The organism is Pseudomonas sp. FW305-3-2-15-E-TSA4, from assembly GCF_058787295.1.
The window spans coordinates 400486-449363 of the sequence record NZ_JBYSZP010000002.1; the positions used below are offsets into that span (position 1 = coordinate 400486).

The 48878-nt window shown below is 60.2% G+C and carries 46 protein-coding genes, 3 tRNA genes and 1 riboswitch (1 of these 50 running past the window's edge); of the genes, 22 read left to right on the plus strand and 27 right to left on the minus strand.

Annotation, left to right across the window (positions count from 1 at the left end; all coding sequences use genetic code 11):
* From AC3WMV_RS04205 to AC3WMV_RS04240, 8 genes are all read left to right on the plus strand, one after another.
* Positions 1 to 398: the 3' portion of a S24 family peptidase gene (locus AC3WMV_RS04205; RefSeq protein ID WP_103367201.1), read on the plus strand. Its footprint begins 364 nt before the window's first position; the window shows 398 of its 762 coding nt (coding positions 365-762); its start codon lies beyond the left edge, outside the window; it ends in the stop codon at positions 396 to 398.
* Positions 399 to 651: 253 nt separating this feature from the next.
* A complete protein-coding gene (locus AC3WMV_RS04210) occupies positions 652 to 1242 on the plus strand; it encodes a hypothetical protein (RefSeq protein ID WP_103366961.1) in 591 nt (196 codons plus the stop codon).
* A 10-nt stretch (positions 1243 to 1252) separates the two neighbouring features.
* Complete coding sequence (locus tag AC3WMV_RS04215; RefSeq protein WP_103366960.1) at positions 1253 to 1534, plus strand: phage antirepressor KilAC domain-containing protein; 282 nt, start codon at positions 1253 to 1255, stop codon at positions 1532 to 1534.
* Between the two features lie 25 nt (positions 1535 to 1559).
* A complete protein-coding gene (locus AC3WMV_RS04220; RefSeq protein WP_164486587.1) occupies positions 1560 to 1700 on the plus strand; it encodes a hypothetical protein in 141 nt (46 codons plus the stop codon).
* Positions 1693 to 2073, plus strand: a complete 381-nt coding sequence (locus AC3WMV_RS04225) for a pyocin activator PrtN family protein (protein ID WP_103366959.1) — start codon at positions 1693 to 1695, stop codon at positions 2071 to 2073. The genes AC3WMV_RS04220 and AC3WMV_RS04225 overlap by 8 nt, the downstream gene beginning before the upstream one ends.
* Positions 2070 to 2543, plus strand: a complete 474-nt coding sequence (locus AC3WMV_RS04230; RefSeq protein WP_103366958.1) for a hypothetical protein — start codon at positions 2070 to 2072, stop codon at positions 2541 to 2543. Before AC3WMV_RS04225 ends, AC3WMV_RS04230 begins: the two co-directional genes overlap by 4 nt.
* Positions 2540 to 2746, plus strand: a complete 207-nt coding sequence (locus tag AC3WMV_RS04235) for a DUF4224 domain-containing protein (RefSeq protein ID WP_103366957.1) — start codon at positions 2540 to 2542, stop codon at positions 2744 to 2746. The genes AC3WMV_RS04230 and AC3WMV_RS04235 overlap by 4 nt, the downstream gene beginning before the upstream one ends.
* Entirely contained in the window at positions 2747 to 3778 is a 1032-nt protein-coding gene (locus AC3WMV_RS04240; protein WP_056785472.1) for a site-specific integrase, read from the plus strand.
* A gap of 93 nt (positions 3779 to 3871) precedes the next feature.
* On the opposite strand, the gene AC3WMV_RS04245 is transcribed toward AC3WMV_RS04240, so the two are convergent.
* The 8 genes from AC3WMV_RS04245 to AC3WMV_RS04280 all read right to left on the minus strand — a co-directional run bounded on the left by AC3WMV_RS04245 (position 3872) and on the right by AC3WMV_RS04280 (position 8798).
* Positions 3872 to 3958, minus strand: a tRNA-Leu gene (locus AC3WMV_RS04245).
* Positions 3959 to 4152: 194 nt separating this feature from the next.
* Positions 4153 to 4226, minus strand: a tRNA-Cys gene (locus AC3WMV_RS04250).
* A 46-nt stretch (positions 4227 to 4272) separates the two neighbouring features.
* Positions 4273 to 4348, minus strand: a tRNA-Gly gene (locus AC3WMV_RS04255).
* 60 nt (positions 4349 to 4408) lie between these two features.
* The gene (gene pgsA, locus AC3WMV_RS04260; RefSeq protein WP_003225417.1) at positions 4409 to 4969 is read right to left on the minus strand and encodes a CDP-diacylglycerol--glycerol-3-phosphate 3-phosphatidyltransferase; all 561 of its coding nucleotides are present in this window, start codon (positions 4967 to 4969) and stop codon (positions 4409 to 4411) included.
* A gap of 32 nt (positions 4970 to 5001) precedes the next feature.
* Positions 5002 to 6825: an excinuclease ABC subunit UvrC gene (gene uvrC / locus AC3WMV_RS04265; protein WP_027612674.1), complete on the minus strand. Its 1824-nt coding sequence runs from the start codon at positions 6823 to 6825 to the stop codon at positions 5002 to 5004.
* A gap of 2 nt (positions 6826 to 6827) precedes the next feature.
* On the minus strand, positions 6828 to 7469 hold the full coding sequence (gacA, locus tag AC3WMV_RS04270; protein WP_103370539.1) for a response regulator transcription factor GacA: 642 nt from the start codon (positions 7467 to 7469) through the stop codon (positions 6828 to 6830).
* A gap of 127 nt (positions 7470 to 7596) precedes the next feature.
* The gene (locus AC3WMV_RS04275; RefSeq protein WP_096796530.1) at positions 7597 to 8040 is read right to left on the minus strand and encodes a GNAT family N-acetyltransferase; all 444 of its coding nucleotides are present in this window, start codon (positions 8038 to 8040) and stop codon (positions 7597 to 7599) included.
* Complete coding sequence (locus AC3WMV_RS04280) at positions 8037 to 8798, minus strand: carbon-nitrogen hydrolase family protein (RefSeq protein WP_096796529.1); 762 nt, start codon at positions 8796 to 8798, stop codon at positions 8037 to 8039. The genes AC3WMV_RS04275 and AC3WMV_RS04280 overlap by 4 nt, the downstream gene beginning before the upstream one ends.
* Positions 8799 to 9413: 615 nt before the next feature.
* Here AC3WMV_RS04280 and AC3WMV_RS04285 point away from each other — a divergent pair.
* Positions 9414 to 10478, plus strand: a complete 1065-nt coding sequence (locus tag AC3WMV_RS04285; RefSeq protein WP_103366955.1) for a 3-deoxy-7-phosphoheptulonate synthase — start codon at positions 9414 to 9416, stop codon at positions 10476 to 10478.
* A 73-nt stretch (positions 10479 to 10551) separates the two neighbouring features.
* Here AC3WMV_RS04285 and AC3WMV_RS04290 read toward each other — a convergent pair whose 3' ends face one another.
* Complete coding sequence (locus tag AC3WMV_RS04290; protein WP_103366954.1) at positions 10552 to 11730, minus strand: hypothetical protein; 1179 nt, start codon at positions 11728 to 11730, stop codon at positions 10552 to 10554.
* A gap of 337 nt (positions 11731 to 12067) precedes the next feature.
* On the opposite strand from AC3WMV_RS04290, the gene AC3WMV_RS04295 reads away from it, so the two are divergent.
* The 10 genes from AC3WMV_RS04295 (at position 12068) to AC3WMV_RS04340 (ending at position 25088) form a co-directional block, all read left to right on the plus strand.
* Entirely contained in the window at positions 12068 to 12937 is an 870-nt protein-coding gene (locus AC3WMV_RS04295; protein ID WP_103366953.1) for an esterase/lipase family protein, read from the plus strand.
* A 96-nt stretch (positions 12938 to 13033) separates the two neighbouring features.
* Complete coding sequence (locus AC3WMV_RS04300) at positions 13034 to 13315, plus strand: peptidylprolyl isomerase (RefSeq protein ID WP_016774509.1); 282 nt, start codon at positions 13034 to 13036, stop codon at positions 13313 to 13315.
* A gap of 135 nt (positions 13316 to 13450) precedes the next feature.
* Positions 13451 to 15319, plus strand: coding sequence for an extracellular solute-binding protein (locus AC3WMV_RS04305; protein ID WP_097087312.1), 1869 nt, complete (start codon positions 13451 to 13453; stop codon positions 15317 to 15319).
* The gene (locus AC3WMV_RS04310) at positions 15319 to 16380 is read left to right on the plus strand and encodes a microcin C ABC transporter permease YejB (protein WP_027612667.1); all 1062 of its coding nucleotides are present in this window, start codon (positions 15319 to 15321) and stop codon (positions 16378 to 16380) included. The genes AC3WMV_RS04305 and AC3WMV_RS04310 overlap by 1 nt, the downstream gene beginning before the upstream one ends.
* Entirely contained in the window at positions 16380 to 17402 is a 1023-nt protein-coding gene (locus AC3WMV_RS04315; RefSeq protein WP_098964175.1) for an ABC transporter permease, read from the plus strand. The genes AC3WMV_RS04310 and AC3WMV_RS04315 overlap by 1 nt, the downstream gene beginning before the upstream one ends.
* A gap of 9 nt (positions 17403 to 17411) precedes the next feature.
* A complete protein-coding gene (locus AC3WMV_RS04320; protein ID WP_103366952.1) occupies positions 17412 to 18986 on the plus strand; it encodes an ABC transporter ATP-binding protein in 1575 nt (524 codons plus the stop codon).
* A gap of 141 nt (positions 18987 to 19127) precedes the next feature.
* Positions 19128 to 20543, plus strand: coding sequence for a sigma-54 interaction domain-containing protein (locus tag AC3WMV_RS04325; RefSeq protein WP_027612664.1), 1416 nt, complete (start codon positions 19128 to 19130; stop codon positions 20541 to 20543).
* Positions 20544 to 20820: 277 nt separating this feature from the next.
* Positions 20821 to 22212: a GntP family permease gene (locus AC3WMV_RS04330; protein ID WP_027612663.1), complete on the plus strand. Its 1392-nt coding sequence runs from the start codon at positions 20821 to 20823 to the stop codon at positions 22210 to 22212.
* A 7-nt stretch (positions 22213 to 22219) separates the two neighbouring features.
* Entirely contained in the window at positions 22220 to 22993 is a 774-nt protein-coding gene (gene hbdH / locus AC3WMV_RS04335; RefSeq protein WP_047294787.1) for a 3-hydroxybutyrate dehydrogenase, read from the plus strand.
* 139 nt (positions 22994 to 23132) lie between these two features.
* Positions 23133 to 25088 (plus strand): acetoacetate--CoA ligase, encoded by a 1956-nt coding sequence (locus tag AC3WMV_RS04340; RefSeq protein WP_103366951.1) that lies wholly within the window; start codon positions 23133 to 23135, stop codon positions 25086 to 25088.
* Between the two features lie 113 nt (positions 25089 to 25201).
* Here the strand turns inward: AC3WMV_RS04340 and AC3WMV_RS04345 are convergent, their stop codons facing one another.
* A complete protein-coding gene (locus tag AC3WMV_RS04345) occupies positions 25202 to 26314 on the minus strand; it encodes a PilT/PilU family type 4a pilus ATPase (protein WP_103366950.1) in 1113 nt (370 codons plus the stop codon).
* A gap of 133 nt (positions 26315 to 26447) precedes the next feature.
* On the opposite strand from AC3WMV_RS04345, the gene AC3WMV_RS04350 reads away from it, so the two are divergent.
* Both AC3WMV_RS04350 and AC3WMV_RS04355 read left to right on the plus strand, forming a co-directional pair.
* Positions 26448 to 28997: a PAS domain-containing hybrid sensor histidine kinase/response regulator gene (locus AC3WMV_RS04350; protein ID WP_103366949.1), complete on the plus strand. Its 2550-nt coding sequence runs from the start codon at positions 26448 to 26450 to the stop codon at positions 28995 to 28997.
* A gap of 39 nt (positions 28998 to 29036) precedes the next feature.
* The gene (locus tag AC3WMV_RS04355) at positions 29037 to 29312 is read left to right on the plus strand and encodes a peptidylprolyl isomerase (RefSeq protein ID WP_003225447.1); all 276 of its coding nucleotides are present in this window, start codon (positions 29037 to 29039) and stop codon (positions 29310 to 29312) included.
* Between the two features lie 116 nt (positions 29313 to 29428).
* On the opposite strand, the gene AC3WMV_RS04360 is transcribed toward AC3WMV_RS04355, so the two are convergent.
* The 10 genes from AC3WMV_RS04360 to AC3WMV_RS04405 all read right to left on the minus strand — a co-directional run bounded on the left by AC3WMV_RS04360 (position 29429) and on the right by AC3WMV_RS04405 (position 36911).
* Positions 29429 to 30361 (minus strand): sugar kinase, encoded by a 933-nt coding sequence (locus AC3WMV_RS04360; protein WP_103366948.1) that lies wholly within the window; start codon positions 30359 to 30361, stop codon positions 29429 to 29431.
* 130 nt (positions 30362 to 30491) lie between these two features.
* Positions 30492 to 31706 (minus strand): amino acid deaminase, encoded by a 1215-nt coding sequence (locus tag AC3WMV_RS04365; protein ID WP_096797667.1) that lies wholly within the window; start codon positions 31704 to 31706, stop codon positions 30492 to 30494.
* Between the two features lie 43 nt (positions 31707 to 31749).
* Positions 31750 to 32514: an IclR family transcriptional regulator gene (locus AC3WMV_RS04370; protein WP_027612656.1), complete on the minus strand. Its 765-nt coding sequence runs from the start codon at positions 32512 to 32514 to the stop codon at positions 31750 to 31752.
* A 146-nt stretch (positions 32515 to 32660) separates the two neighbouring features.
* The gene (locus AC3WMV_RS04375; RefSeq protein WP_003225452.1) at positions 32661 to 33050 is read right to left on the minus strand and encodes a RidA family protein; all 390 of its coding nucleotides are present in this window, start codon (positions 33048 to 33050) and stop codon (positions 32661 to 32663) included.
* Between the two features lie 29 nt (positions 33051 to 33079).
* A complete protein-coding gene (locus AC3WMV_RS04380) occupies positions 33080 to 33877 on the minus strand; it encodes an amino acid ABC transporter ATP-binding protein (RefSeq protein ID WP_103366947.1) in 798 nt (265 codons plus the stop codon).
* On the minus strand, positions 33874 to 34536 hold the full coding sequence (locus AC3WMV_RS04385) for an amino acid ABC transporter permease (RefSeq protein ID WP_103366946.1): 663 nt from the start codon (positions 34534 to 34536) through the stop codon (positions 33874 to 33876). The genes AC3WMV_RS04380 and AC3WMV_RS04385 overlap by 4 nt, the downstream gene beginning before the upstream one ends.
* A 9-nt stretch (positions 34537 to 34545) precedes the next feature.
* Positions 34546 to 35208 (minus strand): amino acid ABC transporter permease, encoded by a 663-nt coding sequence (locus AC3WMV_RS04390; RefSeq protein WP_003225455.1) that lies wholly within the window; start codon positions 35206 to 35208, stop codon positions 34546 to 34548.
* A gap of 51 nt (positions 35209 to 35259) precedes the next feature.
* Positions 35260 to 36108 carry a transporter substrate-binding protein gene (locus AC3WMV_RS04395; protein ID WP_095136167.1) on the minus strand — a complete coding sequence of 283 codons (849 nt, stop codon included), beginning with the start codon at positions 36106 to 36108 and terminating at the stop codon, positions 35260 to 35262.
* A gap of 283 nt (positions 36109 to 36391) precedes the next feature.
* Positions 36392 to 36673 carry a type II toxin-antitoxin system RelE family toxin gene (locus AC3WMV_RS04400; RefSeq protein ID WP_097087294.1) on the minus strand — a complete coding sequence of 94 codons (282 nt, stop codon included), beginning with the start codon at positions 36671 to 36673 and terminating at the stop codon, positions 36392 to 36394.
* Complete coding sequence (locus AC3WMV_RS04405; RefSeq protein ID WP_003225462.1) at positions 36663 to 36911, minus strand: type II toxin-antitoxin system Phd/YefM family antitoxin; 249 nt, start codon at positions 36909 to 36911, stop codon at positions 36663 to 36665. Before AC3WMV_RS04405 ends, AC3WMV_RS04400 begins: the two co-directional genes overlap by 11 nt.
* Before the next feature lie 276 nt (positions 36912 to 37187).
* On the opposite strand from AC3WMV_RS04405, the gene AC3WMV_RS04410 reads away from it, so the two are divergent.
* Positions 37188 to 37616 carry a thioredoxin domain-containing protein gene (locus AC3WMV_RS04410; protein ID WP_097087292.1) on the plus strand — a complete coding sequence of 143 codons (429 nt, stop codon included), beginning with the start codon at positions 37188 to 37190 and terminating at the stop codon, positions 37614 to 37616.
* A 166-nt stretch (positions 37617 to 37782) separates the two neighbouring features.
* On the opposite strand, the gene AC3WMV_RS04415 is transcribed toward AC3WMV_RS04410, so the two are convergent.
* The 7 genes from AC3WMV_RS04415 to AC3WMV_RS04445 form a co-directional block, all read right to left on the minus strand.
* Positions 37783 to 39342, minus strand: coding sequence for a TerC family protein (locus AC3WMV_RS04415; RefSeq protein ID WP_103366945.1), 1560 nt, complete (start codon positions 39340 to 39342; stop codon positions 37783 to 37785).
* Positions 39343 to 39757: 415 nt separating this feature from the next.
* The gene (locus AC3WMV_RS04420) at positions 39758 to 41404 is read right to left on the minus strand and encodes a phospholipase D-like domain-containing protein (RefSeq protein ID WP_103366944.1); all 1647 of its coding nucleotides are present in this window, start codon (positions 41402 to 41404) and stop codon (positions 39758 to 39760) included.
* Between the two features lie 171 nt (positions 41405 to 41575).
* Positions 41576 to 42307, minus strand: a complete 732-nt coding sequence (locus AC3WMV_RS04425; RefSeq protein ID WP_409077688.1) for a vWA domain-containing protein — start codon at positions 42305 to 42307, stop codon at positions 41576 to 41578.
* Positions 42235 to 43233, minus strand: a complete 999-nt coding sequence (locus AC3WMV_RS04430; RefSeq protein ID WP_103367200.1) for a magnesium chelatase ATPase subunit I — start codon at positions 43231 to 43233, stop codon at positions 42235 to 42237. Before AC3WMV_RS04430 ends, AC3WMV_RS04425 begins: the two co-directional genes overlap by 73 nt.
* A 164-nt stretch (positions 43234 to 43397) precedes the next feature.
* Positions 43398 to 47246: a cobaltochelatase subunit CobN gene (cobN, locus tag AC3WMV_RS04435; protein ID WP_492561384.1), complete on the minus strand. Its 3849-nt coding sequence runs from the start codon at positions 47244 to 47246 to the stop codon at positions 43398 to 43400.
* Between the two features lie 3 nt (positions 47247 to 47249).
* On the minus strand, positions 47250 to 48320 hold the full coding sequence (gene cobW, locus AC3WMV_RS04440; RefSeq protein ID WP_027612646.1) for a cobalamin biosynthesis protein CobW: 1071 nt from the start codon (positions 48318 to 48320) through the stop codon (positions 47250 to 47252).
* Positions 48321 to 48418: 98 nt separating this feature from the next.
* Positions 48419 to 48631, minus strand: a riboswitch (cobalamin riboswitch).
* A 38-nt stretch (positions 48632 to 48669) separates the two neighbouring features.
* A partial coding sequence (locus AC3WMV_RS04445) for a hypothetical protein (RefSeq protein WP_492561385.1) occupies positions 48670 to 48878 on the minus strand: 209 nt, incomplete at its 5' end.

A 48878-nucleotide genomic window follows, 5' to 3' on the forward strand; every position in this document is an offset into this window, starting at 1 on the left:
CAGTACCCGTAGTAGGAAAGGCTATGTTGGGTACCGATGGCTACTTCGACGCACTTGAATATCCTCCAGGTCATGGCGATGGATACTTGGAAATTATCAGTTCCGATCCCGATGCATATGGCTTGAAAGTCGTGGGAAGCAGCATGCATCCACGCATCAAAAACGGGGAGTTTGTGCTCATTGAGCCGAATCATGGTTATCAGACTGGCGATGAGGTCCTCGTGCGGACCACCGATGGTAGGGCAATGGTGAAAGAGTTCATTTATCGTCGGGACGGTCAACTCCGGTTCGATAGCATCAACGACAGCTACCCTCCTATCTTCCTGGAAGAAAAGCTGGTCGAGAAAATCCATTACGTAGGGGCTATTTTGAAGCCTTCAAAGTATCTTGAGATCTGAAATTTAGCATTTGCTATTGCGAAACAGATTAGCTGTTGCTAATTTGCACTCACTCTTTGACCACAGAGCGAGGCAAATTCATGCATACCAAAGCTACGATTCATCTGCACCCAACCATCGCTGACCCCTGCCGCATTTTCGAGGTTCGTCGTCTGGCCCGAGAATGTGGCTGCGCTTTTATAAGCATCACAACCTCCAAAAAACGTCGCCCTCCTGCCAAGCGTTTCGACCCAAACGGCGGAGGGCACGCGGCATGATCAAGTACAAGATCGACAACCGCACCCTGCAGTTGCTCAACGCCCAGGTCAACCTCACCGAGACCTTCAACCACGTCCTGCGCACAGCACCGAAGCGTGAATGCCTGGCATTCCGTCTCAAGGCTGAGCGCGGCACAGTGGAAAGTACTTTTGTCGTTGAACTGGGCAGCGAACGCCACACGCTGACCCTGCAGAACGACAAGAAGATGCACCTCAAACTCGCCGACTTCATCGAAGAGATTGCCAACGGTCCGTTCGACGTGAGCAACTCCAGCGACCTGGTGCATCTTCCGCATGCCGATCGTCAATACGGCCGTTTTGATGTCCAGGACAAGCAGCGCGTGTTCGAACTGGTGCACACCGGCGGCGTGCTGAGCCTCGACATGGGTTTTGAACTTCCCCTTCATGTGGCGCTGCATCGCACCCATTCACGTCGGGGCGTCACCGCCATCTTGAGCATCGGCAACAAGAGCCCGCATACGCGTTGCTTCACCCTGTACGACCCCGATGCCGAGATCTACGCAAAGCTCATTGAGTCCATCAACCACCTTGCTGCAGCGGCCACTCCTGCTGCGCATGCTGCTTGAGGAACCGTTTATGGAACGCACCCTAGCCCAAGCAGCCACTCAACTCGGCCTCACTCGCCCCAAACTGATCGCGCTCATGCGGGAGAAAGGTTTGCTCAAGGGAAACCTACCGGCAGATCTAAAGCGCGACAAGGAGTACCTGCGGGTCAAGGACAGCCCCTGGTATGACGAGAAACACGGAATGCAGTACAGCCAGTCGACTCGGGTGAAGCAGGCCGGTATCCGTTGGCTGGCCGAGCAGTTGGACATCGATCTTCCTGCCATCCCGGCAGATCGCCGTGACGTGGCCTAGGGAGTACGCCCGCCAGATCATTGCCATGCGCACACGTGAGGAGCGCAACGCCGCGCTCCTCGAAGTGCCCGAACATCTGCGCGAGCTGACCAGACGCCACTGCCTGAACGCCTGGAACCACCCGGCACGACAACAACGCAAGGAGGCTCGACAAGGCCATGAGTAACGCTGCACAGAATCCGCTTCGCCTGCATCCGGCGCCCGAATCGGCCACCGTTGAACTGCTCTACCGAATCTTCGGTGACGTCCTGATCCCGCTGGAAAAAGTCCGCGAGCAGTACTTTCGCAATCTCAACGAGCAGTCGTTCGTGACGGAGATCAACAGCGGCCGGATCCAGCTTCCGATCACCACGCTGGACACCAGCCGCAAGGCGCTGAAGTACGCGCACATCCGCCACGTCGCCTCGCTGATCGATATCCGCGCCTACAAAGCGGATGAAGAAATGCAGCGACAGCACGACGGCCAACGCACTGTTGCCCCCACACCCCTGACGGCTGTCACCACCAGCCAACGACAATCCCAGGAGCACACCACATGATGACCCCAATACAAATCGGTGCACTCGTCACCCTGATAGTTCTGGCCGCCCTGCTGCTCTGGGGCGGTTACATCATGGGCCGCAGCGATGGCCTGGAGACAGGCCTGCACGAAGGTGTAGACACCCAGCGCGCCGCAAGCGCCAAAACCATCCGCGAGCTCCAGGCCTCCCTGCAGTTCATCCGGGCCGATCACACGCGCTTGGCACACGCCTGCAAACGATTTGAAGCAGGTCCGCTCTTCGGCCCGGCCGAGCACCAGACGCTGGTCGATATCGGCGAGCTGCTGCGGATCGCCGCCGAGACCTTCAGCGCCTTTCGTACCGGCAAGAAGCTAGAGCGTGATGCCCGATCGCTGCGCGAACAGGCGCTTGCAATGGCTGCGCAGCTGTACCCAGGAACCGAGGGTGGCAAGGCCGCAATGCAAGCGCATTCGAAGCGCTCTGCATTTCCTAGCAAGGAGCCAGCATGAGTATTCAATTTCTTAGCCATGATCAAGTCTGCGAACTGACTGGAGCTAAAACTAAAGCCGGTCAGATTATGGTGCTGAAGCGCAATGGCATTCGCCATACCATCAAGCGCAACGGCTGGCCTTGCGTGATTGCGTCCGCGTTGACAGGAGCAACTACCAACGCGGCCGAAACTCCAACGTGGCAGCCGCGCCTGGTGGGATGAATGGGACGAAGACCAACAAAGCCGGGGAGCATTCCTCGCCTGCGCGAGAGAAAACGCGGCAACACAACCTATTACCTTTACGACACTGGCGGGAAACCACGCAAGGAAATCCCGCTAGGTACGGATTACGGCCTGGCCATCTTAGAGTACGCAAAGCTCGAAAAAAGCCGCGTCTCTCAAGCCCTGACACAAACCGTACTTACCTTTGCTTACGTAGCCGAGCTTTATATGAATGAGGTGGTTCCCACAAAAGCCCACGCCACCCAAAAAGACAACGCGCGCGAACTCAAAAACCTTCTTCTGTTCTTCAACGACCCGCCCGCCCCTCTAGAAGCCATCGAACCGAAACATGTCAGCCAGTACCTTCGTCATCGTGGCAAGACAGCACCTATTCGCGCGAATCGGGAGAAGGCATTACTCAGCTCCATCTGGAACTTTGCTCGCGAGAATGGCTATACATCCTTGGCAAATCCTTGCTCAGGCGTGAAAGGTAATAAAGAAACCGGTCGCGACATATATGTTGAAGACGACGTACTTGCGAGAGCCTACCGACATGCCGATCAGCCATTGAGGGACGCTTTGGACCTTTTCTACCTAACAGGCCAGAGGATCGCAGACACATTGAAGATGGATGAGCGAGACATAAAAGACGGAAAGCTCTCCGTTCAGCAAGGCAAGACCGGGGCTAAACGAAGGATCGAGATCATTGGTGAGCTCAAAGTCGTAATCGATCGAATCATGACACGAAAGGCTGGACACAAAATCAGATCAACACGTCTGGTAGTAATCGACTCTGGGCAGCCAATGACGACCAGCATGCTCAGGAAGCGGTTTGATGACGCCAGGGAAGCAGCTGGTATTCCAAAAGCAGAATTTCAGATGCGCGACCTAAGAGCAAAAGCGGCGACGGATAAGGAGGAGTCAACAGGGAGCATCCGAGAAGCTAGGGACCAGCTAGGACATACAACCGTTGGGATGACAGAACAGTACATCCGAATGCGCAAGGGGATGAAGGTTACCCCTACGAAGTGACTGACGGTCACGAATTGCGGAAAAGATTTTTTTATTGCGGAAAAAAGAACTAAGGGCTTGCATGAGGTATCTCATGCAAGCCCTTGATATTCATGGTGCCCGAAGCCGGAATCGAACCGGCACGCCCTTACGAGCGGGGGATTTTAAGTCCCATGCGTCTACCAGTTTCGCCATTCGGGCGGTAGCGCTGTTGTAGTGCTCAAATCAGTCGACCAGAGAATCTGTCTGAGTTGAGCCTTTGAAGCAGAGCGGGAAATATATACATCACGTCCCGGTGAAGCAAGTTCACAGTGGCTGATTTCAAGACTTAATCTTGCAGCGCACTGAAAATAAAAAAGCTCCGTAAATCATGGATCTACGGAGCTTGTTTATAGTGGAGGCCGAGGTCGGAATCGAACCGGCGTAGGCGGATTTGCAATCCGCTGCATAACCATTTTGCTACTCGGCCTCAAACGATCGCTGTTTAGTAGCACAACAACAACCGCGTACAAACTTGGAGCGGGAAACGAGACTCGAACTCGCGACCCCGACCTTGGCAAGGTCGTGCTCTACCAACTGAGCTATTCCCGCTTGGTGTGGCGCATTCTATAGATTTCAGATGCCCCGTCAACCCTTTGATTCAAAAAAGTTTTATTTCTTTTCAACGTCGGTTTTCAGATGCGGCCAGGCGGCCCGCAGGTATTGAACCATCGACCACAACGTCAGGCCCGCCGAGATCATCAGCAAGGCGTAACCCAGCAGCACCCAGAAGCTGAAATCGCGGGGATTGGCCAGCAGGATCACCAGCGCCAGCATCTGCGCCGCGGTTTTCCACTTGCCGAGATTGGACACTGCTACATGAGCGCGGGCACCGAGTTCGGCCATCCATTCACGCAAGGCCGATACGACAATCTCGCGGCCGATGATGACGGCTGCGGGAAGTGTCAGCCACAAATTGCCGTGTTCCTGAACCAGCAGTACCAAAGCGACTGCCACCATCAGTTTGTCGGCAACCGGATCGAGAAACGCGCCGAACGGCGTGCTTTGTTCAAGGCGGCGGGCCAGATAGCCATCCAGCCAATCAGTTGCCGCCGCAAAGGCGAATACCGAAGCGGAGGCCATATAGCTCCACTGGTAAGGCAGGTAAAACAGCAAAATGAAGATCGGGATGAGCAGGACGCGGAGAACGGTAATCAGATTAGGGATATTCATCGGCACAACTGGCTACGAGGTGAGTTGGCATTCTACTCGCTATGCAGGTTTGCATAAATCGACTCTGCGAGCTTTTTACTGATCCCCGGTGCTTTGGCGATCTCTTCGATGCTTGCACGAGACAGCTCCTGCAATCCACCAAAATGTTTCAACAAGTCCCGACGTCGGGTCGGCCCGACACCCGCAACGCCTTCCAGCGTCGAGGTGCGGCGGGTCTTGCCGCGCCGCGCACGGTGGCCGGTGATTGCGAAGCGGTGCGCCTCGTCACGAATCTGCTGGATCAGGTGCAACGCCGGGGAATCGCCACGCAGCGTGAACTCATGCGCGGCATCATTGAGATACAAAGTTTCGAAGCCCGCCTTGCGTGTTGCACCCTTGGCCACACCCAGAAGAATGAGATCCGGCACCGCCAGCTCGTTGAGTACGTCGCGGGCCATCGACAACTGACCTTTGCCGCCGTCCACCAACAGAATGTCCGGCAGCTTGCCCTCCCCGTCCTTCAGTTTGCTGAAGCGCCGGGTCAACGCCTGGTGCATGGCTGCATAGTCATCACCCGCCGTGACGCCTTCAATGTTGTAACGACGATAGTCGGATTTGATCGCGCCTTCCGGGCCGAACACGACACAGGAAGCGACGGTGGCCTCACCACTGGAGTGACTGATGTCATAGCACTCAAGACGCTGCGGCGGCTCATCCAGGTTCAGCACTTCAGCCAGCGCATCGAAACGCGCAGCCGTGTGTTGCCGGTTGGCCAGGCGTGCGCCCAGCGCTTGCTCGGCATTGGTGACCGCCAACTGCTGCCATCGAGCTCGCGTGCCGCGTACCCGGTGGCTGATGCTCAGCTCCCGACCGCGCAGCTCGTGGATGGCGTCGATCAGAGCCGTGGCGTCTTCGGGAACCACGTTGACGATCAGTTCGCCTGGCAGGTCGCGCTCCGGACTGCTGATGTAGTACTGACCGAGGAACGCCGCCATGACTTCAGCGACCTCCTCCTCGATACCCACCTGCGGAAAGAAGTTCTTGCTGCCCAACACCCGACCGCCGCGCACACTGATCAAGTGAACGCAAGCGCCGCCCGGGTTGACGAAAGCTGCGATAACATCGATGTCGCCCGTGCCGCCTTCCATGCTCTGCTGATCCTGAACCCGGCGCAGCAACGCAATCTGGTCACGCAACTCGGCGGCGCGCTCGAACTCGAGATTGATCGCCGCCTCTTCCATTGCCGTGGACAGCTCATTGGTCAGGGCATGACTGCGCCCCTCGAGAAACATCACCGAATGGCGTACATCCTCGGCGTAGACCTCAGGTTCGACCAGACCGACACAAGGCGCCTTGCAACGCTTGATCTGATATTGAAGACACGGGCGCGTGCGATTTTTGTAATAGCTGTCTTCGCACTGACGGACGAAAAAGGTCTTTTGCAAGAGGCTGAGGCTTTCGCGAATCGCCCCGGCGCTCGGGTACGGGCCGAAATACTTGCCCTTGGCCTTCTTCGCGCCACGGTGGATGCTCAGGCGTGGGAATTGGCCGTCAGACAGAAAGACATAGGGATAGGACTTATCGTCGCGCAGCAGAATGTTGTACGGCGGCCGCCACTCTTTGATCAGCGTCTGCTCAAGCAGCAACGCCTCGGTTTCGTTGGCGGTAATGGTCGTTTCGACCTGCGCGATACGCCCGACCAGCGCAGCGGTTTTTGGCGCCAGCCCGGTCTTGCGAAAATAGCTGGCAAGGCGCTTCTTGAGGTTCTTGGCCTTGCCGACATACAGCAGGCGCGCATCGCTGTCGAACATGCGATAGACGCCGGGGCGCCCACTGACAGTCGCCAGGAAGGCGCCGGAATCGAATACTTCAGTCATGATCAGGCGCTGGCATCCACCATGCCGTGGCGCACAGCCAGCAACGTCAGCTCGACGTCACTGCTGATCGACAGCTTTTCGAAAATCCGGTAGCGATATGTGTTCACCGTTTTCGGCGACAAGCAGAGTTTGTCGGAGATGATCTGCACCTTCTGGCAGCCGACAATCATCAACGCGATCTGGATTTCCCGCTCGGACAAGGCGTCGAAAGGTGAATCGTTGGTTGGCTGGAACGATTTGATCGCCAGTTGCTGGGCAATCTGCGGGCTGATGTATCGCTGCCCGGCAAACACCAGACGGATCGCCTGAACCATTTCCGGCAAACCAGCGCCCTTGGTCAGGTAGCCGGCGGCACCAGCCTGTAACAGGCGCGTAGGAAATGGATCTTCCTCGCACACGGTCACCGCGACGACCTTGATGTCCGGGTGGCTGCGCAACAGCTTGCGCGTGGCCTCGAGGCCACCAATACCGGGCATCTTTACGTCCATCAGGACCACATCGGGTTTCAACTCACGGGCCTTGATCAGGGATTCTTCCCCGGACTCGGCCTGTCCAACCACCTGCAAGCCATCGATATCGGCCAGCATACGTTTAATGCCTGTACGAACGAGATCATGGTCGTCGACCACTAGCACCCTAATCAAGCAGACACCTCGCGATATGGTCTTATTGGGATGCCGGACACCTTAGCAAAAAGTGCCAGACAGACCTAGCGGCAAGCATCATTTAAAAAGTTTCAATTCATCATCGAAGGCTTGCCGGCCGTGGGTTTCAGAGCACAAGTGTACCGAAATCGAGCTCCATCCTCAGGAAACACTCGTCCTCACCGCACACCTTGAAGCCTTTTCTCTTATACAGACTTTGCGCCGGATTATTTTTGAATACTGTCAAACGCAGTGCTGACAGTTTTTCGCCGCGAGCCAAAGCGACAACCTGATCAATCGCCCAGGATCCTGCACCTTGCCTGCGAGAGACCTCGGCTATTTGCAGCTCGCGGATGTACAAGGCCCGGCGATCATGACTGAGACTGAAAAATCCCACAGGAACTTCACCAAGAAGGATCAGCCAGTTGTCCCGCCCATCCCAAGCGACGTCGAACGCTTCGTCCTGCCACAGCAGCTCGTGGTCAATGTAATAGCGCAGCATGTTCTGGCACGTCAGCTCTCGGGCGAACGCCCGATCTGCCGATTCGGCACGACGCAATGCCCAGGTCACAGGTCTACCGCCACGGGTACTACTTGCCCCTGCCATGCGCCGGCATCACGCCGGGCAATAACCAACACTTCACCCGGCCCTCGCGCCGCCACCACCAGCGTCCCGCTTTCAGACCAGAACGCGCTGCGACCCGCCGATTGCCATCCACCCGTGAGCCCGGCGTGATTGGCCATCAGCACCGCCATTGAGTGGTTTTGGGCATAGCCCTGCAGCAGCGCGCTATCCACGCCGTAGCCTTTTTCCCCGATCAGCACGCCTGCTGCGTACAGGTCGGCACCAAGATTGGCGGCCGCTGCCGCGTGACTGGCGTGGGAAAAGTCAGCGCAGACCGCCAGCGCTACGGTATCGCCGCCTATGCTCAAGGACGAACCACCAGCACCTGGGGCATAGAAAAGCTCTTCGCCACTGTGCAGATGTTGTTTGCTGTAAACCTCAAGAGAACCATCCCCTCCTAATGTCAGCGCGCCGATCAATACCTTCGAACTGTCCCTATCGCGAATCGGCATACCGACGACAGCGGTGAGGCCCAGCTCGCGAGCGCAATCGCGCAAGGGTTGCAGCACAGCATCCTGCGGATCGATTGCCAGGTCTGCGGCCATCTGGCCTTCGTAGCCTGTCAGCGACAGCTCCGGGAACACCAGCAGCTCGACGCCCTGCTCCGCCGCCACGGCCATGAAGCGCAAATGACGGGCGAGGTTCGCCGCCAGATCACCGGCAATGGAGAGCGACTGGGCTGCAGCGACCGTGAACATCGACATGAATCATCCTTGGTGTTTGTGCAAAGCAACCAGTGTGTCACAACGCCTGCAGCACTCAAGCGATAGGTAACCTCCGCAATGGCGATAGCAATTTCTGATTGCTCAGCCGTACGGGCCTCTAGTAAGCTCGGCGCATTCATCGGAGACAAACCATGTTCAACGCCCTCTCACAGCTTCGTTCCGCCAGCGCCCTGCGCTCGGTTGCGGCTGCCCGGGCGAATGACGTTTGCGCTCCTGTCAGCTTTTATTTTGGGTATTGGTTTAGCCACTGGCGCGCCTGATACCCACCGGCGCCCATAAAAACGGGTCGCCTACCAGAGAATTCTCAACCCCCGGTCGGCCTCCCGACCGGGGGTTTTGTTTTTTCAGGCCCCAAATTTTTCAGCAACACACCAGAACTTTGAGGAATCACGACATGAACTACGCCACTTATTACCGTTACGACACTTTTACCGCCTGGCGATTTAGCAACCTCCGCTCGGGACAGCCTGCCGCCTCCGATCGGTCACCCACAGGTGGCAAGCACACACACGCAGCCAATCCGGCCAATTGTCGAACACCCCAGTAGGGCCGAGTGAGCGGGAAACACCCGCCGCCAGCCCAGGAATCCCGAATATGAACTCGTCTGTTTCTGCTCTGCCACTGACCACCCTTGATTCTGCCAACGAAGCACTGACCCTGCGTCTGCCCAGCGCGTTGCAGCTCAAACAGCAATTGCCCCTGAGCAATGCCCTCGCCCAGCAAGTCGCAGCCCACCGCCAGGCGGTCCGCGCGATCCTCAATGGCGAAGACCATCGCCTGCTGGTCGTCGTCGGCCCTTGCTCGATTCATGACCCGCGCTCCGCACTCGAATACGCCGAAAAACTTTCCCGCCTGGCCCATGAAGTCAGCGACGAGATGCTGCTGGTGATGCGCGCCTACATCGAAAAACCCCGCACCACCGTCGGTTGGAAAGGTCTGGCTTACGACCCGCACCTGGATGGCAGCGACGACATGGCTGGCGGCCTGACCCTGTCGCGTGAATTGATGCTTGAGATGATCCGCCTGGGGCTGCCCATCGCTACCGAGTTGCTGCAACCAATGGCGGCCGGCTACTTCGACGACCTGCTCAGTTGGGTTGCTATCGGTGCACGCACCACCGAATCGCAGATTCACCGGGAAATGGCCAGCGGCCTGAACATGCCCGTTGGTTTCAAGAACGGCACCGACGGTGGCGTAGGTGTAGCCGTCGACGCCATGCGCTCAGCAGCACATCCGCACCGACACTTCGGCGTCGACAGCCAAGGGCACCCGGCGATCATCCAGACCCCGGGCAATCCCGACACTCATATAGTGCTGCGCGGCGGTCATCACGGTCCTAACTACGATCGCGAAAGCGTCGCCCGCGTACATGCCGACCTGAGCCGACTGAAAATTCCGAGCCGGATCATGGTCGACTGCAGCCACGCCAACAGCGGCAAGGATCCACTGCGCCAGCCCGACGTGTTCAACGAGGTGCTCGAACAACGCCTGCAAGGTGATCGCGCCTTGATCGGCATGATGATTGAATCCCACCTGTTCGAAGGCTGCCAGCCCTTGAGCCCCACACTGCGTTACGGGGTGTCGGTTACCGATGGTTGCCTTGGGTTCAGTGCGACGGAACAGTTGCTGTCGAGCGCTGCCGAACGTCTTCGAGACTGATGATCCGAGCAGCCTTTGCGGGCTTATCAAAATCCCGCAAAGGCTGAGTCATCGCTCAGACTTCACCACCGGGTTATGCCCGCACCCGGATGCGTGTTATCTCGGAAGCCTGGCTGACATCATCCAGCCGCTCCACTGAATACGACACCTGCACCACAGTTTCCCGATGCTCTCGCCAGAAACGATAAGGCACGATGAATACCAAAGGCTCGCCTGCAGTTTCCCGGGTGATGTCCCGATCATCGCGGTGACTGAAATACTCACCATCGCATTTCAAGTAAACCAGCTCCCCCTCCTCGGCCTGGGCATTGCCGATCACCACGGTAATGCCATCCTCGGCATCTACTGCCTCCAATTCGCCATCTTGCGCTTCCAGTACCTGCGGAGCTGCGAGCTCGCCTCGCATCAATGGCGCGATCAGAATTCGCGAGGTTGCAGAGTTCCTCACCTGCGCCGACCTTGATTCCACCCGGTAGCTGACGCTCACCTCCTGCATACGATGAGGGGCGATGCGATCTGCGGGTATCCAGAAAGACAGCGCTTCGCCGACAGCAAACGGCTCCACGAGCAACACATCACTGATCACCGGCAGTCCTTCGACACCTTGCCACGACAGGATGACCCGGTCCCCGACAGCCATGCGGGCGTAAGGTCGCACGATAACGCTAGTGCCCTGCGGAACACGGGCCGGATCGAGCGTCCCGCCCACCGTTTCTTCAAGGATCGGAGCCAGCAAATCGGGTTCCGGATCACCCACATTCAGCTGCAAACGCCTGGATGACACGGGCTTCTGAAACGCAACGCTGTACAGCGTCCAGTAAACCTCCAGCGAGCCGCGCTCCAGCGCTGCGATGTGCAAACCCTTTATGACAAAGACGAGTTCCTGACCCACCTGGTTTTCACTGACCGCACGAGTGGTTTCGTGAATATAGGGCAATCCTTCGTCATCCAGCCCTTGCCAGCTCAGCACAAGTTTGTCGCCGCACAACATGTTCGGGTAAGGCGCCACCCTGACGAATGCATGGTCCAGTGAAGGATCAAGCATTCCGCCCTCCATAACCTCAAGCATCGGTGCAGGCAGCCACGAGTCTGGAGAGTCTGCCGCCGCAGACGCGTGTCGATAGCAGAATTCGAAGTGGTCGCCGTCCACCTTCAAACTCAGAAGACGGTGTTCACCGGATTCATCCGCTACAGGGGACATTTTTGACGCTGGTACCACAGAAGAATCGCCGGTGGCTTCGTTTATAGACATTCGTAGCTCCATTCCTTGGATAAAACGCCGCCGTGAAGGCCGCGTCGAACGAAATCCATTGAACACCATCCAGCGATCGGCGGAAGTCAGCACAACGCCTTCCGTCGGCAGGGTAAATACACCGCATGACGTAGGCTTACGAAGCAGAATCCAGCGATACCGGGCAAAAGATTGCCAAATGTTCCGACTACCCTCTCAAGCAGAAGCGAAAATTCGTACCGCTTTTAGTCCAATTTCCTGTCAGTACAGAGGATTTTTCAGACATCGCCGATCCGCAGGCCTGTTTTACAGTGGCACGCACCAACCACTGACAAGCATCTGCAAAAGAGGCAGGAACATGCAACGGAATGCGACAACCCGCTACCCCATCCTTTTGGTCCATGGCCTGTTCGGGTTTGACCGTATCGGCCATTTCGAGCTTTTTCATGATGTCAAGCAAGCGCTGAGGGAGGCAGGCGGGCAAGTGTTTGTGCCGCAGCTGTCCGCAACCCATGACAACGAAGTTCGCGGCCAGCAATTGATGTTCCAGATCGAGCGCGTTCTGCGAGGCACCGGCGCCGGTAAAGTCAACCTGATCGGACATAGCCAGGGCGCGCTGGCATGCCGTTATGCCGCTGCGCTCGCGCCGGAGAAAGTCGCCTCGGTGACATCGGTCAGCGGCCCCAATCACGGCTCGGAACTGGCTGACGCCTTACGCCTGGCGCTGGTTCCGGGAGGCCTGCCGGAGCAGGTGGCGGAGCACGCTGCGACACAGTTTGCGCGATTCCTCTCGCTACTCAGCGGTCAACCGGGTCTGCCGCAGGCCGCCGTAGCCGCACTCAATGCCCTGACGACTGCGGACGTCGGGCAATTCAACAAAAAATACCCTCAAGGCCTGCCTTCGACGTGGGGCGGCCAGGGGGCGGAACGGGTCAATGACGTCCACTACTACTCCTGGAGCGGCACGCTGCAGGACAATTTGTTGCAGGCTCTGGATCCAGTGCATTCCGTCTGCCACGCATTATCCAGCCATTTCGTCACGGAGGCCGGACAGAACGATGGTTTCGTGGGCCGTTACAGTTCTCACCTGGGCCGGGTCATCCGCTCCGACTATCCCCTCAATCACCTTGGCAGCTTGCGCCATCCGGGCGGGTTGCGAATACCCGGCGCGTATCCCGTCGACCTCTATGTCGAACACGCGATGCGCCTGAAAGCCGCGCAACTGTAGATGTACGTCAATGTACCGAGTGGAACTTTGCAGAGAAATCGCTTACTGAATCCGGTAGGCTCCACACTTTACTGAAATAGATTGGAGAATTTCCCCATGGCTAAAGCCACTGCCCGCCACATCCTGGTTTCCAGCGAAGACAAGTGCAACGAACTCAAGGCCCAGATCGAAGCCGGTGCTGATTTCGCCGAGGTCGCCAAGGCCAATTCCAGCTGCCCGTCCAGCCGTCAGGGCGGCGATCTGGGTTCATTCGGTCCTGGCCAGATGGTCAAGGAATTCGACACCGTAGTCTTCAGCGCGCCAATCAACGTCGTGCAAGGCCCGGTGAAGACCCAGTTCGGTTATCACCTGCTCGAAGTCACCAGCCGCCAGGACTGATCCGTCGCCTGACTGCTGTCCCAACGGCCCGCCTTTTGGTGGGCCGTTGTGTTTTGGTTACAGGATACGGCTGGCGACTGACGCGCCGCTCGCGTACAAATTGCGCTTATCGATCACCCGGCTTTAAGGCTGACAATGCGACTGGCTTTCCCGACTTTACTGTTCACTGCCGTGGCCCTGCTATTGGGCGCCGCCGGTGTGAACGCCACCCCGCAACATGCGTTGACCGTCTATGGCGAACCTGCCAAATACCCGGCCGGTTTCAGCCATTTCGACTACACCAATCCGCAGGCGCCCAAGGGCGGCACCATGCGCCGCTCGGCGATAGAGATCGGGCATTTCGATCACATCCTGCCTTATATAGACAAGGGCATCGGCGTCACCCAGATCGACGGCATGCTCTATTCACCGCTGGCCCAGCGCTCGATGGACGAGCCCTACACGGTCTATGGCCTGGTGGCGCAAAAGATGGAGCGCTCGCAGGATGGCCTGTCGCTGCGCTTCTTCATCGATCCCAAGGCACGTTTCGCTGACGGCAAGCCGATCACTGCCGAAGACGTGCGCTACACCTATGACCTGTTGATGACCCAGGGCAGCCTGCGCTATCGCACGCAGTTCGCCGACGTCAAAGGCGTGGAAGTGGAAGCGCCGCTGACCGTGCGCTTCGATTTCAAGAGCAACGAGAACCGCACCCTGCCGCTGGACATCGCCACCCTGCCGGTGTTTCCCGAGCACTGGTGGAAAACCCGCGACTTCGCCGGTGGCGGTGGCTATGAACCACCACTGGGCAGCGGCCCGTATCGGGTCGGCAAGGTCGACTCCGGGCGCAGCATCACCTTTGAACGCAACCCCGACTGGTGGGGCAAGGACCTGCCGGTCAGTCGCGGCCTGTATAACTTCGATCACTTCAGCATCGAATATTTCGGCGACACCGATGTCGCCCGCCAGGTATTGCGCGGCGGTGCCTATGACTACAACCGCGAGTTTTCCGCCACCGGCTATTCGATCGGTTACGACAGCCCTGCGCTGAGTGACGGCCGCTTGCAGAAAGCCCACCTGGCCACCGAGGCCCCGCAATCGGCGCAGGGGTTCGTGTTCAACCTGCAGAAACCGATGTTCCAGGATCGTCGGGTGCGCCAGGCGCTGGCGATGCTCTGGGATTTCGAGTGGAGCAACCGGCAGATGATGCGCAACATGTACATCCGCCAGCAGAGCTATTTCTCCAATACCGCACTGGCAGCCCGCGAGTTGCCGGATACCGCCGAGCTGAAAATCCTCGAGCCGTTGCGCGGGCAGGTTCCCGACGAAGTGTTCACCCAGGTCTTCGAGGCGCCGAAAACCGATGGCAGCGGGCTGATCCGCGACAAGCAACTGCAAGCCCTGGAACTGCTCGAACAGGCTGGCTGGAAACCCGAGGGCGACCAACTGGTCAACGCCGAAGGCGAACCTTTGAGTTTCACCTTTCTGGTCAGCCAGAACGGTATGGATCGCCTGCTTCTGCCTTACAAGCGCACGCTGAAACAGATCGGCATAGAGCTGAATATCCGTCGCATCGACTCCTCGCAATACGTCAATCGCCTGATGAGCCGCGACTACGACATGATCGTCACCGGCTACCCGGTCAGCACGTCTCCGGGGGGCGAGCTGCTCAACTACTTCGGCTCGATATCGGCCAACGACCCCGGCGCCAACAACTACATGGTGCTGAAAAATCCGGCGGTCGACACCCTGATCAACGGCCTGATCCGCGCCTCGACCCAAAGCGACATGTTGCACTACGCCCACGCTCTGGACCGGGTGCTGCAATGGAACTACTACTGGATTCCCAACTATTACCCGCCGGGCACCTCCACCGTCTGGTGGAACCGCTTCGGCATGCCGGCGATCCAGGCCAGCAATGACGAAGCCATCGAGAGCTGGTGGGAAATCAGCAGCACGCCGTTGACCAACCAACAGATGACCGCCGAAAAAATCGGGCGTGGCAGACCCGGAGGACCGCACTGATGTGGGCATACATTCTGCGGCGCCTGCTGCTGATCATTCCGACGCTGGTGATCATCCTGCTGGTCAATTTCGTGATCATTCAGGCGGCACCCGGCGGCCCGGTCGAACAGGCCATCGCCCATCTGCAAGGCATCGGCGGTGCGAGTGTCGGCGGCAGTTCCAGCGAAACCATGAGCAACACTTCGCGCGCCAGCCGTGGCCTCGATCCGCAACTGATCAAGGACATCGAAAAGCAGTACGGTTTTGACAAACCGGCGCATGAGCGGCTGTGGCTGATGCTCAAGAACTACGCGCAGCTGGACTTCGGCAAAAGCTTTTTCCGCGGTGCGACGGTCACCGATCTGATTCTGGAAAAAATGCCGGTGACCATTTCCCTCGGCTTGTGGGCGACGCTGATCACCTATCTGGTGTCGATCCCGCTGGGCATCCGCAAAGCGGTGCATCACGGCAGCCATTTCGACATCTGGAGCAGCACCGCGATCATCATCGGCTACGCGATGCCGGCGTTTCTGTTCGCAATGTTTCTGATCGTGGTGTTTGCCGGTGGCACGTCATTGAACTGGTTTCCAGTGCGCGGTCTGGTCTCGGACAACTTCGAATCGCTGTCGACCCTGGGCAAGATTGCCGATTACTTCTGGCACCTGGTGTTGCCGGTGACGGCGCTGGTGATTGGCGGCTTCGCCACGCTGACGATTCTCACCAAGAATTCGTTCCTCAATGAAATCACCCGCCAGTACGTAGTCACCGCCCGCGCCAAAGGCTTGAGCGAGCGCCGCGTGCTTTACGGCCATGTGTTCCGCAATGCGATGCTGCTGGTGGTCTCGGGGATTCCGCAGGCGTTCATCAGTGTGTTCTTTGCCGGTTCGCTGTTGATCGAAGTGATCTTCTCTCTCGACGGCCTCGGCCGCATGAGTTACGAAGCGGCGGTTTCTCGCGACTATCCGGTGGTGTTCGGCTCGCTGTTCATCTTCACCCTGTTCGGCCTCCTGATAAAACTGATCGGCGACTTGTGCTACACCCTGGTCGACCCGCGTATCGACTTCGCCGCGAGGAACGCCTGATGTTCAAGCTCTCGCCTCTGGGCCGTCGCCGTTTCGCGCGATTCAAGAAAAACCGCCGTGGCTGGTGGTCGTTGTGGCTGTTTATCGGACTGTTCGTGGTGACGCTGGGCGGTGAACTGATCGCCAATGACAAACCACTGGTGGTCAGCTATCAGAACCAGCTCTACTTCCCGGTCTTCAAGCGCTACACCGAACAGGAGTTTGGCGGGCAATTGCCGTTCCAGGCCGATTATCGCAGTGACTATGTGCAGAACCTGATCCGCAAGGACGGTGGCTGGCTGCTGTTCCCGCCAATCCCGTTCAGCGACGACACGCCCAACTACGACCTCAATCAACCTGCGCCGAGCCCGCCCTCGAAGGTCAACTGGCTCGGCACCGACGATCAGGCGCGTGATGTGTTGGCGCGGGTGATTTTCGGTGCCCGGGTATCGATCCTGTTTGCCCTGATGCTGACCGCCGTCAGCGCGCTGATCGGCATTGCCGCCGGCGCCCTGCAAGGCTATTACGGCGGTTGGGTCGATCTGCTCGGGCAGCGTTTGCTGGAGGTCTGGAGCGGATTGCCGGTGCTGTACCTGCTGATCATTTTGTCCGGTTTCGTCGAGCCGAATTTCTGGTGGCTGCTGGGGATCATGGCGCTGTTTTCCTGGCTGGCACTGGTGGATGTGGTGCGCGCCGAGTTCCTGCGCGGGCGTAATCTGGAATACGTCAAAGCGGCGCGCGCGTTGGGCCTGAGCGACCGCAAGGTGATTTTCCGGCACATCCTGCCCAATGCGATGAACGCGACGCTGAGTTACTTGCCGTTCATTCTGACCGGCGCAATTTCCACCCTTACCGCCCTCGACTTCCTCGGTTTCGGCATGCCCGCCGGCAGCGCTTCGCTGGGCGAACTGATTGGTCAGGGCAAGCAGAACCTGCAAGCGCCGTGGCTCGGGCTGACAGCATTCTTCACCCTGGCGCTGATTCTTTCTTTACTGGTGTTCATCGGCGAAGCGTTACGTGACGCGTTCGACCCTCGATCCTGAAGTGTGACCATGACTGATAACCTGATCGAAATCCGTGACCTGAACGTCGCCTTCCATGGCCAGCCGGCGGTGCGCGACCTGTGCCTGGACATCCGGCCCGGCGAGTGCCTGGCGCTGGTCGGCGAGTCAGGCTCGGGCAAATCGGTGACTGCGCATTCGATTCTGCAGTTGCTCCCCGAAGGCGATGCGCAAACCAGCGGCAGCATTCACTATCGCGGTCAGGAGCTGCTCGGCGCCGATCCGAAAGTGCTGCGCGAACTGCGTGGCAACCGGATCGCGATGATCTTCCAGGAACCGATGACCTCACTCAATCCGCTGCACACCATCGAAAAGCAGATCGGTGAGACGCTGCTGGTGCATCGGGGCCTGGGCGGTAAAGCGGCGCAACAACGCATCCTTGAACTGCTGGAGCTGGTGGGTATTCAGAAACCCAAAGAGCGCCTCAAGGCCTATCCGCATCAACTGTCCGGCGGCCAGCGGCAACGAGTAATGATTGCCATGGCCCTGGCTTGCGAGCCGGAACTGCTGATCGCTGACGAGCCGACCACGGCGCTTGATGTGACAGTGCAACGCAAGATCCTGCTGCTACTCAAATCTTTGCAACAACGCCTGGGCATGTCGCTGCTGCTGATCAGTCACGACCTCAATCTGGTGCGCAGCATTGCGCAACGGGTGTGTGTGATGAAGGCTGGCGAAATCGTCGAGCAAGCCCCGTGCGAAACCCTGTTTACCGAGCCAAAGCATCCTTATAGCTGCGTGCTGCTCAACGCCGAGCCGGAAGGCGAAGCCCTGCCCCGGGACGAACGCGAGAACGTGCTGGAAGTGGATGATCTGCGCGTCGAGTTCGTCGTCGGTGGCGGGCTGTTCCAGCGCAAACAATATTTGCGCGCGGTGGACGGCATCAGCCTGAATATCCAGCGCGGCAAAACCCTGGGCATTGTCGGTGAGTCCGGTTCGGGCAAGTCAACCCTGGGTCAGGCGATTCTGCGGTTGCTCGATTCCGAGGGCAGTATCCGTTTTCAGGGCACCGCCCTCGACGGCCTCGATCAGAAGCAATTGCGACCATGGCGTCGGCAGATGCAGGTGGTGTTTCAGGATCCGTTCGGCAGCCTCAGTCCACGGATGTCGGTGGCGCAGATCATCAGTGAAGGGCTGGAGGTGCATTGTCAGTCCAGCGCCGATGAGTGCGATGCACAGGTGATCCGTGTACTCAAGGAAGTCGGCCTGGATCCGGAAAGCCGTCATCGCTATCCGCACGAATTTTCCGGCGGTCAGCGCCAGCGCATCGCCATCGCCAGGGCACTGGTGCTGAAACCGGCGCTGATCCTGCTCGACGAGCCGACCTCGGCCCTTGATCGTACCGTGCAGAAACAAGTGGTCGCCCTGCTCCGCGACCTTCAGGAAAAACACGGTTTGACCTACCTGTTCATCAGCCACGACCTGGCGGTGGTGCGGGCGCTGGCGCATGACATGATCGTGATCAAGGACGGCAAAGTGGTTGAGCGCGGTGCCAGCCACGAGGTGTTCGACTCACCGCAGCATCCTTACACCAAAGAGCTGTTGGCGGCGGCGCATCCGGGGTAGGCATAATCTGGCGCATGCCTTGATACCGAGTAGCATCTATCGCGAGCAGGCTCACTCCTACAGTGGAACGCATTTCAAATGTAGGAGTGAGCCTGCTCGCGATGGCGTCGCCACAGCCGAAACACATCCAGGATCTTCCAGATGAACACCACCGAAAGCCTCAAGGACTACCAACGCGTGCGCACGCTGGCGATCCGCTCGCTGTTCGAGATCATCGAGCAGTCCAGCGAAGGCACGGTGATTGTCGATCGTGATGCAAACATCGTCTGGATGAACGAGCGCTATGCGCGGCGTTTTGGTCTTGAGTCGGCGAAAAAAGCCATCGGCAAACCCTGCGAAAGCGTGATCCCCGGCAGCCTGCTGCGTGAAGTAGTGCGCACCGGCCGGCCGATCCTGCTGGACATGCAGGACACACCGAAAGAGCCGCTGGTGGTGATGCGTCTGCCGATCCACGACGATGCCGGGGCGGTGATCGGCGCCATCGGTTTTGCCCTGTTCGATGAATTGCGCAGCCTGTCGCCGATGCTCAAGCGCTACCTGAGCATGCAGGAAGAACTCGCCTCGACCCGCTCGCTGCTGCGGGCGCGGCAGACCAAATACAACTTCGCCCATTTCATCGGCACCAGCAGCGCCAGCCTCGAAGTCAAACGCCGTGCCCGCCGCAGTGCGAGCACCGATTCACCCGTGTTGTTGCTCGGCGAAACCGGCACCGGCAAGGAGTTGCTGGCCCAGGCGATTCACAGCGCTTCGCCCCGGGCGCACAAAGCCTTCGTCAGCATCAACAGTGCGGCGATTCCCGAAGCGCTGCTGGAAGCCGAGTTTTTCGGCACTGCGCCCGGTGCGTTTACCGGCGCCGACCGCAAGGGTCGTACCGGCAAATTGCAGATCGCTCAGGGCGGTACGCTGTTTCTCGATGAGATCGGCGACATGCCGTTGCCGCTGCAGAGCAAACTGCTGCGGGTGCTGCAGGAAAAGGAGTTCGAACCGGTTGGCTCCAACGACGTGATTCAGAGCGATGTGCGAGTGATCGCGGCGACTTCGACCGATCTGCAAGCCGCGATCAAGCGCGGTGAATTCCGCGCCGACCTGTATTACCGACTTAACGTGCTGCCGATCCAGGTTCCGCCGCTGCGCGAGCGTCTCGACGATTTGCCGGCGCTCAGCGAGGCGATCCTTGAAGAGTTGCGTAGCCAGCATGAACTGAGTCGCGCAGCGCTGGATCTGCTCGGGCAACATGCGTGGCCGGGCAACATCCGCGAATTGCGCAACGTGCTGGAGCGCGCGGCGCTGCTCAGCGATGACCTGATCCTCACCGAAGAGGATATTCGCGCGGCCATCGGCACCTTTACCCCGGTTGAGCGCCCGTCGGTGTCGACGCGAGAGCCGTTGGCGGATGAGACTTTCGCCGAGGCACGGCAGCGGTTTGACCGGCAGTTGATCCAGTCCGCCCTCGCGCAATGTGCGGGCAAAGTGCCGGAGGCGGCGGCTCGACTGGGACTGGGACGCTCGACGCTGTACAAGAAGATGCTGGCCTTGGGCATCACCGAGTCTCAATAAAGAGACCTGAGTCTCCAATAAAAGACAACAGCAAAAGCTTCGTGAGCAAGCCCGCTCCCACAGGGGATACGCATTCCAAATGTGGGAGCGGGCTTGCTCGCGAAGGCGTCAGCCCTCTCAACAAAAATCTCCAGAAGGAGACAACCCTTCAACTCTCAACACGCTTAAACCTATAAAACCCTTACATTTCAATGATTTGAATATCTGGCACAGATCTCGCTAAAGCCTCTCCTGCACCCGCTTCACCCACAAAAATAACAATCTTTGGAGACACTCCATGAGTGTGATCATTGCCTTGGCAGCCCTCGCGCTGCTGATGCTCGCCGCCTACCGTGGCTACAGCGTCATTCTCTTCGCCCCGATTGCCGCCCTCGGCGCTGTCCTGCTCACTGACCCTTCCGCCGTCGCGCCTGCCTTCACCGGGGTGTTCATGGAGAAAATGGTCGGTTTCATCAAACTGTATTTCCCGGTGTTCCTGCTCGGTGCCGTGTTTGGCAAGTTGATCGAATTGTCGGGGTTCTCCCGTTCGATCGTGGCCGCAGCGATTCGCTTGCTCGGCACGCGTCAGGCGATGCTGGTGATCGTGCTGGTCTGCGCCCTGCTCACTTACGGCGGCGTGTCGTTGTTCGTGGTGGTGTTTGCGGTGTATCCATTTGCCGCGGAAATGTTCCGCCAGAGCAACATTCCCAAGCGCCTGATCCCGGCAACCATTGCCCTCGGCGCATTCTCGTTCACCATGGATGCCCTGCCCGGCACGCCGCAGATTCAGAACATCATCCCCAGCACTTTTTTCAACACCACCGCGTGGGCCGCGCCGTGGCTGGGGGTGATCGGCACGATTTTCGTGTTCTGCGCCGGCATGTTGTTCCTGCAGCGCCAACGCAACAAGGCCCAGCGTGCTGGCGAAGGTTACGGCACCGAGCTGCGTAACGAGCCGGAAACCGCCGAAGACCTGAAACTGCCGAACCCATGGATCGCCCTGTCGCCGCTGCTGGCGGTGGGCATCATGAACCTGCTGTTCACCCAGTGGATTCCGCAGTGGTACGGCAAGACCCACAGCCTCGCGTTGCCGGGGATGGCCACGCCGGTGACCACGGAAATCGCCAAGCTCACCGCAATCTGGGCGGTGCAGGCGGCATTGCTGATCGGCATCCTGATGGTGTTGGTGTTCGGCTTCAAGGCGATCCGCAGCAAACTCGCCGAAGGCAGCAAAAGCGCGGTCAGCGGCGCACTGCTGGCGGCGATGAACACCGCCTCGGAATACGGTTTCGGTGCGGTAATCGCTTCGTTGCCGGGCTTTCTGGTACTGGCCGACTGGCTCAAGCAAATCCCCAATCCGCTGGTCAACGAAGCGATCACCGTGACCCTGCTGGCGGGTATCACCGGTTCGGCGTCGGGCGGCATGAGCATTGCTCTGGCGGCGATGTCCGAGCAATTCATCGCGGCGGCGCACGCGGCGAACATTCCGCTGGAAGTGCTGCACCGCGTGGCCGCGATGGCCAGCGGCGGCATGGACACCCTGCCGCACAACGGCGCGGTGATCACCCTGCTGGCGGTCACTGGCCTGACCCACCGCGAGGCCTATAAAGACATTTTCTGTATTACGCTGATCAAGACCCTGGCGGTCTTCGTAGTGATCGGCACTTTCTACGCCACTGGCATTGTGTGAGGTATTCATGACGACTCTTTCGGGCAAGACCGCACTGGTTACCGGTTCCACCAGCGGCATCGGTCTGGGCATCGCCCTGAGCCTGGCCAAGGCCGGCGCCAACCTGATTCTCAACGGTTTCGGTGATGCCTCGAGCGTGATCGCCGAAGTCGGCCAGTTCGGCGGCAAGGTCGGTCATCATCCGGCGGACGTCAGCGATCCGGCGCAGATTGCCGACATGATCGCTTACGCCGAACGCGAATTCGGCGGCGTCGACATTCTGGTCAACAACGCCGGGATTCAGCACGTGGCGGCCGTGGAGGAGTTCCCGGTAGAGCGCTGGGACTCGATCATCGCGATCAACCTGTCATCGGTGTTCCACAGCACCCGCCTGAGCCTGCCGGGCATGCGCGCCAAGGGTTGGGGACGAATCGTCAATATTGCCTCGGTGCATGGTCAGGTGGGTTCGACCGGTAAAGCCGCGTATGTCGCGGCCAAGCATGGAGTGATCGGTTTGACCAAAGTGGTCGGGCTCGAAACGGCTACCAGTAATGTGACCTGCAACGCGATCTGCCCGGGCTGGGTGCTGACGCCGCTGGTGCAGAAACAGATCGATGATCGCGCCGCCAAAGGCGTTGATCCGCAGCAGGCGCAGCATGATTTGCTGGCGGAGAAACAACCGTCGCTGGAGTTCGTCACGCCGCAGCATCTTGGGGAATTGGTGTTGTTTCTATGCAGCGAGGCTGGCAGCCAGGTGCGCGGGGCGGCGTGGAATATTGATGGAGGCTGGTTGGCGCAGTAATGCTGCGCCCCTGTGGGAGCGAGCCTGCTCGCGAAAGCGGTGTATCAGCCAACATCAATGTTGAATGTAATTCCGCTATCGCGAGCAGGCTCACTCCTACAAGTGATGTGTCATGAACAACACAACAAGAGGCAAACCAATGTCCGACCTCCTCTGGCAACCCGACGCCGAGCGTATCGCCCAATCGCGCATGGATCAGTTCCGCCGCGACATCAATCAGCGCCATGGCCTGGCGCTGAGCAGCTACACCGACCTGCACCGCTGGAGCGTGGAACAGCGCGAAGCGTTCTGGCAGGCGGTCGTCGATTTCTTCGACATCCGCTTTCACACCCAGCCCGACGCCGTCCTGCGTGAAGGCGCGCAGATGCCCAGTGCCGAATGGTTTCCCGGCGCGACCCTGAACTTTGCAGAACACCTGCTGCGCCGTCGTGACGATGCCGTTGCAGTGATCGCCGTGGCGGAAAACGGTCAGCGCGAACAGCTGACCTGGGCCGAACTGGCCGAGCACGTCGCCGGTTTTCAGGCCAGCCTGCAAGCCGCCGGTGTCGGCCTCGGCGACCGCGTGGCCGCGTGCATGCCCAACACCTGGCAGACTCTGGTGGCGATGCTCGCGACCACCAGCCTCGGGGCGATCTGGTCGTGCTCGTCGCCGGACTTCGGCACCCACGGCGTGATCGACCGTTTCGGCCAGATCGAACCCAAAGTGTTGATCACCTGCGCCGGCTACCGTTACGCCGGCAAAGACATCGACCAGACCACCAAGATCAACGAAATCCTCGCGCAACTGCCGTCGCTGCAGCAGTTGATTATCGTGCCCTATGCTCGTGCGCAGGCCCGTGCCGAGGATTACCAAACCCACGCCAACGTGACGTTGTGGGACGATTTCTACCAACCCGGCGGCGAACCGCGGTTTGTCCCGGTGCCGTTCAATCACCCGTTGTACGTGTTGTATTCCAGCGGCACCACCGGCGTGCCGAAATGCATCGTGCACAGCACCGGCGGCGTGCTGCTGCAGCATGCCAAGGAGCATGGCCTGCACGTCGATCTCGGCCCCGGTGACCGGTTGTTCTACTACACCACTTGCGGCTGGATGATGTGGAACTGGCTGGTCTCGGCCCTCGCGGTCGGCAGCGCGGTGGTGCTGTATGACGGCTCGCCGTTTCACCCGGATAACCAACGCTTGCTCGATCTGATCGACGATGAGCGCATCAGCGTGTTCGGCACCAGCCCCAAGTTTCTCGCAACACTGGAAAGCAGCGGCATCAAGCCTGCGCAAAGCCACGATCTGAGCAGCCTGAAGACCTTGCTCTGCACCGGCTCCGCGCTGTCGCCACAGAGCTATGACTTCGTCTACCGCGACTTCAAGCGCGATGTGTGCCTGGCGTCGATGTCCGGCGGCACCGATGTGGTGTCGTGCTTCGTCAACGGCAACCCGCTGTCGGCGGTGCGCCGCGGCGAAATCATGGGCAAGAGCCTGGGCATGGCTGTTGAAGTGTGGAACGACGCCGGCGTTGCCGTGATCGGCGAAAAAGGCGAGCTGGTCTGCACCCGGCACTTCCCGGCGATGCCCGTCGGGCTGTGGCATGACCCTGACGGTGCAAAACTGCGCAAATCCTATTTCAGCCTGTTCCCCGGTGTCTGGGCCCAGGGTGACTACGCCGAGCAATTGCCCCACGGCGGGATGCTGATCCACGGCCGCTCCGACGCCGTGCTCAACCCCGGCGGCGTGCGCATCGGCACGGCGGAAATCTATCGTCAGGTCGAGAAAGTCCCGCAGGTGCTGGACAGCGTGGCGATCGGACAGCAATGGCAAGACGATGTGCGCGTAGTGCTGTTTGTCCGTCTGCAGGATGGCGTGACGCTGGATGACCACCTGCAACAACAGATCCGCCAGGTGATCCGCGCCAACACCACACCGCGCCACGTGCCGGCGAAGATCGTCGCGGTGACCGATATTCCGCGCACCATCAGCGGCAAGGTGGTGGAACTCACGGTGCGTAATGTGGTGCACGGTGAGCCGGTGAAAAATACCGATGCGCTGGCCAATCCCGAGGCCTTGGAGCAGTTCCGCAATCGCCCGGAGCTGTCGGATTAGCACGCCATCCCCTTGTGGGAACGGGCTTGCTCGCGAAGGCAATCTGTCAGTCGATAACAATGTGACTGATACACCGCTTTCGCGAGCAAGCCCGCTCCCACAGGGGTGGGGTGTTAATCCATCAGGCCCCAATCGCCTGATGTTGTGGGTGCGGGCGCCGGGCCCGCCTCGGTGTGCAGTTTCAAACGCAGGCGCAGATTGTTCTGCGAATCGGCATGCTTGAGCGCTTCGTCCTCACTGATCACGCCCTCCACCACCAGCCCGTACAGCGCCGCGTCGAACGTCTGCATGCCGGCCTCGCCGGACTTCTCCATGATGCCTTTGAGTTCGCCCAACTCGTTGCGGCGGATCAGGTCGGCGATGGTCGGGGTGCCGAGCATCACTTCGACCGCCGCCCGGCGCTGGCCGTCCACAGTGCGCACCAGCCGTTGCGAGACGAACGCCTTGAGATTGTTGCCCAGTGCATGCAATAGCTGCGGGCGGCGCTCTTCGGGGAACAGATTGACGATACGGTCCAGCGCCTGATTGGCGTTGTGCGCATGCAGCGTCGACAGCACGAGGTGCCCGGTGTCGGCAAATGTCAGCGCATGCTCCATGGTTTCGCGGTCACGGATCTCGCCGATCAGCACTACGTCCGGGGCCTGGCGCAGGGTGTTTTTCAGCGCCGCATGGAAACTGCGGGTATCGACGCCGACTTCGCGTTGATTGATGATCGAGCGCTGGTGTCGATGGATATACTCCACCGGGTCTTCGATGGTGATGATGTGCCCGCTGCTGTGGCGATTGCGGTGATCGATCAGCGCGGCCAGCGAGGTGGATTTACCGGAGTCGGTGGCGCCAACGAACAGGATCAGCCCCTGTTTGAGCATCACCGTTTCCAGCAATACCGGCGGCAGTTTCAGGTCTTCGAAGCGCGGGATATCGAGTTTGACGTTGCGGATCACGATTGACACATCATTGCGTTGCTTGAAGACGTTCACCCGAAAACGCCCGATGCCCGTACGGGAAATCGCCAGGTTCATTTCCAGATCCCGATCGAACTCGCGCCGTTGCTCGGCGTCCATCAGGGAGTTGGCGATGGTCTCGACCTCGCCGGGCTTGAACGGCCGCTCGCTGAACGGCGTCAGCACGCCATCGATGCGCGCACTGGGTGGCGCTCCCGTGGACAGGAACAGGTCAGAGCCGTGCTGGCTCGACAGACGGAGCAACAGTGCATCGATTTCCATGGCAATAAGCACCCGCGAAGCATTCAATGAACAGAAATGACCCGCTGTCGTGACGTAACGGGTCATACAGCGTCTACCGCAAGTGCAAGAATAGTAGATGCCAACGCACTGACCGACGCTCAGGATACATTTGATGAACGCAGCACCCTCCCCCGATGACGCCCAAGCCCTGATCGCCCGTACCGACTGGAGCCGCACGCCGTTGGGCGCTTCTGGCACCTGGCCGCAAAGCCTGCGCACCGCGGTGGACATCGTGATTCACTCACCGATGCCGATGCTGCTGTTGTGGGGGCCGCAGCTCACGCAGATCTACAACAATGGCTTTGCAATGCTCGCCGGGAGCAAGCATCCGCACGCTTTCGGACAGCCGGCGCACCTTATATGGCCGGAACTTCAAGACTTTACCGACCCGATTTATCGAGCCGTCCTACAAGGCCAGATGCGCACCTACAGCGAGCGGCGATTTACCCTGCAACGCGGAGGCGTAGAGTCCGACTTCTGGCTGGACCTGACCTACAGCCCCATCCGCGATGAAAACACGCAAGTGGCCGGGATCCTGGTGACGGCCATCGAAACCAACGAACGCCGGCGCATCGCCCTCGAACTGCAACGCCGCTCCGAAGAAAGTCTCAAGGCTCAGCGCGACACTGAAGAACGCCTGCAACTGGCGCTGGCCGCCACCGATGCGGTTGGCACCTGGGATTGGGACATCGGCGAAGACCGTTTCATTGCCGACGCGCATTTCGCCCAGTTGCACGGCATTGATCCGGCCCACGCCAGCCAGCTACCGATCAGCGACTACCTGCAAGGCGTGCACCCCGAAGACCGCGCCCTGATCGCCCGCAGTATCAAGCATTGCATCACCCACGGCACCGAGTACGCCGAGGAATATCGCCTGCTGAAAGCCGACGGCGAGCTGCGTTGGGTGTTTGCCCGTGGCCGCTGTTACAAGGATCACCACGGGAGACCAGTGCGCTTCCTCGGCGCCGCGCTGGATCTGACCGAGCGCAAGCACACCGAGCAGGCGCTGCGCCAGAGCCAGACGGAATTGCAGCTGATCATCAATGCAATGCCGATCCTCATCAGCTATGTCGACCACGAAGAGCGCTTTCGCCTGAACAACGCGGCGTATCTGGACTGGTACGGCCTCACGCCGCAGGAACTGTATGGCCGCACCATTCGCGAAGTGATCGGCGAAGAAGCCTACTTCCTGCGCGCGCCCTATATTGCCGAGGCCCTGGCCGGGCGGCCCTGCTCGTTCAGCCTGTATACCCCGCATCGCGACGGCAGCAACCGCCATGCGCTGATGAATTACCTCCCGCGCCACGGCGCCGACGGCTCAGTCAACGGTTTTTATATTTTCGTGATCGACGAATCCGAACGGAAGAAGACCGAAGAAGCCCTGCGCAATCTCAATGAAACCCTCGAAGAGCGGGTCAGCGCCCGCACCGAACAACTGGCTCAGGCCAATCAGCGTCTGCAGAACGAGATGTTCGAACGTGAGCGCGCCGAAGATGCGTTGCGCCATGCGCAGAAAATGGAAGCGGTCGGCCAGCTCACCGGCGGTATCGCCCACGACTTCAACAACATGCTCACTGGAATCATCGGCAGCCTCGACCTGATGCAACGCTACATCGCCGACGGCCGCGCCGATGAAATCGGCCGTTTCACCGAAGCGGCGGTGTCGTCGGCCAACCGAGCGGCGGCGCTGACCCATCGGCTGCTGGCGTTCTCGCGCCGGCAATCGCTGGACCGCAAGACCCTCAACGTCAACGAACTGATTCATTCGCTGGAAGATTTGATCCGCCGCACCAAGGGCGACCCGATCGAACTCATGCTGCGCCTGGCCGACGATGTCTGGCCGATCAGCACCGACGTCAGCCAACTGGAAAATGCTTTGCTCAACCTGGTGATCAACGCCCGCGACGCCATGCCCGATGGCGGCGAGTTGCTGATCGAAACCGCTAATGTCTACCTCGACGGCAACGACATCACCACCCTCGAACCGGTCAAGGCCGGCGACTACCTGATGCTGGCGGTCAGCGACAACGGCACCGGCATGACGCCGTCGGTACGGGCCAAGGCGTTCGATCCGTTCTTCACCACCAAACCGATCGGCCAGGGTACCGGGCTCGGACTGTCGATGATTTATGGCTTCGCCCAGCAGTCGGGCGGGCATGTCAGCCTCGACAGTCTGCCGAATCAGGGCACTTGTGTGCGCTTGTACTTGCCGCGTCTGAACCTGCTGGAACCCGAACGGCCAGTCGTGGAAACCCTCAGTGCGGCGCCGACGGCCACCTGTGGCGAAACCGTGGTGGTGGTTGAAGATGACCCGGCAGTGCGCATGCTGGTGCTCGATCTGCTCAAGGAGCTGGGTTACCTCGCCCACGAAGCCGCCGATGCCAGCGCCGCCCTGCCGCTGCTGGAATCGGAGCTGCGTGTGGATCTGCTGGTGACCGACGTTGGACTACCAGGGATGAATGGCCGGCAACTGGCGGAAATCGCCCGCCAGCATCGTCCGGGGCTGAAGGTGCTGTTCATGACCGGTTACGCGCAGAAAGCCGCCGAGCGTCAGGGCTTTCTCGAGGATGGCATGGACATGGTGGCCAAGCCGTTTTCGATTGAAGTGCTGGCCAACAAGATCCGCGAGATGATCAACCAAACGCCGTCACTTGAGGCATAATCCCGCGCCCCGCCGTCACCCCGTTACAGGTATCGCACGATGAAAGCCCAAGCCCGCCACATTCTGGTGAAAACCGCCGAAGAGGCCGAACAACTCAAGCAACGCATTGCCAAGGGCGAAGCGTTCGATGTGCTGGCGAAGAAATACTCGACCTGCCCGTCCGGCAAACGCGGCGGTGATCTGGGTGAAGTGCGGCCGGGGCAGATGGTCGGCGCGATCGATGCGGTGATCTTCAAGAAGCCGCTGCGCACGGTGCACGGGCCTATCAAGAGCAAGTTCGGCTATCACCTGGTGCAGGTGTTTTTCCGCGATTGAGTGCTTGGCCTTAGGGCCTCTTCGCGAGCAAGCTCGCTCCCACAGTCTGGAATGCGGCCCCCTGTGGGAGCGGGCTTGCCCGCGAACCGATTGCGCAGCAAGCGGCCATCCACCGCTTACCTGGGAATCAATGCCCCCGGCACCTGAATCACCCGACTCGCCAGCCAATGCCCCGCCTCAGCCGCCTCGACCGGACTGCCACCCAGCAAACGCCTGGCCAGATACGCCGCACTGAACGAATCCCCCGCCGCCGTCGTATCCACCACCTTGTCGACCTGCTGCGCCGGCACTTCGAACGCCTCGCCATCACAACGAATCAGACACGCCTCGGCGCCGCGCTTGAGCACCACTTCCGGCGTGCCGATCTGCGCGTACGCCTCGAACACTGCGTCGCAATCGGCAAAATGGAACAGCGCCTGCTCGTCATCCACGGTCAGCAACGCCAGATCGACATGCGGCAACACGCCGCGATAGGCCGCCCGCGCCTCTTCCGGTGAGGCCCACAAGCGTGGCCGATAATTGTTGTCGAAGACGATCCGCGCATCGCGCTGGCGGGCTTCGATCAGGGTCTGGATCAAGCGCTCGCGCCCCTTCGCACCTAACACTGCGAGGGTGATGCCGCTGAAATACAGCACATCGTAGTCCGGCAGCGCCGCCAGAATCGGCTCCGCCGCCGGGGTGGTGAAGCAATCGCGCACCGCCGCTTCATTGCGCCAGTAGAGGAAACGCCGCTCGCCGTTGGCGTCGGTCTGGATGCAGTACAGGCCGGGCAAGCGACCGGGCAGACGCTGCACGAGATCCAGGCCAATGCCTTCATCGGCCCAACTCTGGCACATGGCATCGCTGAAGCTGTCGTCGCCGAGCGCGGTGACGTAATCGACCTGGGCTTTGTCGCCGAGGGCGCGGGACAGGTACACCGCGGTGTTCAAGGTATCGCCGCCGAAGCTTTGCTGCAGGCTGCCATCGGCGCGGTGCTGGAGTTCGATCATGCATTCGCCGATCAGGGCGATGCGCGGGGTGTTCGGGCCCAGGGGGCTGAGGCTGGTCATTGGGAGGTGTCTCTGGATAATCATCGGTGTTTGGGCGGCCCTCATCGCGAGCAGGCTCACTCCTACAATTGGAATGCGTTCCCCTGTAGGAGTGAGCCTGCTCGCGATGGGCGCGACTCGGTCTGAAACCTTAGAAGCAGGTCTCCATGCTCTCGACCACCGCCAACTGCTCATCCACCAGCAACCCCACCCGCCACTTGTCGAACGTCAGGCACGGGTGCGAGGTGCCGAAGGAAATGATGTCGCCCACCCGCAACTCAACCCCCGGCGCCACGCTCATGAACGCATGCTGGTCCATCACCGCCGTCACCTTGCACGCGCCGACATCGTCGCCCACCGCTGGCAATACACCGGCCTTGTAACGCAGCAATGGCACCGGCAGGCCGGCATCGAATGCCACATCGCGTTTGCCGAGGGCGATCACCGCAAAACCCGGCTCCGGCAGCGATTGCACGTGGGCCCAGACTTCCAGCGCCGGGCGCAATCCTTCGTGCAGATCGCTACGACGATCCAGCACGCAACACTGCGCTTCCTTGTAGATGCCATGATCGTGGGCGACATAACTGCCCGGGCGCAGCACGCTGAGGAAGCGTCCGCTGGCGTTCTGCGCTTCGAACGACTCGGCGATCAGGTCGTACCACGCCGAACCCGAGGCGGTGATGATCGGCTTGGCAATGGCAAACGCGCCGCTGTCCTGCAACTGCACCGCCAGGCGCACCAGCGACGCGGCGAATTCACGAATGCCGCTAACCGCGTGATCGCCATGGATCACCCCTTCGTAACCCTCGATGCCGGTCAGAGCCAGCGCCGGTTGCGCGTTGATCGCCTGGGCCAGCGCGATGACTTCCTGCTCGCTGCGGCAACCGCAACGGCCACCGACCACGCCGTACTCGATCATCACATTCAACTTCACTCCGCGCGAGGCGAAGTAGGCGCCGAGATCGGCGACGTTGTCCGGGTGATCGACCATGCAGTAGAAATCGAAATCCGGGTCTGCCAGCAGATCGGCGATCAGCGCCATGTTCGGCGTGCCGACCAGTTGGTTGGCCATCAACACCCGGCGTACACCGTGGGCGTATGCGGCGCGAGTCTGGGTGGCGCTGGCGAGGGTGATGCCCCACGCTCCGGCATCGAGCTGACGCTGGAACAGCGCCGGGGTCATGCTGGTTTTGCCGTGGGGCGCGAGCTCGGCGCCGCTGTCGCTGACGAACTTCTGCATCCAGCGAATGTTGTGCTCCAGCGCCTCGCGGTGCAGCACCAGCGCTGGCAGGCTGACGTCGCGCACAAGGTGCGCACCGATGGCGGCGTCGCCCTTTTCCACAGCGGTATTGATGGCAGTCGTCATGGTCAAACTCCTCGCATTCAGTCGCGGCCGCAAACAGCCGCGGTTATTCGTTGATGCGCCGGGCGAGGCTGTTGGCGCTCTCGATCAGCACCCGGCGATAGTCGTCGTAATTGTTTTTCGCATCGGCCCGTGGGGCGACGATGCACAGGGTGCAAATGGCCACGCCGCTGGGGTCTTTGACCGGCGCGGCGAAGCAATGGGTGAAGGTGTCGGCCACGCTGTCGAAGGAGAAGAAACCGTCGATGCCAGCCTGGCGGATCTCCGCCAGAAAGCGTTCCAGCGGCAGGCGCTCGCCATCGGGCAGGATGTAGTCGTCCTCGTCGATCAGGTCGATGATCTGCTGGTCGCTCAAATGCGCCAGCAGCAAGCGCCCGGACGCAGTCCACGGGATCGGCGCGTTTTCGCCGATGTCGGACGAAATGCGGAAATGCCGCTCGCCTTCCTTCATCAGTGCCACGGTGTATTTGCGCCCGTTGAGCAGGCACATCTGCGCGGTTTCCCGGGTCTGGCTGACGATCTCCTGCAAGGCGTGATCGGCCTCGCGGCTGAGGTCGAAATGGCGCAGATGCGCCTGCCCGAGAAAGTACAACTGACGTCCGAGATAGACGTGACCGTCCTTGCCCACCGGCTCCAGAATCCGTCGTTCCAGCAGCGACGCCACCAGTTCGTAGACCGTGGATTTCGGGCTGCCGATGCCATTGGCGATGTCGTTCGGACGCAGCGGCTGGCCGATCTCCTTGAGGAAGTCGAGGATATCGAACGCCCGGTCCAGACCACGGGCCCGGCGTTTGATGGTGTCTTCGGTCATGTTTTCAGTTCCCAATGAAAGTGCCGGGAGTTTACCGAGACTACTGCGGCGCTTGGTAGGTCGCTTTCGCGAGCAGGCTCGCTCCCACAGGGGATTGCATTTCAAATGTGGGAGCGAGCCTGCTCGCGAAGAAGTCAGCACAGATTTCAGGGTTTCTTCTTGTACGCGATGCAATCGATCTCGACCTTGCAATCAACCATCATGCTCGCCTGCACACAGGCCCGTGCCGGAGCGTGTTCCGGTTTGAAGTACTCGCCGAAAACCTTGTTGAAACTGCTGAAATCCCGTGGATCGTCCAGCCATACACCAGCCCGCACCACGTCCTCCAGGCCATAACCGGCCTCTTCGAGAATCGCGATCAGGTTCTTCATGGTCTGGTGGGTCTGCTCGACGATGCCGCCAACGATGATCTCGCCATCCACCGCCGGCACCTGGCCGGACACGTGCAGCCAGCCATCCGCTTCAACGGCGCGCGCGAAGGGACGTGGCTGACCGCCAGCGGCCGTGCTGCCGGTGCCGTATCGAGTAATGCTCATGGGTACTTCTCCTGGTTACAAAACAAAGATTAGAACCGCGTGCTCTTGAGAAACTCAGCCAGACGCGGTGATTGCGGGCGTTCGAACAGTTCCTTGGGCGGCCCCTGCTCTTCGATGCGCCCCTGATTCATGAACACGATCTTGTCCGAGACCTCGAAGGCGAAACGCATCTCGTGGGTCACCAGCAACATGGTCATGCCGTCTTCGGCCAGGCCCTTGATAACGTTCAACACTTCACCGACCAGCTCCGGGTCGAGCGCCGAGGTGACTTCGTCGAACAGCATCAGGCTCGGGTTCATCGCAATCGCCCGGGCAATCGCCACGCGCTGTTGCTGCCCCCCGGACAACTGCCCGGGAAAGTGATTGCGCCGTTCCAGCAGGCCGACCCGCTCCAGCCATTTCTCGGCCAGCACCACGGCTTCGTCCTTGTGCATTTTCTTTACCTTGAGCAGACCGAGGGTGACGTTCTGCAAGGCAGTCAGGTGCGGAAACAGGTTGAATTGCTGGAAGGCCATGCCGGTCATCGCACGATGGCGGGCGATGACTTTTTCCGCGTGACGCACACGTTTGCCACCGACCTCGTCATAGCCGATGGACTCGCCGTCGAGCAGGATCTGCCCGCCCTGAAACTCTTCGAGCATGTTCACGCAGCGCAGCAAGGTGGTCTTGCCCGAACCGCTGGAACCGATCAGCGTCACGACGTTGCCACGCTGCATGCTCAGGTCGACGCCCTTGAGCACTTCGACTGCGCCGTACTGCTTGTGCAGGCCACGGATGTCCAGCAGCGGCTGACCGTTCTGAACGTTGGAAACTTGAGCTTGAGTCATGGCAGGGCCACCCGCTTTTCAATATGCCGGCCGAGTAATTCGATGCCGTAGTTGATGATGAAGAACAGAAAACCGGCGAACAGGTAGAACTCCAGAGTCATGAAGGTCCGGGCGATGATCTGTTGGGTGCTGAGCAACAATTCGGCGACGCCGATCACCGAGAGCAGGGTCGAGGCCTTGACGATTTCGGTGGACGAGTTGACCCAGGTCGGCAGGATTTGCCGCAACGCCTGGGGCAACAGCACGTAACCGAGGGATTGATAAAACGTCAGGCCGATCGCCTTGCTCGCTTCCATCTGCCCGCGTGGCAAGGCCTGCAAGGCACCGCGCACAATCTCGGCAACGTGCGAGCCGCAGAACAGCGTCAGGCCCAGCGCACCGGCCTGAAACGCGCTGATCTGCCAGCCCAGCGCCGGCGCCATATAGAAGCAGGCCAGCACCAGTACAAACACCGGCGTGCCGCGAATAATGTCGACATAAAAGCGGAACGGCGCGCGCATCCAGAACTTGCCGTAAGTCAGCACCAGACCGGTGACAACCCCGAGCAGCGTGCCGAACAGAATCGCCAGCGCCGACACCTGCACACTGGTCAGGAAGCCTTGCAGCAACGTCTCGCGTGCCAACCACAATTCATGCAACCAACTGGGAGATTCGTACATCGCAGCCTCCTATCGGCGGATCGCAAGACGCTGCTCGAGGTAACGCAGCAGCATGGCAATGAGGTAACAGGCCGCGACATACAACGCCGTGGTCACCAGCCAGGTTTCGATCACCCGGTAGCTCTCGACGTTGATCTTGCGCGCGTAATAGGTCAGCTCCGGCACCGCAATCGCGGCGGCCAGCGAGGTGTCCTTGAACAGCGAGATGAAGTTGTTCGACAGCGCCGGCAACACGTTGCGCAGCATCACCGGCACGGTGACGTAGGCCTTGACCTGCCACTCACCGAGGCCGATCGCCAGCCCCGCTTCGCGCTGGCCTTTGGGAATGCTCAGCAAACCACCACGGAACACCTCGGTCAGATAGGCACCGGCATACAGCGACAGGGTGATGATGAACGAGGGAATCTTGTCCAGACGGATACCCAGGCTCGGCAAGGCAAAGTAGATCAACAGAATCAACACCAGAATCGGCGTGTTACGCACCACCGTGACGTACACCGAGGCCAGCACCCGCAAGGCGCGATGCTTCGACAGCAAGGCAAACGCCATCAGCAGGCCGATCACGCAGCCGATGGCGATCGACACCAGTGCCAGTTCAAGACCCAGACCGAGCCCCGCCAGCAAGGTGTCGAAATCGCGCCATACGGCGGCAAAGTTCAACTGATAGTTCATGGTCAGCAGTACCTTGAGCGGGGCGCGTGCAGGCGCCCCACTCTCACGGGATCATTTGAATTCGACAGGGAAACCGATCGCCGGCGACGGCAGGTCGACACCGAACCATTGCTTGAAGGATGCCGCGTAAGTCGGGAACTCAACGCCGGTCATGGCTTCATGCAGGGCGGTATTGACGAAGTTCAGCCAGTCCTGATCGCCGCGTTTGACTGCGCAGGCGTAGGTCTGTGGGCTCCACGCGTAGGTCGGGCTGCGGTAGCGGCCAGGGTTCTGCACCATCAGGTACTTGACCGACGACTGATCGGTAGCAGCGGCATCGGCGCGACCGGAATTCACCGCCTGATACATCAGATCGACACTGTCGTACTGATCGACCTTGGCCTTGGGCAGCGCCTGGTGCACCAGTTCTTCGGCATAGACGTTTTGCAGCACGGCCACAGTAACGCTGTCACCGGCCGCCTGCAGGTCTTCGATTTCCTTGTACTTGCTGTTGGCCGGCAGCAGCAGGCCGACACCTTCGCGGTAGTACGGCAGGGTGAACGCCACTTGTTGCGCACGGCTGGCGGTAACGGTGATGAACTGGCAGCTCATGTCGACCTTGTCGGTCAGCAGATTGGGAATTCGCGCGTCGGACGACTGCACGACGAACTCGACTTTGCTTGGGTCATTGAACAACCCCTTGGCCACCATCCTGGCGATGTCAATATCAAAGCCCTGCAACTTGCCGTCCGCACCCTGAAAGTGCCACGGCGCATTGGTGCTGCCGGTGCCGACAATCAGCTTGCCCCGGGCCAGAACACTGTCGAGCTTGCTATCGGCTGCCTGGGCCATGCCCATCACAGCGGACGAAGCCGCAAGAACAAAAACACACGCTTTGAACAACGAAGGACGGCGATGCATGGCAAGCACTCCAGGATGATGTTTATTCCGCTATACCGGAACACGGTTTGTTACTACGGAATAGACAGCAGAAAGTGTGCCACAGGAATCACAGGGAATCTGTAGAGGGGTTAAATGTTTTTGGAATCAACGGGATGCAGGAAATGCGAAAAAGGAGTCAGGTGCGGGTACTGATGGGCTGCGCTACCTTGGGCTACAAATAACGAGTAGCAGGTTCCCAGATGGAGCACGAAGGGCTACTTCGGTGCAGTGGTTAGCGATTGAAGGGGCCAGCTCTCCAGATCTATCGGCAAGCGGCTTTGTCGTAGACCTCTCCCCGCTCTCTTCTCCCTACCGCAATCACGGTAACAACCAAAACCTCGTTCTTTACGCGATAGACCAGCCAGTATCCAGCACTGCGAAGCTTGATTTTGTAGGCGTTTCCCAACCCTCGGAGTTGATCGGCAGGAGCGTGAGGATTGACCAGACGTGTAGAGAGCTTTTTCTTGAACTGATTCTGAAGTGCTGAATCAAGCTTTTTCCATTCCTTCCAGGCTTTCTCGGAAAACTCCAGCTCATAGGTCATCTATAGAGACCTTGATGGTGGGATCGTTTTCTCGCTCCTTGCATAGTGCGATCAGTTCCAGATCCTCAAGACGATTCATCATCGCCTCATACTCCTTTGCGGGAACACAATAAAACGCCGGCTCATTTCGATTGAGGATTGCAACAGATTGGCCACCACCGGCGGCCACGGTACCCATGGGGTTTCTTTTCAATTCAGAAATACTCGCAACGATATTAGAAAGGACTACGTGAGTCATGATGGTGCTCCCTGGAGTGCTGTTAATGGTGCTTAAAATAGCACTCCAAGACGGCTTCGACGCCTATCGCTTATTACCGCCTTCTCTTTTATTGAGTGAAAAAAGGTATCACGTCCCGACATTCCACATTTCCGGGCTTCGTGTCGGGCCGGTCCTTTATAAAAGTGGGAAAAATCTCGCGAATCCACAGGCCACCTGTAATTTCTGACAGTAGACCTGTTCTTCACCCTTCTTTAACGTCATCGAACCTTCGAGGTCGTTGAAAAGGAGTTCTCAATGAGCGCTGCCAATACCATTTCCAATCTGGCCCCGGTTTACCGCAAAGCCCTGAAAACCTGGCGCCCGGTGATCCTGTATTTCGCCAATGAACACTGCCCCGCCTGCGAATGGGCCGGGCCGATTTTTCGTCAGATTGCCGAGCCGTACCGTCATCGCGCCAATATCTACATGCTTAACACCCGTGAGTCGCCGCGCCATCCGTTGGTCACCGGCACGCCGACGGTGCTGTTCTACAAGAACGGCAAGTTGCTGAAGAAGCTCAAGGGCATCGGCACAGAGGAAACACTGGCGGCGGACTTTGCCCGACATATTGGCAGGACCAGGGCGCCGGTGGTGCAGCAGAAACCAAGGCATGACCTGCCGTGGTTGCGCCGCACATTGAGCAGGCTCTGCACAATCGCGCGTGCGCATCGGCGGGTGATTTGAGGCAGTGCATTTCCCGTAATCGTTGCGGCGTCTGACACATCGCTTTCGCGGGCAAGCCCGCTCCCACAGGGGTCAACGTTGTTCACACATTTCGTGTACGACGCGTGCACTGTAGGAGCGGGCTTGCCCGCGAAGGGGTCGGCACCGTCAGCGCAAGGCTGCTGCCTTACGCAGAATCGCGCACCAGCAACACCTGCGTCACCCGTCGTTCCTCAACGGCTTTGACGGTCATTTGCCAACCTGCGTACTGCAGCCGATCGCCGATCATCGGCAAGCGATCCAGCAGGCTCATCACCAGTCCGGCCAGGGTCTGATAGTCCTCGGTCGGTTCGGCGCCAAACCCGGTGCGCTGGCGAACACGCGTCAGGTTCAACGCGCCGTTGACGACAAAACCGCCCTGCTCCTCGATCACGTCCGGGCCTTCGATCTCGCTGGCATCGGGCAGTTCGCCGGCAATCGATTCGAGGATGTCGGTCATGGTCAACACACCGACGAAGTCACCGAATTCGTTGACCACGAAGGCGATGTGAGTCGACGCCGCGCGCATTTGCTCCAGCGCATTGAGGATCGAATAGCTGTCGAGCAGGTTGATGGTCTTGCGCGCCAGGTGCTCCAGATTCGGCTCGGTACCGGACAGGTATTCCTTGAGCAATTCCTTCTTGTGCACGAAGCCCAACGGTTCATCCACCGCGCCGTGGCGAATCAGCGGCAGACGTGAATACGACGAGTGCATCAATTTTGTGCGAATTGTCTCGGCGTCGTCGGCCAGATCGATGGTGTCGACATCCGCACGTACGGTCATCAGGTTCCGAATCGGCCGCTCGGCCAGTTGCAGCACGCCACTGATCATCACTCGCTCGCGGCGGTCGAACAGCTCCGCACTCGGGGCTTCGCCGTCATCCAGCAGATCGGAAATTTCCTCGCCGACCTCCTCCGCCTCCAGCTTGCGCCCGCCCAGCAGACGCATTACCGCGTGGGCCGTGCGCTCACGTATGGGGCGCAAGCCTTGCATCGAACGCTTGCGTCGGGCCCGAGCGATCTGGTTGAACACCTCGATCAGGATCGAGAAACCAATCGCCGCATACAGATAACCTTTCGGGATGTGGAAACCCAGGCCTTCGGCCGTCAGGGCGAAACCGATCATCATCAGGAAGCCCAGACACAGCATGATCACCGTCGGGTGCGCATTGACGAAGCGGGTCAGCGGCTTGCTGGCGACGATCATCAGGCCGATGGAAATGATCACCGCGATCATCATCACCGCCAGTTCATCAACCATGCCGACGGCGGTGATTACCGCGTCCAGCGAGAACACAGCATCGAGCACCACGATCTGCGCGACGATTGGCCAGAACAGCGCGTAAGCGGCGTTGGTCGAGCGCTGGCCGACGTGGCCTTCGAGTCGTTCGTGCAGCTCCATCGTCGCCTTGAACAGCAGGAATACACCACCGAACAGCATGATCAGGTCACGGCCGGAGAAGCTCTTGTCGAACACCTCGAACAACGGCTGCGTGAGGGTGACCAGCCAGGAAATACTCGCCAACAGGCCCAGGCGCATGATCAGCGCCAGCGACAGGCCGATGATTCGCGCACGGTCGCGCTGATGCGGCGGCAGTTTGTCCGCCAGGATCGCGATGAACACCAGGTTGTCGATACCCAGCACCAGTTCCAGCACGATCAGAGTCAACAAGCCTAACCAGGCCGTGGGATCCGCTAACCATTCCATAAAATGTCTCGATCTCTCTTCAGTGAATTCAGGCTGCCGGACACGGCAAAGTGCAACGCGAAGGCTCTGAAGCCGCGTTGTCAACGATAGACGGGAGTCGGAAAACCGGATGCTGCGAGTACGTCAAGACCGCGCCATGGCGCGTGGAGAAGGTACGACTGGGAGGCTCCAAGAGGGTGTTCATGCAAATCCTGAATGAAAAATGGCCTTGGAGCGTACAGGCTAAAGGCACATTTTCTACAGCGGCAAATCATTTCAAAATCTGTAAGAGCACAGGAAATGTGATTTTCCTGCAGGCCCTTTCGCGAGCAAGCACGCTCCCACAGCGGTTATTCGTCGGACGCAGGTTCTGAGTTCAAAGAAGGTCCAATGTGGGAGCGGGCTTGCTCGCGAAGGGATCATCAAACACACCACATCATCGCCCGGCAAAACGCAACCGCGACAACTGGCGCAAATCCCCTCCCACGTAATAATCGTTGGTCCAGCTGTCATCCACCGCCAATGGACTCACCTGCTTCAGTTCCAGCTTTTTCGCGAAATAGCGAAAGCGGTAATGCTCATAAAACCGCAGCAACTCCAGGCCATAGCGATCAGCCAGATCGGTGTCGCCACGAATGATCAGGAAGTTCTCGTCATTGCCGTTACTGGCTGACGTACTGAGGTTGTGACTGCCGCTGATGATGGTCGGCGCATCGGTGGTGAAGTCGGTGATCACAGCTTTGGTGTGCACCAGCAGGTTGCCCTTCTGGCCTTTCATGTTTTCTTTCAACCAGCCTTCCAGCCCGGTGTTGAGCAAAGCTGTGGCAGCGAATTCGGCGGTGCGGTCGGCATGAAATCCGGTGATGCTGCTCGCGGTGTTTTGCAGGCCGTAACGCAGGATGTCGTCATGCGGTTTGCCGAGCAGCGCGTTGAGGATCGCGTCCGGCAGGCTGAACGCGGTGACGAACAGCACGTCCTTTTTCGCCGCCTCGATGATCTCGACAAACTCACGCAAATCGCCACCACCGCTGCGTGGCGAGAACCCGGCGAACAGCGCCTGTGTTGGGTCCATCGGGTTGTGCTCGGTGATCCAGCTGCGCGTCGCAGCGACGTCGGCGGGGTTGGCCCAGACCTCTTCGAACACTTGCAAATAACGCGTGGCAATCGTCACGTCGTCGAGCGTATGCACCACGTTGGCCTGGCGATACACGCCATTGGCGGTGAAATTGGTGCTGCCGCACAGCACCGCCTGCGGTTGCCGCTGACCAGCGCCATCGACGCGGCTGAGAACAATGAATTTGTCGTGAAAGATGTTATGGGTGACCCGGCCGCGCTTGTTCGCCATCGGCAATTTGGCAAGGTTCGTTTCGTTCAGGGTCGTATCGGGATCATCAGGTTGCGCGTGATACAGCACGCGCACCTGAACCCCTCGGGCAAAGGCCGCATTCACTGCGTCGACGATCGCCTGCAACTGATACTCGTAGATCGCGATATCCAGCGCCCACTGCGCGTCCACCGCACGTTCGATAAAGCCCAGCAAACGCTCCAACAGCCCGTTCTCCAGCCACAGCCGCGCCGCGTCGGGCCAGGCTTCGATGGGCAGGTTCTTGTTGGCGCTGATCTGCGCGTCGAGGTCGGGAAATTTGCGCTGGAAGGCCTGACTGGCGGCCACAGCACGGTTGAATATCACGCTCTGGTTGGCCGGATGACCGTCGTCACTGGTGATGCTCAGCTCCAGTGATTCGCCAAGTTGTGGCGCGTCTGCCGTGCCGTAGGCCAGATGCACGCGATAATGCATGGTAGTGCCCGGATTGACCGCGTAATCGGCCCAGCGGAACTTTTGCAGCGGCGCTTTATCGCTGGGCGTGGCGTGATACTGGGGGAAGGTGTGCGCCTTGCCGGGAAATGTCAGGCTGTTGAACAGGAACAACCACGGTTTGTCGCCCTGCTGCTTTTCGATGGCAAACCCGAGCAGGCCTTTGCGTCGAGGTTCGGCCAGGTCCATGGCGAGTAACACGCCGTTGGTGCCGGCGTAGGCTTTGACGCAAAAATCGTCCTGAGGATTGGCGACCAGTACCCGCATGATTCACTCCTTGTGATTGGGCTGGGGTGGAGCATAGAGCAGCGCTGCGGTTTTTGGTGATCCTGCATGATCCGAGGCGATGCCTTCGCGAGCAGGCTCGCTCCCACAGAGCAAGCGGTGTTCACCAACATTGTGGGAGCGAGCCTGCTCGCGAAGAGGCCCGCTCAGACTTCACACATCATCGATATGCCGATATTCCGCACTCAGCGCCGCCGCTAATTCCCGCGCCCGAGCCAGGCGGATCGGCCCACGCTCAATGTCGATCAACAATCCCGGACATTCCAGCGGCAACATCGGCGGCAAGGTTTTCAAGCGGCCATCCGTCACCACCAGCAAGCGCTGCTGCTCGGCAGGAAAGCGCTTTTGTCGCTGCACCAGCCATTGCTGTGCCTGCGTCAACGCCGCCACCAACGGCGTGCCGCCGCCCGCCCCCAACGCCTCCAGCCAGGTGCGCAAGCCACTCGATGCCTTCAGGCCTTGCACCTGCCATTTTGGCGCGCTGCCGCTGGCGGTCAGCAAGGCCAGTCGTGCCCGCTGCCGATAAGCATCATCGAACAATTGCGCGAGCAGGCCCTTGGCATCGCTCAGCGCCTGATGCCTACGGGTCGAAGCCGAGGCATCGACGATCACCAGCCACAATTCATGGGGAGTACGAGTGCGCAACTGGAACTGCAGATCTTCACGAGTCTGCGGCCGACCATTGAGCAGCGTGCCCGGCCAGTTCACCAGGCCGCTGCGCGCAGCGTGGCGCTGGCCCTGGCGTCCGTGGTCGAGGCGTCCGGCGCGGGGTCTGGCATTCGCCCCCGCGGCGGATCGGGGACGAATGCCGGTTACTTTTTTGGCCAGCTCGGCACTTCGCGACGGGCACCCGTGGCCAGTGCCGGGGCGGGCATATCCCCCCACTGGCCCTGCCCTTCGCTCGGTTCGGCCTGACTACTGGCCGGGTTCTGCGCGGGTGGCTGAGGGCTGGAAGAAGAGGATTCGCGACGGCGATGCCGCAGGGCGAATTCCGCCACGGCGTCGATGTCCTGCTCGGCAATCGCTGCAGCGCCGCGCCATGCTGCGTGCGCACGGGCCGCACGCAGCCAGACCAGATCAGCACGCAAGCCATCGACGCCAGCAGCGAAGCAACGCTGGGTGATGCTCGCCAACGCGTCGTCATCCAGCGGGATGTTCGCCAAGGCGATGCGCGCCTGTTCGCAGCGCTCACGCAGCGCTTGCTGCTGGGCTTCCCACTGCACGCAGAACGCCTGTGGATCGCTGTCGAAATCCAGTCGGCGCCGGATGATCTGCCCGCGTTCGGTCGGCGCGGTGTGGCCGCTGAGGGCGACGTTCAGGCCGAAACGGTCAAGCAGCTGTGGCCGTAATTCACCCTCTTCCGGGTTCATCGTGCCGATCAATACAAATCGCGCCGAATGCCGATGGGAGATGCCGTCGCGCTCGATCAGATTGGTGCCGCTGGCTGCCACATCGAGCAGCAGGTCCACCAGATGATCCGGCAGCAGGTTCACTTCATCGACGTAGAGCACGCCGCCGTCAGCCTTGGCCAAAACACCGGGAGAAAACTGCGCCCGCCCTTCACTCAGCGCGGCGTCGAGATCAAGAGTGCCAACCAGACGCTCTTCAGTGGCGCCCAGTGGCAACGTGACAAACTGACCGCTGGCCAGCAGATCGGCGAGGCCACGGGCCAGAGTCGATTTAGCCATTCCGCGTGGGCCTTCGATCAGCACGCCACCGATTTTCGGGTCGATGGCGGTGAGGCACAGCGCGAGTTTCAGGTCATCGGCGCCGACCACGGCGGAGAGCGGGAAATGCGGGGTGTCGGTCATCATCAATACTCGGTCATGGTCGGTGATCTGTCGAAAATCGTTGGGAGACACGTTGATCCCTGTGGGAGCGAGCCTGCTCGCGAAAGCGGTGTGCCAGCTACAAAAAAACTGTCTGACACGACGCCTTCGCGAGCAGGCTCGCTCCCACAGAGTGAGGCGGTGTGTCAGGTGTCTTCTTCTATATCCAGCAGCAGGTTTTCCAGTGCTTCTTTATACACGCCGGGTTCCTGCCACATCCCGCGCTGCTGCGCTTCGAGCATGCGCTCGGTCATGTCGCGCAGCGCATGCGGATTGTGTTCACGAACAAAATCCCGCGTCGTCGGGTCGAGCAAATAGGCATCGGCCAGCAACGCATACTGATGATCATCGATCAGTTGCGTGGTGGCGTCGAAGGCGAACAGGTTATCGACCGTCGCCGCCAGTTCAAACGCACCTTTATAGCCGTGACGTTTGACCCCGTCGATCCACTTCGGATTGGCTGCCCGCGAGCGGATCACCCGATTGAGCTCTTCTTTCAGGGTACGGATTCTCGGCAGATCCGGCTGGCTGTGATCACCGTGATAACTCGCCGCCGCTTCACCGCGCAGGGTTTCCACCGCCGCGAGCATGCCGCCCTGGAACTGGTAATAGTCGTTGGAGTCGAGCAAGTCGTGCTCGCGATTGTCCTGATTCTGCAACACCGCCTGCACCTGGCTCAGACGCTGGACGAACTGTTCGCGCGCAGCGGTGCCCTCATCCGCCCCACCATAAGCGTAAGCGCCCCAGTTCAGGTAGACCTCGGCCAGATCCTCGCGACTCTGCCACAGGCGACCGTCGATGGCGCCCTGCACGCCTGCGCCATAGGCACCGGGTTTGGCGCCGAAGATCCGCCAGCCGGCCTGACGCCGCGCCGCGTCGGCATCCAGCCCCGATTGCAACAGCGCCTCGCGCTCGGCACGCACCTTCGCCGCCAGCGGGTTGAGGTCATCCGGTTCGTCCAGCGCTGCCACCGCTTGCACGGCGGCGTCGAACAGACGAATCAAATTGGCAAAAGCATCGCGGAAAAAACCCGAGACCCGCAGCGTGACGTCGACCCGTGGCCGGTCGAGCAGGCTCAGCGGCAGAATCTCGAAATCATCGACGCGCTGACTGCCGGTGGCCCACACCGGGCGCACGCCCATCAGCGCCATGGCCTGAGCGATGTCGTCGCCGCCAGTGCGCATGGTCGCGGTGCCCCACACCGACAGGCCGAGCTGACGCAGGTGATCGCCGTGATCCTGCAAATGCCGCTCGAGAATCAACGTGGCGGACTGGAAGCCGATGCGCCACGCGGTGGTGGTCGGCAGGTTGCGCACGTCCACCGAGTAGAAATTGCGCCCGGTGGGCAACACGTCGAGACGGCCACGGCTCGGCGCGCCGCTTGGGCCGGCGGGGACGAAGCGGCCGTTGAGGGCGTCGAGCAGACCGCGCATTTCGGCGGGGCCGCAGGCGTCGAGGCGTGGGGCGACGACTTCGCGCAGGCTGTCCAGGATCGACGTTACATCAGACCACACCGGTCCCTGTGGGAGCGGGCTTGCTCGCGAAAGCGGCGGGTCAGTCGATATAAATTTATCTGACTCACCGCTTTCGCGAGCAAGCCCGCTCCCACAGGGGACTTGTAGTGCTTGGGAGATCAGTTGGGTGGCGAACAGTTCGAGGCGTTCGCGGGTGTCACCGGCGGTGCGCCAGGTTTCGTCGCTGACGCTTTGCAGCTCCGCCGGGCGCGGGCCGTTCCACGGTTCGGCAAGTGCGCAATCCAGCGGATCAAACCCCAGCTCAAACGCCTTGGCCAACGCCCGCAGCAGACTCGACTGCGCACCCTTGCCGTCGCCACGCGGAATGCGCAGCAGCGCCAGCAGCGTGTCGATGCGCAAACGTCCGGTCGGCGACTCGCCGAAAATGTGCAGGCCATCGCGGATCTGCGATTCCTTCAGGTCACACAGGTAGGTGTCCAGACGCGGCAGCCAGATCGCTGCATCGGCGTCGCTGTCCAGACCGGCGTCGAGTTGCAGTTCGCGGTCGATCTGCGTCTCGCGCACCAGTTGCAGAATGTCGCGCTGCAGCTCGCGGGCGCGACGCGGATCGAGCAGTTGCGCCTCGTAATATTCGTCGGCCAACAGTTCCAGATTGCGCAGCGGGCCGTAGGTTTCGGCACGGGTCAGCGGCGGCATCAGGTGGTCGATGATCACCGCTTGCGTGCGCCGTTTGGCCTGGGCACCCTCGCCCGGATCGTTGACGATAAACGGATAGATGTTCGGTAGCGGCCCGAGCAATGCGTCCGGCCAGCAATTCTCCGAAAGCCCCACGCCCTTGCCCGGCAACCATTCGAGGTTGCCATGCTTGCCGACGTGAATCACTGCGTGCGCACCGTAGGTGTTGCGCAGCCAGAAATAGAACGCCAGATAGCCGTGCGGCGGCACCAGATCCGGATCGTGATACACCGCGCTCGGATCGACCTGATAACCGCGCGCCGGTTGAATGCCGACGAAAGTCAGACCAAAACGCAGCCCGGCGATCATCATCCGTCCGTCACGGCACATCGGATCGTTTTGCGGCGGGCCCCAGCGTTCCAGCACTGCCGCGCGATTGGCTTGCGGCAGAGCGTTGAACATCGCCAGATAGGCATCCATCGCCAGGCTTTGCTGGCACGGACGCAGGTCGATGCTGTCGAGGTCGTTGCTGACGCCGCCGAGCAATTGTTGGATTAACGCGGTGCCGCTGTCCGGCAACTGCGCCGTCAACGGGAAGCCCTCCGCCTGCAACGCGCGCAGGATATTCAATGCCGCCGCCGGCGTGTCCAGACCGACGCCATTGCCGATTCGACCATCGCGGGTCGGGTAGTTGGCGAGGATCAGCGCAATACGTTTTTCAGCGTTCGGCAGCCGCGCCAGATCGCTCCAGCGCCGCGCCAGTTCAGCGACGAAATCCATGCGTTCGGGTTGCGCCCGGTAGCAGACCACGTCGGACTGGCTGCGCTCGCTGCGCCAGGCCAGGTCCTTGAAGCTGATCGGTCGGCTGATGATGCGCCCGTCGAGTTCCGGCAAGGCAATGTGCATCGCCAGGTCCCGTGGCCCCAGGCCCTGCTCGCTGTCGCGCCAACCGGGCTCGTTGTCCTGAGCGCAGATCGCCTGAATCACCGGAATATTGCGCCGGAACGGGCGCAGATGCGGCGCTTCCGGGCTGGATTGCGCGAAACCGGTGGTGTTGAGAATCACCGCCGCCTCGACCTCGTCCAGCCAGTCCTCGACCACGCTCAGACAGCCGGGTTCTTTCAGGCTGGCAACCGCGATCGGCAACGGATTGAGCCCCGCCGCCTGCAAGCGCTGGCAGAACACATCGATGAATGCGGTGTTCGCCGCTTGCAAATGCGAGCGATAAAACAACACCGCCGCGACCGGTTGACTGGGCAGCCATTCGGCTTGCCAGTCGCTCAGTGCGGCGGTGTTTTTCTGTGGGTGATAAATCGCTGTACGCGGCAACGCCTGCGGCTCGCCCCAAGCGTAGTCACGCGCCAGCCAGCGGTTGGCCAGGCAATGGAAGAAGTCCAGCGCATTGCCCATGCCACCCTGACGCAAGAACTGCCAGAGACGGTCGCGATCTTCGGCGAGCACCGTGCTCAGGTCGCTGAGTTCCGGGTCGGGACGATCATCCCCCGGCACCAGAATCACCTGCACCCCGCGCTCGGACAACTCCACCAGACGCTCGACGCCATAACGCCAATAAGCGATGCCGCCGTGCAGCGAAATCAGAATGACCTTGGCGTGACGCAGCACCTCATCGACATACAGATCGACCGAGGCGTGATTCTGCACCTGCATCGGATTGGCCAGACGCAGGCTCGGGTAATCCTCGGGCAATTGCTGCGCGGCTTCGGCGAGCAGCGCCAGGCTGGAATCGCCGCTGCACAGGATCACCAGCTCGGCGGGGGTTTGTCCAAGGTCGGCAATGTTGTCATCCGACACGAAACCGCCGGGCTGGGTCCTGAGCAGGTGCATGGCTTAAACGCTGAGCGCGGCGCGCAGTTGCGCTTCGAGTTGCGCGGCGTCGAGTGCCTGACCGATCAGCACCAGACGGGTGACGCGCGCTTCGTCAGCGCCCCACTGGCGGTCGAAGTGCTTGTCGAAACGCGTGCCCACGCCCTGAATCAACAGGCGCATCGGCTTGTTCGGAATCGCCGCGAAACCTTTGACACGCAGGATGCCGTGCTTGACCACCAATTGCGTCAGCGCGTCGAGCAGCAGGCTCTCGTCGGCTTGCGGCAGTTCGATCGAGATCGAATCGAAGGCGTCGTGATCGTGGTCATCGTGGTCGTCATCACCGTCGTGGTGGTGATCGTGATGACTATGGCGGCTGTCGATGTGCTCTTCGGATCCGGCACCGAGACCGATCAGCACGTCCAGCGGCAGGCGACCGTTGCTGGCTTCGATGATTTTCACCGCTGGCGGCAGTTCTTCAGCGACTTCGGCGCGAACGCGAGCCAGATCTTCGGCGCTGGTCTGGTCGGCCTTGTTGAGGATCACCAGATCGGCGCTGGCCAGTTGGTCGGCGAACAGCTCATGCAGCGGCGATTCGTGATCCAGATTCGGGTCGAGTTTGCGCTGGGCATCGACCTGATCCGGGAACGCGGCGAAGGTGCCAGCGGCCACGGCCGGGCTGTCGACCACGGTGATCACCGCGTCAACGGTGCAGGCGCTGCGGATTTCCGGCCACTGGAAGGCTTGCACCAATGGTTTTGGCAGAGCCAGACCGGAGGTCTCGATCAGGATGTGATCGAGATCGCCGCGACGGGCGACCAGTTCACGCATCACCGGGAAGAACTCTTCCTGCACCGTGCAGCACAGGCAGCCGTTGGCCAGTTCGTAGACGCGGCCGGTGGCTTCTTCTTCGGTGCAGCCGATGGTGCATTGCTTGAGGATTTCACCGTCGATGCCCAGCTCGCCGAACTCGTTGACGATCACGGCGATGCGACGGCCCTGGGCGTTGTCGAGCATGTGTCGCAGCAAGGTGGTTTTGCCCGAGCCGAGAAAACCGGTGACGATGGTGACGGGGAGTTTGGCCAGTGTTTTCATCGGATGCCCTTTGGCAAGGTGGCGGGCATACGGGACGAGATCCGCTGCGAGCGTGCGCGCGGAAGAATTCGCCACCGGATCACCCCGCCCGGTTGTAGTGAGAAATCTGTGACGAGGCAGGTCTCCTGGCTGACGGTGTTCGGGCCTTGGGCCCGGCGTTCGTTGCGCCTTCCCGCGGGCTCAGTGGATTGAGCTGGCAGTGGCGTGGCAACGAACTTCACCGTTCACAGTTGCGGGGGCAGCCGCGGCTTTGACCGCGTTCCCTTCTTAGCTTCGGCGTGGGCCGAAGAACCTCGAAAGCGCAAGGCTACGCATCGGGTGGTGACCGGTCAATGGTTGGATTGGGGGCTTATCCGTTGCTGCGGGGGTTGCTGATTACGGTTTCGCCGTTGAGGCGGGTCACTTTTGCCAGACTTCGGGTTAAGGGGTTTGGTTTTTTTGGATTGGGGGCATATCCGTTGCTGCGGGTGTCGCCGCTGGCGGTTTCGCTCTTACAGCGAGTCACCTTTTCCAAACGCCGAAAAGGTAACCCAAAAGGCTTTGCCCCGGCGTACGGCA

What these genes read in the sequence shown, in the direction of transcription:
- AC3WMV_RS04210 (WP_103366961.1), top strand. Translation starts at nt 652, where the DNA reads ATGATCAAGTACAAGATCGACAACCGCACCCTGCAGTTGCTCAACGCC.
- AC3WMV_RS04215 (WP_103366960.1), top strand. Translation starts at nt 1,253, where the DNA reads ATGGAACGCACCCTAGCCCAAGCAGCCACTCAACTCGGCCTCACTCGC.
- AC3WMV_RS04220 (WP_164486587.1), top strand. Translation starts at nt 1,560, where the DNA reads ATGCGCACACGTGAGGAGCGCAACGCCGCGCTCCTCGAAGTGCCCGAA.
- AC3WMV_RS04225 (WP_103366959.1), top strand. Translation starts at nt 1,693, where the DNA reads ATGAGTAACGCTGCACAGAATCCGCTTCGCCTGCATCCGGCGCCCGAA.
- AC3WMV_RS04230 (WP_103366958.1), top strand. Translation starts at nt 2,070, where the DNA reads ATGATGACCCCAATACAAATCGGTGCACTCGTCACCCTGATAGTTCTG.
- AC3WMV_RS04235 (WP_103366957.1), top strand. Translation starts at nt 2,540, where the DNA reads ATGAGTATTCAATTTCTTAGCCATGATCAAGTCTGCGAACTGACTGGA.
- AC3WMV_RS04240 (WP_056785472.1), top strand. Translation starts at nt 2,747, where the DNA reads ATGGGACGAAGACCAACAAAGCCGGGGAGCATTCCTCGCCTGCGCGAG.
- pgsA (WP_003225417.1), bottom strand. Translation starts at nt 4,969, where the DNA reads ATGAATATCCCTAATCTGATTACCGTTCTCCGCGTCCTGCTCATCCCG.
- uvrC (WP_027612674.1), bottom strand. Translation starts at nt 6,825, where the DNA reads ATGACTGAAGTATTCGATTCCGGCGCCTTCCTGGCGACTGTCAGTGGG.
- AC3WMV_RS04280 (WP_096796529.1), bottom strand. Translation starts at nt 8,798, where the DNA reads ATGTCGATGTTCACGGTCGCTGCAGCCCAGTCGCTCTCCATTGCCGGT.
- AC3WMV_RS04285 (WP_103366955.1), top strand. Translation starts at nt 9,414, where the DNA reads ATGAACTCGTCTGTTTCTGCTCTGCCACTGACCACCCTTGATTCTGCC.
- AC3WMV_RS04290 (WP_103366954.1), bottom strand. Translation starts at nt 11,730, where the DNA reads ATGTCTATAAACGAAGCCACCGGCGATTCTTCTGTGGTACCAGCGTCA.
- AC3WMV_RS04295 (WP_103366953.1), top strand. Translation starts at nt 12,068, where the DNA reads ATGCAACGGAATGCGACAACCCGCTACCCCATCCTTTTGGTCCATGGC.
- AC3WMV_RS04300 (WP_016774509.1), top strand. Translation starts at nt 13,034, where the DNA reads ATGGCTAAAGCCACTGCCCGCCACATCCTGGTTTCCAGCGAAGACAAG.
- AC3WMV_RS04305 (WP_097087312.1), top strand. Translation starts at nt 13,451, where the DNA reads ATGCGACTGGCTTTCCCGACTTTACTGTTCACTGCCGTGGCCCTGCTA.
- AC3WMV_RS04310 (WP_027612667.1), top strand. Translation starts at nt 15,319, where the DNA reads ATGTGGGCATACATTCTGCGGCGCCTGCTGCTGATCATTCCGACGCTG.
- AC3WMV_RS04315 (WP_098964175.1), top strand. Translation starts at nt 16,380, where the DNA reads ATGTTCAAGCTCTCGCCTCTGGGCCGTCGCCGTTTCGCGCGATTCAAG.
- AC3WMV_RS04320 (WP_103366952.1), top strand. Translation starts at nt 17,412, where the DNA reads ATGACTGATAACCTGATCGAAATCCGTGACCTGAACGTCGCCTTCCAT.
- AC3WMV_RS04325 (WP_027612664.1), top strand. Translation starts at nt 19,128, where the DNA reads ATGAACACCACCGAAAGCCTCAAGGACTACCAACGCGTGCGCACGCTG.
- AC3WMV_RS04330 (WP_027612663.1), top strand. Translation starts at nt 20,821, where the DNA reads ATGAGTGTGATCATTGCCTTGGCAGCCCTCGCGCTGCTGATGCTCGCC.
- hbdH (WP_047294787.1), top strand. Translation starts at nt 22,220, where the DNA reads ATGACGACTCTTTCGGGCAAGACCGCACTGGTTACCGGTTCCACCAGC.
- AC3WMV_RS04340 (WP_103366951.1), top strand. Translation starts at nt 23,133, where the DNA reads ATGTCCGACCTCCTCTGGCAACCCGACGCCGAGCGTATCGCCCAATCG.
- AC3WMV_RS04345 (WP_103366950.1), bottom strand. Translation starts at nt 26,314, where the DNA reads ATGGAAATCGATGCACTGTTGCTCCGTCTGTCGAGCCAGCACGGCTCT.
- AC3WMV_RS04350 (WP_103366949.1), top strand. Translation starts at nt 26,448, where the DNA reads ATGAACGCAGCACCCTCCCCCGATGACGCCCAAGCCCTGATCGCCCGT.
- AC3WMV_RS04355 (WP_003225447.1), top strand. Translation starts at nt 29,037, where the DNA reads ATGAAAGCCCAAGCCCGCCACATTCTGGTGAAAACCGCCGAAGAGGCC.
- AC3WMV_RS04360 (WP_103366948.1), bottom strand. Translation starts at nt 30,361, where the DNA reads ATGACCAGCCTCAGCCCCCTGGGCCCGAACACCCCGCGCATCGCCCTG.
- AC3WMV_RS04365 (WP_096797667.1), bottom strand. Translation starts at nt 31,706, where the DNA reads ATGACGACTGCCATCAATACCGCTGTGGAAAAGGGCGACGCCGCCATC.
- AC3WMV_RS04370 (WP_027612656.1), bottom strand. Translation starts at nt 32,514, where the DNA reads ATGACCGAAGACACCATCAAACGCCGGGCCCGTGGTCTGGACCGGGCG.
- AC3WMV_RS04375 (WP_003225452.1), bottom strand. Translation starts at nt 33,050, where the DNA reads ATGAGCATTACTCGATACGGCACCGGCAGCACGGCCGCTGGCGGTCAG.
- AC3WMV_RS04380 (WP_103366947.1), bottom strand. Translation starts at nt 33,877, where the DNA reads ATGACTCAAGCTCAAGTTTCCAACGTTCAGAACGGTCAGCCGCTGCTG.
- AC3WMV_RS04385 (WP_103366946.1), bottom strand. Translation starts at nt 34,536, where the DNA reads ATGTACGAATCTCCCAGTTGGTTGCATGAATTGTGGTTGGCACGCGAG.
- AC3WMV_RS04390 (WP_003225455.1), bottom strand. Translation starts at nt 35,208, where the DNA reads ATGAACTATCAGTTGAACTTTGCCGCCGTATGGCGCGATTTCGACACC.
- AC3WMV_RS04395 (WP_095136167.1), bottom strand. Translation starts at nt 36,108, where the DNA reads ATGCATCGCCGTCCTTCGTTGTTCAAAGCGTGTGTTTTTGTTCTTGCG.
- AC3WMV_RS04400 (WP_097087294.1), bottom strand. Translation starts at nt 36,673, where the DNA reads ATGACCTATGAGCTGGAGTTTTCCGAGAAAGCCTGGAAGGAATGGAAA.
- AC3WMV_RS04405 (WP_003225462.1), bottom strand. Translation starts at nt 36,911, where the DNA reads ATGACTCACGTAGTCCTTTCTAATATCGTTGCGAGTATTTCTGAATTG.
- AC3WMV_RS04410 (WP_097087292.1), top strand. Translation starts at nt 37,188, where the DNA reads ATGAGCGCTGCCAATACCATTTCCAATCTGGCCCCGGTTTACCGCAAA.
- AC3WMV_RS04415 (WP_103366945.1), bottom strand. Translation starts at nt 39,342, where the DNA reads ATGGAATGGTTAGCGGATCCCACGGCCTGGTTAGGCTTGTTGACTCTG.
- AC3WMV_RS04420 (WP_103366944.1), bottom strand. Translation starts at nt 41,404, where the DNA reads ATGCGGGTACTGGTCGCCAATCCTCAGGACGATTTTTGCGTCAAAGCC.
- AC3WMV_RS04430 (WP_103367200.1), bottom strand. Translation starts at nt 43,233, where the DNA reads ATGACCGACACCCCGCATTTCCCGCTCTCCGCCGTGGTCGGCGCCGAT.
- cobN (WP_492561384.1), bottom strand. Translation starts at nt 47,246, where the DNA reads ATGCACCTGCTCAGGACCCAGCCCGGCGGTTTCGTGTCGGATGACAAC.
- cobW (WP_027612646.1), bottom strand. Translation starts at nt 48,320, where the DNA reads ATGAAAACACTGGCCAAACTCCCCGTCACCATCGTCACCGGTTTTCTC.